General features: G+C 53.0%; 35 protein-coding genes and 2 tRNA genes (1 of these 37 running past the window's edge). 20 read left to right on the forward strand and 17 right to left on the reverse strand.

Translation table 11 applies throughout. The features are described from left to right. Positions 1–45: 45 nt before the first annotated feature. Complete coding sequence (locus A6X21_RS15895) at positions 46–654, forward strand: trans-sulfuration enzyme family protein (RefSeq protein WP_438822579.1); 609 nt, start codon at positions 46–48, stop codon at positions 652–654. Between the two features lie 104 nt (positions 655–758). Next, positions 759–1,916: a (E)-4-hydroxy-3-methylbut-2-enyl-diphosphate synthase gene (gene ispG / locus A6X21_RS15900; protein ID WP_068849603.1), complete on the forward strand. Its 1,158-nt coding sequence runs from the start codon at positions 759–761 to the stop codon at positions 1,914–1,916. Positions 1,917–2,106: 190 nt separating this feature from the next. Here the strand turns inward: ispG and A6X21_RS15905 are convergent, their stop codons facing one another. Further along, on the reverse strand, positions 2,107–3,012 hold the full coding sequence (locus A6X21_RS15905) for a DMT family transporter (protein WP_068849605.1): 906 nt from the start codon (positions 3,010–3,012) through the stop codon (positions 2,107–2,109). Between the two features lie 416 nt (positions 3,013–3,428). Here A6X21_RS15905 and A6X21_RS15910 point away from each other — a divergent pair, with 416 nt between their 5' ends. The 3 genes from A6X21_RS15910 to A6X21_RS15920 all read left to right on the forward strand — a co-directional run bounded on the left by A6X21_RS15910 (position 3,429) and on the right by A6X21_RS15920 (position 7,264). Further along, positions 3,429–4,394 (forward strand): YybH family protein, encoded by a 966-nt coding sequence (locus tag A6X21_RS15910; protein ID WP_165603823.1) that lies wholly within the window; start codon positions 3,429–3,431, stop codon positions 4,392–4,394. A gap of 81 nt (positions 4,395–4,475) precedes the next feature. Then, positions 4,476–6,194, forward strand: coding sequence for a hypothetical protein (locus tag A6X21_RS15915; protein ID WP_068849610.1), 1,719 nt, complete (start codon positions 4,476–4,478; stop codon positions 6,192–6,194). Positions 6,195–7,193: 999 nt separating this feature from the next. After that, positions 7,194–7,264 (forward strand) — tRNA-Gln (locus tag A6X21_RS15920). Here A6X21_RS15920 and A6X21_RS23775 read toward each other — a convergent pair. The 4 genes from A6X21_RS23775 to A6X21_RS15940 form a co-directional block, all read right to left on the reverse strand. Beyond that, positions 7,235–8,176 carry an SGNH/GDSL hydrolase family protein gene (locus A6X21_RS23775; protein WP_083233659.1) on the reverse strand — a complete coding sequence of 314 codons (942 nt, stop codon included), beginning with the start codon at positions 8,174–8,176 and terminating at the stop codon, positions 7,235–7,237. The genes A6X21_RS15920 and A6X21_RS23775 overlap by 30 nt on opposite strands. A gap of 1,141 nt (positions 8,177–9,317) precedes the next feature. Continuing rightward, positions 9,318–10,061 carry a hypothetical protein gene (locus tag A6X21_RS15930; RefSeq protein ID WP_131818378.1) on the reverse strand — a complete coding sequence of 248 codons (744 nt, stop codon included), beginning with the start codon at positions 10,059–10,061 and terminating at the stop codon, positions 9,318–9,320. Between the two features lie 426 nt (positions 10,062–10,487). Then, complete coding sequence (locus tag A6X21_RS15935) at positions 10,488–10,919, reverse strand: DUF1801 domain-containing protein (protein ID WP_068849616.1); 432 nt, start codon at positions 10,917–10,919, stop codon at positions 10,488–10,490. Between the two features lie 143 nt (positions 10,920–11,062). After that, a complete protein-coding gene (locus tag A6X21_RS15940) occupies positions 11,063–12,655 on the reverse strand; it encodes a thiamine phosphate synthase (protein WP_110766476.1) in 1,593 nt (530 codons plus the stop codon). A 414-nt stretch (positions 12,656–13,069) separates the two neighbouring features. Here A6X21_RS15940 and A6X21_RS15950 point away from each other — a divergent pair, with 414 nt between their 5' ends. The 6 genes from A6X21_RS15950 (at position 13,070) to epmA (ending at position 23,257) form a co-directional block, all read left to right on the forward strand. Further along, positions 13,070–15,628, forward strand: coding sequence for an ATP-dependent Clp protease ATP-binding subunit (locus A6X21_RS15950; RefSeq protein WP_068849620.1), 2,559 nt, complete (start codon positions 13,070–13,072; stop codon positions 15,626–15,628). A gap of 782 nt (positions 15,629–16,410) precedes the next feature. Next, positions 16,411–17,766 carry a DNA-directed RNA polymerase subunit alpha C-terminal domain-containing protein gene (locus tag A6X21_RS15960; RefSeq protein WP_068849624.1) on the forward strand — a complete coding sequence of 452 codons (1,356 nt, stop codon included), beginning with the start codon at positions 16,411–16,413 and terminating at the stop codon, positions 17,764–17,766. Positions 17,767–18,024: 258 nt separating this feature from the next. Then, entirely contained in the window at positions 18,025–19,443 is a 1,419-nt protein-coding gene (locus A6X21_RS15970; RefSeq protein ID WP_068849628.1) for a SpoIID/LytB domain-containing protein, read from the forward strand. A 56-nt stretch (positions 19,444–19,499) separates the two neighbouring features. After that, positions 19,500–20,681: an iron-containing alcohol dehydrogenase gene (locus tag A6X21_RS15975; protein ID WP_068849630.1), complete on the forward strand. Its 1,182-nt coding sequence runs from the start codon at positions 19,500–19,502 to the stop codon at positions 20,679–20,681. Positions 20,682–20,846: 165 nt separating this feature from the next. Then, positions 20,847–22,172, forward strand: a complete 1,326-nt coding sequence (locus tag A6X21_RS15980) for a PQQ-binding-like beta-propeller repeat protein (RefSeq protein ID WP_068849632.1) — start codon at positions 20,847–20,849, stop codon at positions 22,170–22,172. A 32-nt stretch (positions 22,173–22,204) separates the two neighbouring features. Then, on the forward strand, positions 22,205–23,257 hold the full coding sequence (gene epmA / locus A6X21_RS15985; protein ID WP_165603824.1) for an EF-P lysine aminoacylase EpmA: 1,053 nt from the start codon (positions 22,205–22,207) through the stop codon (positions 23,255–23,257). A gap of 2 nt (positions 23,258–23,259) precedes the next feature. Here the strand turns inward: epmA and A6X21_RS15990 are convergent, their stop codons facing one another. Together A6X21_RS15990 and A6X21_RS15995 are read right to left on the reverse strand one after the other, a co-directional pair. Further along, positions 23,260–23,781: a TlpA family protein disulfide reductase gene (locus A6X21_RS15990; protein WP_068849636.1), complete on the reverse strand. Its 522-nt coding sequence runs from the start codon at positions 23,779–23,781 to the stop codon at positions 23,260–23,262. 95 nt (positions 23,782–23,876) lie between these two features. Then, positions 23,877–25,400: a carboxypeptidase M32 gene (locus A6X21_RS15995; RefSeq protein WP_068849638.1), complete on the reverse strand. Its 1,524-nt coding sequence runs from the start codon at positions 25,398–25,400 to the stop codon at positions 23,877–23,879. A 317-nt stretch (positions 25,401–25,717) separates the two neighbouring features. On the opposite strand from A6X21_RS15995, the gene A6X21_RS16000 reads away from it, so the two are divergent. The 3 genes from A6X21_RS16000 (at position 25,718) to A6X21_RS16010 (ending at position 28,476) form a co-directional block, all read left to right on the forward strand. Next, positions 25,718–26,749 (forward strand): alpha/beta hydrolase, encoded by a 1,032-nt coding sequence (locus tag A6X21_RS16000; protein ID WP_068849640.1) that lies wholly within the window; start codon positions 25,718–25,720, stop codon positions 26,747–26,749. A gap of 86 nt (positions 26,750–26,835) precedes the next feature. Then, positions 26,836–27,786, forward strand: coding sequence for a GGDEF domain-containing protein (locus tag A6X21_RS16005; RefSeq protein WP_068849642.1), 951 nt, complete (start codon positions 26,836–26,838; stop codon positions 27,784–27,786). A 114-nt stretch (positions 27,787–27,900) separates the two neighbouring features. Continuing rightward, entirely contained in the window at positions 27,901–28,476 is a 576-nt protein-coding gene (locus tag A6X21_RS16010) for a hypothetical protein (protein ID WP_068849644.1), read from the forward strand. A 120-nt stretch (positions 28,477–28,596) separates the two neighbouring features. Here the strand turns inward: A6X21_RS16010 and A6X21_RS16015 are convergent, their stop codons facing one another. Then, positions 28,597–30,021, reverse strand: a complete 1,425-nt coding sequence (locus tag A6X21_RS16015; RefSeq protein WP_068849646.1) for a bifunctional folylpolyglutamate synthase/dihydrofolate synthase — start codon at positions 30,019–30,021, stop codon at positions 28,597–28,599. 154 nt (positions 30,022–30,175) lie between these two features. Here A6X21_RS16015 and A6X21_RS16020 point away from each other — a divergent pair, with 154 nt between their 5' ends. Continuing rightward, the gene (locus A6X21_RS16020; RefSeq protein WP_068849649.1) at positions 30,176–30,676 is read left to right on the forward strand and encodes a DinB family protein; all 501 of its coding nucleotides are present in this window, start codon (positions 30,176–30,178) and stop codon (positions 30,674–30,676) included. 110 nt (positions 30,677–30,786) lie between these two features. Here A6X21_RS16020 and A6X21_RS16025 read toward each other — a convergent pair whose 3' ends face one another. Further along, a complete protein-coding gene (locus A6X21_RS16025) occupies positions 30,787–31,209 on the reverse strand; it encodes a GxxExxY protein (RefSeq protein ID WP_068849651.1) in 423 nt (140 codons plus the stop codon). Positions 31,210–31,808: 599 nt separating this feature from the next. Between A6X21_RS16025 and A6X21_RS23780 the strand changes: the two genes are divergently transcribed. Further along, positions 31,809–35,660 carry a DUF885 family protein gene (locus A6X21_RS23780; RefSeq protein WP_083233661.1) on the forward strand — a complete coding sequence of 1,284 codons (3,852 nt, stop codon included), beginning with the start codon at positions 31,809–31,811 and terminating at the stop codon, positions 35,658–35,660. Positions 35,661–38,338: 2,678 nt separating this feature from the next. On the opposite strand, the gene A6X21_RS16060 is transcribed toward A6X21_RS23780, so the two are convergent. The 3 genes from A6X21_RS16060 to A6X21_RS16070 form a co-directional block, all read right to left on the reverse strand. Further along, entirely contained in the window at positions 38,339–38,983 is a 645-nt protein-coding gene (locus A6X21_RS16060) for a hypothetical protein (protein WP_068849663.1), read from the reverse strand. Positions 38,984–39,320: 337 nt separating this feature from the next. After that, complete coding sequence (locus tag A6X21_RS16065; protein ID WP_165603825.1) at positions 39,321–41,381, reverse strand: RHS repeat domain-containing protein; 2,061 nt, start codon at positions 41,379–41,381, stop codon at positions 39,321–39,323. Between the two features lie 336 nt (positions 41,382–41,717). Beyond that, positions 41,718–42,734: a polysaccharide deacetylase family protein gene (locus tag A6X21_RS16070; RefSeq protein WP_068849666.1), complete on the reverse strand. Its 1,017-nt coding sequence runs from the start codon at positions 42,732–42,734 to the stop codon at positions 41,718–41,720. 754 nt (positions 42,735–43,488) lie between these two features. Here A6X21_RS16070 and amt point away from each other — a divergent pair. Beyond that, the gene (amt, locus tag A6X21_RS16075; protein ID WP_068849668.1) at positions 43,489–47,457 is read left to right on the forward strand and encodes an ammonium transporter; all 3,969 of its coding nucleotides are present in this window, start codon (positions 43,489–43,491) and stop codon (positions 47,455–47,457) included. 50 nt (positions 47,458–47,507) lie between these two features. Continuing rightward, complete coding sequence (locus A6X21_RS16080) at positions 47,508–48,521, forward strand: HD domain-containing phosphohydrolase (protein WP_068849670.1); 1,014 nt, start codon at positions 47,508–47,510, stop codon at positions 48,519–48,521. On the opposite strand, the gene A6X21_RS24395 is transcribed toward A6X21_RS16080, so the two are convergent. The 3 genes from A6X21_RS24395 to A6X21_RS16095 all read right to left on the reverse strand — a co-directional run bounded on the left by A6X21_RS24395 (position 48,507) and on the right by A6X21_RS16095 (position 52,438). Then, the gene (locus A6X21_RS24395; RefSeq protein WP_131818380.1) at positions 48,507–48,731 is read right to left on the reverse strand and encodes a hypothetical protein; all 225 of its coding nucleotides are present in this window, start codon (positions 48,729–48,731) and stop codon (positions 48,507–48,509) included. The genes A6X21_RS16080 and A6X21_RS24395 overlap by 15 nt on opposite strands. A 454-nt stretch (positions 48,732–49,185) precedes the next feature. Next, the gene (locus A6X21_RS16090) at positions 49,186–50,628 is read right to left on the reverse strand and encodes a UDP-N-acetylmuramoyl-tripeptide--D-alanyl-D-alanine ligase (protein ID WP_068849674.1); all 1,443 of its coding nucleotides are present in this window, start codon (positions 50,626–50,628) and stop codon (positions 49,186–49,188) included. Positions 50,629–50,782: 154 nt separating this feature from the next. Continuing rightward, positions 50,783–52,438, reverse strand: coding sequence for a UDP-N-acetylmuramoyl-L-alanyl-D-glutamate--2,6-diaminopimelate ligase (locus A6X21_RS16095; RefSeq protein ID WP_068849676.1), 1,656 nt, complete (start codon positions 52,436–52,438; stop codon positions 50,783–50,785). A 400-nt stretch (positions 52,439–52,838) separates the two neighbouring features. Here A6X21_RS16095 and A6X21_RS16100 point away from each other — a divergent pair, with 400 nt between their 5' ends. Together A6X21_RS16100 and glnA are read left to right on the forward strand one after the other, a co-directional pair. Further along, complete coding sequence (locus tag A6X21_RS16100) at positions 52,839–55,358, forward strand: ATP-binding cassette domain-containing protein (RefSeq protein WP_068849678.1); 2,520 nt, start codon at positions 52,839–52,841, stop codon at positions 55,356–55,358. 223 nt (positions 55,359–55,581) lie between these two features. Next, positions 55,582–56,994, forward strand: coding sequence for a type I glutamate--ammonia ligase (gene glnA / locus A6X21_RS16105; RefSeq protein ID WP_068849680.1), 1,413 nt, complete (start codon positions 55,582–55,584; stop codon positions 56,992–56,994). A gap of 344 nt (positions 56,995–57,338) precedes the next feature. Here glnA and A6X21_RS16110 read toward each other — a convergent pair. Then, positions 57,339–57,412, reverse strand: a tRNA-Arg gene (locus A6X21_RS16110). 92 nt (positions 57,413–57,504) lie between these two features. Further along, a protein-coding gene (locus tag A6X21_RS16115; protein ID WP_068849682.1) for a transcription antitermination factor NusB crosses the window boundary here: on the reverse strand, positions 57,505–57,671 show its 3' portion. Its footprint extends 2,086 nt past the window's final position; only the last 167 of its 2,253 coding nucleotides appear in the window; its start codon lies off the right edge, out of view; the stop codon is at positions 57,505–57,507.

Here is a 57,671-nt window from a genome sequence, read left to right on the forward strand (position 1 = left end):
AGGCCAAGTTCTCCCCCATCGTTAAACCGCGTACTGGCATTGACCATGACAGCCGCAGAATCGACTTCCTGCACAAATGCACGAACCAAGTACCTCAATGGCCATAGTGATGTGGTCGGTGGTGCCGTCATCTGCAAGCATCAGCAGCATGCCGAACGAATCAGTTATATCGTGAATGCCATGGGCCTGGCTTGTTCACCATTCGACGCCTGGCTGGTCTTACGCGGGGTGAAAACCCTGGGCCCTCGCATGGAAGCTCATCAGCGTGGAGCGGATGCAGTGGCTCGCTTTCTGAATGAGCATCCCGGTGTCGAGAAGGTTTACTATCCCGGTTTACCAACGCATCCCGGTCATGACCTGGCCAAAAAGCAGCAATTTGGTTTTGGGGCGATGGTCAGCTTTGAACTCAAAGGCGGGAGGCCGGCCGTCGAGAAATTTCTTTCCAGGCTGAAGATCTTCCAACTGGCAGAATCGTTAGGTGGTGTCGAATCACTGATTGATTACCCGGATACAATGACTCACTCATCAATGTCCCAAGAAGATCGACGGACTGCGGGCATCACTGAGAACACATTGCGGCTTTCCGTGGGTATCGAGCATCCCGATGATCTCATCAACGATCTGGCTGCTGGTCTGTCAGCAGCCAGTGAGTAATCAACCGTTAAAAGGATGACTGGTGCTGCGGTCCACTGGCTGCGTCATCAATATGAGTGCATTTGCTGTGGTTTATGTGAGTTGTCGATCAGCAGGAACAGGCCATGGAATTGCGTCGTAATCCGACACGTGCCGTCCGAGTGGGCAGTTGTACGATTGGTGGTGGCCATCCGATTGCCGTACAGAGCATGACAGCAACGCACACCCAGGATATCGACGCCACTGTAGCGCAGGTGCTGGATCTGGAAAAAGCCGGGGCGGATGTCATTCGTATTGCTGTCGATAGCCCGAAAGATGCGGCTGCTCTGAAGGAGATTCGCAGGCAGGTCAAAGCGAATCTTTCAGTCGATCTGCAGGAGAATTATCGATTGGCCGAACAGGTGGCTCCTTATGTCGATAAGATCCGCTACAACCCGGGGCATTTGTATCATCATGAGCGTTCCAAACCCTGGCAGGAAAAGGTCGCTTACATTGCCCAGGTGGCGAAAGATCACGATTGCGCCCTGCGAGTGGGTGTGAATTGTGGCTCAGTCGATCCTGCCAAAAAAGTCGATGATTACGGTGGCGACGAAAACGGGCCACTGCTGGCCAGCGCATTCGAACACTGCGAGTATCTCGATTCGATTGGCTTTACACGGTACGTGGTTTCGATCAAAGATTCCGACCCGAAAAATGTCATCGAAGTCAACAAACGATTTGCGTTACAGCGGCCCGACATTCCTCTCCATCTCGGTGTGACGGAAGCAGGTCTGCCGCCGGATGGCATTATCAAGACGCGTATTGCCTTCGAGCAGTTAATCAGCCAGGGGATCGGCGACACGATTCGCGTTTCGCTGACTGTGCCGAACAATCGCAAGCACGAAGAGATCGAAGCGGGACGCAAAATTCTGGCCGATATTGCGGCTGGGCGCGTGAGATCGTTCGTCGATTTTGGTCTCGATACGTTGAACATTATCAGTTGCCCCAGTTGTTCCCGTGTCGAGAATGAAGCATTCATTGATCTGGCTCAACAGGTCAAGGAGATGACGGCCTACGCGAAAGATCACAAAATCACGATTGCTGTGATGGGGTGCCGGGTCAACGGACCGGGTGAGACTGATGATGCAGATCTGGGTCTGTGGTGCGGCCCCAATCATGTGAACCTCAAGAAGGGCCCTGTTGAGTTGGGTCACTTCAAATACGATGAGATTCTTCCCAGGCTGAGACAGGAACTTGATCTGGTCATCGCCGAAAAAGGCGGGCAAGCCTTAGCGTCGTCCTGATACGTTTTCCATGAAATAAGAGCACTCGATGTGCCATGCTTGCAGCTCTGGGCAAGCATGTCTTCGCGACCAATATCGCATTTCCTGCCTGGAAAACGCATGAGATTGGATTCATTTCCAGCGTATGTGCGACCGTGTGATCACGACCAAAAGCTCTTTGCGTTGAATCGACGACCACAAGCGAAGAAACTTAACTTGATTTCTGATCCAGTTGAACAAACACGATCCCTATCGCAATACAAACACCGGCAATTCCCATCGCTGGAGTCAGTTGATCACCTCTCAGTATGGAGGCGAGTGCAATCCCCATGAGCGGGGTGAGAAAGCTGAAGATCGCAATCTGCGATGCCGAGTGCCATTTCAGCAGCCATGTCTGTAATCCAAAACAGAGCCCTCCCACAAGAAAACCCTGGTAGGCCAGAGCCAGCCAGCCTGATGTTGAGATTTTGTGCCATTCGACATGCTCTGTGCTGAAGCTGAGCAGGGCAAACAGAACAACGGCGACCACATCGTGCCAGAAGATCAGTTGCGTCGAACCAATCACTTTGAGTGCCTGCTTCGAGTAGAGCAGTTTTGCCGCAAACAGGAAGGCACTGAAGAGCGTCACCAGATCGCCAGCCAGTGTCGGCAGATCCTTTTGTTTTGGTTCGCTGGTTTCGATGGAAAGGATTAACCCCGTGACTCCTGCCATCGCGAGCCAGAAGCCACCCCAGGCATAGTAGCCCAGGCGATACTGGCGAGTGACAAAGTGATCGCAGACCACTACGAAGAAAACGTAGCTGTTGATGAGCAGCGATGAGTGACTCGAACTCGACCAGGCAACGCCAAGAGTAAACGTCCAGATCTGCAGGGCCAGCAATGTTCCCGCGATGAGAACCGGTCGAAACTGTCCGCTCTTGAGCGCCAATGGGGCTCTTTCGAGTACGCACCACCCCAGCATAAAAATTGTGGCCAAAAGAAATCGAATGCCCGAAACTGCGACAGGAGGGAGCACATCTGTCGAAAAACTGGTCGCCACGGGGTTTCCCGCCCACAGAAAAACTGTCAGCATTGTCAGCGAAAAAGTCGTTGCAGTCAGTGGCTGAGAGCGAGACAACGCGGAAAGCTCCTTGAAGAGTGATGTACGACTGGAAAGTTCAATTCAATCCGAATCGCTACCAATTCTGCCGATCATGCAGGAAATTCGCTGTGAATGCTCACATTCCGGGCTGGCCGCTTCACTGGCATCGCAAAATACGAGCTAGGTTTTAGCCTGAACTCAACCAACCGTCGACGTGCAGGTGTGCAGGAACAAACTGTTCATAGAAATTCATTCCTTTTTTGAAATCTGGACAAGTAGACTAAGGGAGACTTTGCCTTATTGCACGATCGACCACTCAATGATACGGCTGAATAACGCTATACTCGAAATGTTCAACAGGCTCGGTTCCCTGCACAGGCCTGAAAAACAGAACTCCATGCCACGTTCTAAGAATCACCCGGGATCTCATGTCGTTTAACACAAGGGTCGCTATGCCTCGTCAATTCTTCTTCGGTCTCAGTCTTCTCTGCGGGATGGGGGCCATCGTGGCCGATGCCCAGTCTCCCACGCCAGTTCGTGTCCCCGCAGCCACGCCAGCCAAGCCAGCCGCTGCCGCTCAGGCGGTATCCGAGAATCCTGAACTTGCTGCCATTCGCCAGACATCAGCAGCCTTTGTCGAGGCTTTCAACAAGGCTGATGCTAAAGCGATTGCACAACTCTGGGCCAAAGAAGGCGAATATGTCGATGAGAGCGGCCAGGTGACGGTGGGGCGATTAAAGATCGAAGAGCTGTATCAGACTTTCCTCGCTGCACATCCGAAGATGCAAATCAAGGTGCAGATCGATTCATTGCGACTGCTCAGCGACCAGACGGCCATTGAAGATGGCCGCAGTATGCTTTCCCCATCAATTCCAGGGGCTCCCGCCTTTTCCCGCTATACCGCGATCCACGTTAAAGAAGGGGGATCCTGGAAAATGGCCAGTGTGCGGGATCTTCCAACCGCCAATCCCGCAGCCAGGCGTCAACTGGCCGATCTGGATTGGCTGGTCGGCAAGTGGGTGGCTGAAGAACATGGTTCGGTCAGTGAATCCGTCTTCGAGTGGGCCGCCGGTCGCAGCTTCCTGAAGCGAACCTACACCGTGACCCATCCCGATCGTTCGGTCACTTCGGGTATTCAGATCATTGGTTACAGCCCACTCACCGAGCAGATTCAAAGCTGGAATTTCGGTTCCGATGGATCCGTCGCAATCGGCATCTGGACATCACAGCCCAATGGCTGGGCAGCAGCCATTCGAGGACTGACCGTGGAAGGAACACCCACATTCGCCGTCAATGTGCTCACCCGCATCGATGATCAGGCCCAGAGCTGGAAATCGATTGAACGCCGCGTTGGAGACGTTCCCCTGCCCGATACGCCGGAAATCATCCTCAAGCGTCAACCCGCTTCCGGCAAGTAAACATTCGAGTGGCATCTGCATCACGTTTGAACAAACAACAGCCTATTTCCGGGCAAAATGGCCTGACTCAAGGAACATCATATGATTCGATACAGTTGGATTTGTCTCGTCGCTGCCTTAGTTGGCGCGACGGTCGCTGATGAATGCCACGCTCGTGGATTTGGCGGCGGTGGTTTTGGTGGAGGTGGCGGTGGCTTCCGCGGCGGCGGAGGTTTTGGCGGTGGCGGCGGCTTTGACCGTGGAGGCTTCGGTGGTGGCGGTGGCAGCTTCGGCGGAGGCGGTTTTGATCGAGGCGGCGGCGGAAGTTTTGGTGGTGGCGGTGGCTTTGACCGTGGCAGCTTCGGCGGCGGCGGTGGAAGTTTCGGTGGTGCCGGTGGCTTTGACCGTGGAGGCATGGGCGGCCAAGGGCTTGGCGGTGGTAGCTTCGATCGTGGAAACATCGGCGGCCAAGGTCTGGGTGGCGGTAGTTTCGATCGCGGAAATCTCGGTAGTCAAGGACTTGGCGGTGGAAGCTTCGACCGTGGAAACTTTGGAGGTGATTCTTTCAATCGTGGCGATCTGGGAGGCTACGGCAGCGCTCCCTCCCGGAGTTCTTTGAACAGCTTTCTCGGGCTCCCTTCTGATGAAGGGATGCATGGACTCAGTTCCTCTGGTGGTTTCGGCAGCAATGTCGACGTCAATCATGCGTCGTATGAAGGGCCACGTGGTACTACTGCCAGTGGCACCACTGTCACTGGGCCCGGAGGAAACACTTACGGCCGTGGAGCTGTTGAAGGCCCCAATGGTGGAGTTGCCGCTGGTCGTGGTGTTGAAGGTGCGAATGGTGGTGCCGCAGCCCAGGGAATTGCGGTGGGCCCCAATGGTGGCGTGGCTGCCGGTGGCGCGGTCCGAGGGCCGGGTGGTACTGAGGCAGCTCGCGGAGTTGCCGTGGGGCCAAACGGCACCGTAGCGGCTGGTGATGCCGTTCGCGGGCCCAATGGAACTGTGGCTGGTCGCGGGGTTGTTGCAGGGCCCGATGGTGGTGTTGCCGCTGGCCGATTTGTTTCGGGCTACACACCCATGTCGCCCACTGGACGATACACGACCGCCTATGGATGCCGTAACAGTTTCAACAACTACAACTATTACGGAGCTGGCTGGTACGGGGCTCACCCAGGAGCGTGGGCGGCCGCAGGTTGGGCTGCTGGTGCCGCCTGGAGTACTGCGACCTGGGGCCTGGCAGCTCCATATTGCGGGTTCTACGATGTTCCACCCGTTTACTACGATTACGGCAACAACGTTGTCTATCAGGGTGGACAGGTCTATGTGAACAACCAGGATATGGGAACCTCGGCGGATTACTACAATCAGGCCTCGAACCTCGCCAATACAGGAAGTCAGCTTCCCGTGACGAATCAGGGCGATTGGCTTCCTCTGGGTGTCTTTTTACTCTCGATGAGTGGGCAGACCAATTCGACAACTTCAGTTCAATTGGCTGTGAACAAAGCCGGGATTATCCGGGGCAACTGGGTTGATTCCAGCACGAATAAAACGCTCCCCATTTCTGGTGCTGTCGATCTGCAAACTCAGAAAGTGGCCTTCACTGTGGGTTCGGATACCAGCACGGTCTACGAGACGGGACTCTACAACCTGACCAAAGACGAAGCACCGGCTCTGGTTCATCTTGGCAAAGACAAGACCGAACAGTGCCTTCTGGTTCGGTTAAAGAAACCCCAGGGGGATGCCGCTGGAAATCCCAATGCGACCGGTGACGCCAGCTCCAATGGTGTGCAGATCTCTCCCGGGAATTCGAATCCATAACCGTAAGAGTTCTATCCGCTGACAGGTTTTCTTCAGAAGTGTGTCGCGTGCCATGTTTGCAGCTCTGGGCAAGCATGCTTTGGCAACTAACGAAGAAATGTCGTTTCCCACGAAATTTGTCAGCTCTTCCTGACAAAAACCTGTCATAGAAAACATCAAGGCCGTCGTGAGCCCCCCTGGCTGACGACGGCCTTGCGATTTCCGATCATTGGCCCTGAGCCGCTGATCGTCCCTCTTTCCCATGGCACTCGAATTCGTCTCAAGACGTTGCTGAGCCGTTGGTCTCAGCGATTCGTGGCCTGTCTCTACCGTTCGTGTTGCAAGCCGTCCCCACAGCCCGCAGCGAGGGAATTACTTAAGCAGAACCCGTGCCAAAACTTGATTCGTTGCAAAGCTGACAACAAAAACCTCCCAGGTTACCCTCTTTGACATTTCTTGTTGAAAAACTTGCAACGATTGCCGGATTGTCGTGTATTTTTTTCAAATCACCAGCCGGCTTTAAGATCCGCAGTGAGAGATCAGAATCAGAAATCCCGACTGGCTGATGTTTTCAACCCTGAAAATCTGGGGAGAAATCCACCCGAACTTCCGTTTTGTTCCAGTCGTTCTCGTCGAACATCAATCTTCCAGCAACTGAGACAGCTTTTACTTATGAAAGATCGATGCCGTCCCGTGGAACTCACGCGGAATCTTGTCGTTTTGACAAACTCTCGCCCGGATTTTTTAGGAAAACTTTCGTTTCGGACCCTCGCCGCCGATTCCCAGCTCTCCCCAGGCCTCATCAAGAGCGTCGTAGACAGACGAGTACGCGACATTCGATGCCCGAGATTCGGACCAGCCCGAGCAAGAAAATCGCCCAGTTTGACTTTAGCTGTTGGTCATCGTTGGCTATACTCGTGCGAGTCGAGGCGGCAATTTGCACGTCAAAAAGATGTTTTTTGAAATCTCAGAAGACACCTCCGTCTGCAAACGTACTCCTCACCTGGCGAACTCCGCCACTGCCTGATGGTGTAATGGTAGCACGAGTGACTCTGGATCACTTAGTTGAGGTTCGAATCCTCATCGGGCAATTTTTCTGTGTGATCGATTGCTGGTTTCTCGGCCGGCGATTCGCTGATGGCGGTCAGGTATGCAGGCTGCACCAGTCGCCACACACTTTCTGCCATCTGTTGATGCCCTGCCTGTGAAAGGTGGATGCTATCCAGTGTGGCCCCCTGATCCGCGAGCAGCGACAGGAATATTCTCCGCGGAATCAACTGGACACCGTACTTGTGCGCCAGACTTCGCTGAATGCGTCCAAATTCATGATAGAACGGCGGCAAAGGCAATTCGTACATCACGATCTGCCGTCCAGGTGTGCTCAACCGGTTGAGGAGCGCATCCAGATCTGCAGCGAATTGCTGCGAACTGGTAGAACCCAGGATATCGTTGCCTCCGATCTCGACCATCACAACCGGAGCCTGAATCTCGATGTTCTGGATACGCTTCAGTGCGGACCCCGCTGTTTCACCAACATGCGAGAGATCCTGGACCTGCAGTTGATGTTGTCTGGCGATGATCGCCGGCCACGTCTCGGATCGATCTTCACCACCCATCCCCGCAGTGACGGAATCTCCAATCACTGCCAGGCCGCGATTTGCCACAGGCTGAAGTGTCGGAATCAACAGATACGGCAACTCTCCGATCGCAACAGCCAACCATAAGACGGCGGCTACCAGGGCGGCGAATCTCTGCCGGGATGTGTCAGCCCGCATGAGTAAATACAACCAGACCAGCGTAGCCATCCCCGCCATTGCCAGCAGCCAGAGGGGAATCGCAATCGACGATGCAGCGATCAGAATCAGCCCCAAAGCAAACGCCAGCCCCCACCATCGCTTCCAAGTTTTGCGAGCTGCCTGCGCGAGTCCGAAGCTGGCAAGCAGTAACACCAACCCGGTAAAGAAGGCCTGCCCGCTCACCACATGGTACACAAGCCCGTTCATGATGCACGCTCCCGCAGCCTCTATTCTGCCCGCCAATCGCACTTCCACTCATCGCTGAATATCGACGATCCGTTCATTTTGGCGTTGATCTGATCCTGATTCCATGGGCAGCACACTTCCGGCTGAAACTGCGAATTCCACCAGGGCGACCTCCGCTTTGCCGGACTCGCCATGTTTTACACAATGGCTTCTTAAGACATTCGCCACCCAGACATTCAAATCCACGCCAGGCCCACTCTACCAATCAAGTCAAACGCATGCACAACTCACGAGATTCCTCTGGCGACATCATCTGGGACGAAAAGATCATGACCCGACTGGCTGGGTCGAATATGATTGTGACTCATCAGTTTATTGGGAAGCTGGAAACAGTCATGGATGAGGCAGAATCAAATCAAATGAAACCTGCGAAGTCTAACGCGAAGGCTCCTTCAATATCCCTGTTGGATAACTGCAGAGATCTATCGCTATCGCTCTTTTGTGGAATGTGTGGTCTTCTTTCATTAAGCCCCCTGTTCGCAGCGCTAGACCAACAGGGTTCGTCGTGGATCATTCCCCCATTACTTGTTGCAAGCTTCTTCATGAGTGCATTGTCCGGATACTTTGCTTGTCGAAGATGTTTTGGGCCTCGGCATTATACCGGCATGTGCCATCTCATGCTTTTCATTTGTGTCGTGTTTTTGATAACAATGTGTTTCACCGCCGTATCTCAATCGTTTTCTGGTTTAATGCGAGTAACGCAATCTACCGAGTGATCCATCTTATGGCACGAAGTGACCTAAACCATCGACTGCTTCGCACACACGTACGATTTTAACATCTGGGTAGCGGTTGTCATACGAAATACTCAGTAATAGCCTTTGTATCCAGCGTTACAATTCTGTTTTTTTCAAGTTGGCGATACACATCGATGGTGTATATCGCCTCAAATAAATCGATATAGCTTTGACTCCCAAGGGATTGACAAGAGAACTTTCTGGCAAAAGGCTAAATTCAACCATCGCGTCCAAGCCGCTTACACACCCAAAGCGGTGCCAGTTCGATCACAACTTACACAAGCCACAGAGCCAGAAAGGCAGGCGGGAGCCTGTCCTACTTACTACTTACTAAAGAATCTTGCTTCGAGGCATCAGTGATAACCTTATTTCCTCAACGCTTTCAGGGCTTCCTCTATACCGATTTGCGATGAGGCCATCTCGACTGCTTGATCTAAATTTCTCCACTCGTCACTGTCTCTGGGTTGCCGATCTCGTGCCTTCTCCAGTTCCAACCGAGCTTCTGCATTGCCAGGACAAATGGTCAGAAGCTCGGTCATCAGCAGTCGGTTCTCAGGATTGTCTTCGACACGAAGTCGATCAATCGTCGCTCCACAGGCCGGCTCACCAATCTTCACTAAAGCATCAAATGCAGGCCTATGTAATCGATAAGGTGGAGAAATTGGTCTGGGTGGAGGTAAATGAAGTTTCGAAATCCGATTTAAGAGCAATTCAACGCAACCTTTCGCCCTGACCTCCCCAGCAACATATATCCAATCATCCTCTTCTGCGGTCAGTCGTTCCGACAATCGAAAGTCACGTCCCTCCGGAAATTCCCAGTCCCCTTTCGTGACGACAGACTTCCCAGTTACCCGGTATGGTTGATGGTGGCCCGATGGGCCAACATCCTGGATTCGGCAGAGATTGACCTCAACCTGTTTTACGAGTCGCCCATAATCATTGACTATCTTTCGAGAAATATCGCTTCTGTGCAAAGGGGCGATGTCAGTGGCCACTGAAGGTGCTGCTATGCCATCTTGCAAACAAGAACTAGACAGATCTTGGCAAACAAGAACAACAGTTGCGAGAGCCGCAAGGCAAGAAAATGCTATTACACTAGAGTTCTTCATTATTTTCACCTGGGAGTGAAGTGACTTACCATATCCTCAGGAGGAATATGTGACAAACTTAACTCATTACGAATCACCGTGCCCGCGTCACCATCGATCTGGGCAGTATAGCTCAAAGTCTTTCTGGAAGAACATCTCACCGGGCCATAGCCAAAATCAACAGAGGCCCATTAATAAAAATAACATACGTTTTGGCCGTTCTTTGTATGCTAAAGGCAAATTGTGATGGGCATGCTGGGATATCAAGGTCAAACAACTTACCAGTCTTTCCAACACGAGGATCCAATCCAAGCTGTGCTGCATCACTCGTGTCATCCGGCGTGCAAGCCGCTTACACACCCAAAGCGGTGCCAGTTCGATCACAACTTACTTAAGCCACAGTGCCAGAAAGGCAGGCGGGAGCCTGCCCTACTTTCTGCTTTCTATTCACATGCGTTCGCCCGGCAGTCGGCTGGCTTGCTGTACCCAGTCGGAGAATTGAGCTTCGTCGATTGTGTCGTTCTCGTAAATATCCAGGTAGCGAACGGTCTTCTGCTTCGACTCACCCGGCGGCGGAGGGTTCAGGAAAGCACCTTGGAAGAATGCCACCTTCACATACTTCGTCAAACAATGTACGCCGAGAAAGTAAGCGTGCTCCTCGACCCCATAGAGAGGCGAGTTCCACTTCACCGCCTTACGCACATCAGGTACGGCTTGCGAGATAATGGCGTCAATGCGGCGGCCGACCTCACTCTTCCAGCCCGGCATGGCTGCGATGTAGACCTGCACCGGTTCATCGCCATAGCCCTTTGCAATCTGCGGATTGCCACCTGAAAGTCGCTTTGGCTCTGCAACCTTTTCGATAGGCTTTCTAGCCATCTGAATCTCCGCCTTCCGAACTCGTTTTGCTCTTAACAAGCTATGTTGAGAATACTTAGCAGTTTCAGCATGTCAAACTCGATGTCACCCGTCGACTGCACCCCACTCGACTTTCTTCCCTATCAAAAACGGTCATTGATGACCTAACCGCCATTCAGAATTTCCAGCAGTTGATTCGCTGCGTCGTAGGGTTCTTTGGCTGAGCAGATGGCGCTGGAGACGGCCAGGCGGGTGGCTCCGGCGGCGACTACTTCGGCAGCATTTTCAGTGGTAATACCGCCAATGGCATACGCCGGGAGATCGATCTCCCTGGCCACTTCACGCACGTATTCCAGTCCCGCATACTCGACAAATTCTTTGGTCGTCGTTGGAAAGGTCGGGCCCACGCCGATGTAGCTGGCCCCTTCGATCACTGCCGCTTCTGCCTGCTGGAGAGAATGTGTCGAAACACCGACCAAGGGCCGGGGCCCCGCGATCTGACGCACCTGGGCGATGGTCAGTTCGTCTTGCCCGACGTGGATACCATCGGCTTGAGTCAGAGTTGCCAGATCAGGACGATCATTCATGATCACAAGGGCGTCGTATTCATGGGCCAGATCCAGTACGAGCCGAGTGTGATCGAGGAGGCGGCGATCCGACATCGACTTCTCGCGGATTTGCACAATTCCCACACCAGCCCGCAGCGCTTCCCGCAAAGTCTGTCCCACCGGGCGATGGCACAGCTTTTCGGTCAGCAATAGATAAAGCACCCGTCCCTCGAGTGTTGTTTGTGAGAACTGGCCGATTCGCACAGCCTTTTCGAGTGTGTAAGACTGATAACGAATCGCTTCGATCCGCGAAGCAAAATAGCCATTGATGATTTTGCCGTATTCTTCGAGCGACCGCAGCGATTCCTGCAGACGTTTGAAAGCAGCCGCAATCACATCGTTGGCAGAACCCCGCATGGTTTCGGACATGATCGTGATGTGCGTGCCGACATCGTTGGGGGTATCTCGACTGGCGAGCAGAGCCTCTTCAGGGAGCATGCGTAAAGCTGTGGTCAGCCGATGCCGGAGTTCTTTGAGTTCACGAGAGAACCAGCCATCGTTGCGCACCATGCGGACGGCATCTTCAATGACACGCAATCCCTCACGAGCTCGATTGCCGGAAGCATCGAGCAGTCGGTAAACCGCTGTCAGATTTTCAGGCGGTGCGGTTTCAGGCAATAAAATTTGCTCGTGCTCAAGAGGTGCCCCGCTAGCAGAAGTGGCGGGCCCCGAGATTTCCTCGACAGGTTTCGCCAGTGCGATCCGTTCTTGAGCCAGCCACGCCGTCAGCCAGCCGTTCGTTTCAAAAAGCGCTCTCAGCAGATGCTCAGTCCCCACCTCTGATCGTGAAACTTTGTGGGCTTCGTGGCGGGCCTGGCGGATCATGCGGTCAAAAGCGGTCGAGAGCGACGACGATCGATCTGTCTCATCGCTGACGGAAAATGGCAGGCTGGGGAGAAAACGCTTCATCCGTTGACGCAGGTCATCAATTTCGAGCCCCTGCTCGATCAATCTCTGATGGGCGACCGATTCTTCCTCCAGCAGCGCCCAGAACATAGCCGCTTCCACCACCTGGTCACTGTTTAACCGGGCAGCTGAGTCGTGTTGCGAAAAGACCTCAGGCGTCACAGGAGCCATAACCGTTGCATCAGTCAGACCGCGTGCCGCTTCGATAACACGCAGGGCAGCGGCTGTCAGAAAGTGTTCCATGGCAGGCAGAAGCCCTTCGGTTTGGACATTTGGAATTCTGGAATTGTCGAAACAATTTTTCAGAGGAGGAGAACCGTTTCTGCAATTCCGGGAAAAGACTCTCCCGGCGGCATCACTGCAAACCCGGCCGAAAACAGTCTTATATCAAAATCGGCATTACACTTCCGTCGTTCAACAACCGGCAAGGTCTAGCTTGTCTGACTCACTGGCCACCACTAGAATCAAAAACACGTCAGAACGACTCCCGATCATGAATGATGGCATGCAAACTGCTGAATTATGGGCGGAATCGTTATGAGTGGTCGCAGAAAAAGGTATAACTTGTCTGCCAGCCTGCATTCGCAGGCGACTTGCAGGTTGCCAGTTCTGGCCACGTGACACTGGAGACCTACCCTCCACTATCGGAGAATCGCTGTGTACGAACGTTTTACGGATCGCGCTCGAAAAGTCATGCAGCTTGCCAATCAGGAAGCTCAGCGGTTCAATCACGAATACATCGGGACTGAACACATCCTTCTCGGCTTGGTCAAGGAAGGGTCGGGTGTTGCGGCAAACGTTCTGAAAAATCTCGATGTCGATCTTCGCAAGATTCGGCTCGAAGTTGAAAAGATCGTCCAAAGCGGCCCCGAGCTCGTCACCATGGGGAAACTTCCTCAGACCCCTCGTGCTAAAAAGGTCATTGAGTACGCCATGGAAGAGGCTCGTAACCTCAACCATAACTATGTGGGAACCGAACACCTGCTGCTGGGTCTCATCCGCGAGCAGGAAGGTGTTGCCGCTCAGGTGCTCATGAATCTCGGGCTCAAGCTTGAAGATGTCCGCGAAGAAGTGCTGAATCTTCTGGGCCATGGCATTGAAGGGAGCGAAGGGACCAGCGAACGCGGCAACCCTGCGACCGCCGGTGCCGGCTCGTCAACGGGTGGCTCGACCTCTGGCAAAGGCTCGAAAAGCAAAACGCCAGCACTCGACAGCTTTGGCCGCGATCTGACCGAACTCGCCCGGCAATCAAAACTCGATCCGGTGATTGGCCGAGAGAACGAAATCGAACGCGTCATTCAGATTCTTTGCCGTCGGCAGAAAAATAACCCCGTACTGCTGGGTGAAGCCGGTGTTGGCAAGACCGCGATTGTCGAAGGCTTTGCCCAGATGGTGGTTGATGGTGCTGTCCCCGAACTTCTTCGCGATAAGAGAATTGTGGTTCTCGACCTCGCCATGATGGTCGCAGGGACAAAGTATCGCGGTCAGTTCGAAGAACGCATCAAAGCCGTGATGAACGAAGTTAAGCGTGCAAAGAACACGATTCTCTTCATCGACGAATTGCACACTCTGGTGGGTGCTGGCGGTGCTGAAGGAGCCATCGATGCTTCCAACGTGCTCAAGCCCGCTCTGAGCCGTGGCGAACTTCAGTGTATTGGCGCCACCACTCTCGACGAGTATCGCAAATACATTGAGAAGGATGGGGCTCTGGAACGACGCTTCCAGCGTGTGGATGTCGAGCCGCCCAGTGCCACACAGACCGTCGAAATCCTCAAGGGACTGAGAGACCGTTACGAACAGCACCATCGCGTGCAGATTACCGACGATGCGCTGGCCTCGGCCGTCGAACTATCCAACCGATACATCACATCGCGCTGCCTGCCCGATAAGGCCATCGACGTGATTGATGAAGCCGGTGCTCGCGTTCGGCTGAAATCCATGGTGCGTCCACCCGATCTGAAGGAACTCGAAGACGAAGTCGAACGGCTCAATCAAGCGAAAGAAGAAGCCGTTGCGAATCAGGATTTTGAGAAGGCAGCTGCTCTGCGTGATCAGGCCGACAAGCTCAAAAAGAAAAAAGAAAATCTGAATCGCGAATGGCGCGAGAAGTCCAAAGAGACAGATGGCGTCGTTGATGCGGAAGTCGTCGCCGAAGTTGTCTCAAAGATGACTGGGATTCCACTGACACGACTCTCGAGTGAAGACGCCGTTCGTCTGTTGCAGATGGAAGCGGAACTTCATAAGCGGGTTGTCAGCCAGGAAGAAGCCATTAAGCAGGTGGCCAAGGCAGTGCGCCGCAGTCGTTCGGGTCTCAAGGACCCCAAGCGGCCCATTGGTGTCTTCCTGTTTGCAGGGCCCACGGGTGTTGGTAAGACTTTGACCGCCAAGACGCTGGCCGAATTCATGTTCGGCGAGCAGGATGCCCTCGTGCAGATCGACATGTCTGAGTACATGGAGAAGCACAACGTGAGCCGCTTGATCGGGGCACCTCCCGGTTATGTCGGTTACGAAGAAGGTGGCCAGCTCACCGAGAAGATTCGCCGCCGGCCCTACGCCGTCGTCTTGCTCGATGAAATCGAAAAGGCACACCCCGATGTCTTCAACATGCTACTCCAGATTATGGAAGAAGGACATTTGACCGACAGCTTTGGTCGCAAGGTCGATTTCAAGAATACGATCTTCATCATGACGACCAATGCCGGTGCCAAGGTCATTAGCCAGGGGAACACCTTTGGCTTCGGCAAGCAGGATGAAGATTCGAGTTACGAGCGGATGAAGCAGCGGCTCATGCACGAGATTGAGCATGAATTCAAGCCCGAATTCCTGGGCCGTCTCGATGAACTCGTTGTCTTCCGGCCACTCACTCGAGACCATCTCAAGTCGATTGTCGATATCGAACTTTCGAAGGTTCGCGAACGTCTTGCCGAGAAGAACATTCAACTCGTCATGACGGATGCTGCCCGCGAGTTTATCGTCGAGAAGGGGAATGCCACCGAGTACGGTGCCCGCCCACTTCGCCGTGCTGTGGAGAACTACATCGAAGATCCACTCGCCGAAGAGTTACTCAAAGGTTCCTTCGAAGGGAGCAATCGAGTGGAAGTCATCGTCAAAGAAGTGGGAGAACTCAAGCATCTTGAGTTCGAACCATCCCGCGTCGAGACGGAAGAAGCTGCTGTGGCAGTCGCCGAAGTGGCCAGTGGTGAAGCCACCGTCTGATTTCAGCAAGACGGCAAGCCAACATTTTAAAAGCTGTCAAGTCCCTAGACTTGGCAGCTTTTTTGTTTCCACAACGTTTTTGATCGATGAGAGAAGAAACTTTCTACCACTGATTGAGGAACTGCAGTTAGCGAAATCGACAATAAAGGTCAACAACTTCGAGAACTTCAGGCAGCTCTTCGATTCCGAAATGTCTGGTTTTCCTGGGCAGGGGGAGCGTCTGGAACGTTATTCCACGCGGCCACTCGAAAGAGATGACAGCATCTGTGGCAGCGAGCCATGGTCGTCACGAGCGACAACACGCCCGCTTGTGCCGAGCGGCTGCGATAAACATCTGTGGTTTTACATCGAGGACATTTCATAAAACTTTCCGCACCATTTTTGTTGACGAACAAACTTCCACCGAGCATCAGCACGAACAATTTCAAAAACTCAAGTTCCATGCCATGAATCGGGCATTTTGAAGAGTGCGAGATACCAGAGAATCGAAACGTTAGGAAAGACAATCTTCTTTCGACCGGATTTTTGAACTTCTCGCCCTCGCTAAACACATATACATAAGAACACACCCTCTCCTGTCAGTTCAGCGTATCTCCTGAAAGAAGCTTGATTCCAGGCAATCCTGGCGAAGGAAAGTCTCAATCCATCAGTCGAATGTTATTGATCGGCAAGAGAGCTTTCTTTGGTCAGAGTTGCAGTCAGCTGTTCAGATTGTTTATCCTTTCGGGTCCGTGGTAATTTTGCCATTAGCCGTAATACATGCGAAAAAGTGCGAGGCGACCTTGAAGTCTTTGGAAGCGGTTGACGTTCGTGCAATTCTGAGTGGTAAGAACTCCTTAAGTGCTGACGATCTGGTTCAGCTTCGCCGGGCGATTGCCGGTGACCAGGTGGCTTCCACCCGAGTTGAGTTGGAAGCTCTGATCCGAGAAGTGGAAGCAGGCAAAGAAGACATCGGTCCCGCCTCTCGTGCCGGGATCGGTGCCTGGCTGCTGGGGCAGCATGCGATTGCTGACAAAATTCTTTCCCGTTTAACGACCGACCCTGTGGCCCTTTATGCCCATGGGCATGTTCTGCAGGCACTTGATCAATTCGAGGCTGCTGCTGAAAAGTTCGCTGCCGCAGCAAAAGCTGGTTTCGACCCCGTCGAATGTACACTGAAGCGTGCTGGTGCCATCCGGTTGGCAGGTCAGCTCGATGAAGCGGAAAAAGCTGTCCGTCAATCCGGAACAGAAGGTGCCCGCCGCGCTGAATACTCGTATCAGATGGGCTGCATTCTCTCAGATCGAGGCGACACCTACGGTGCGATTGAGTATTTCGAGCGTGCCGTCGATATGGATCCTCATCACAGCCAGGCGCTCTTCCGCCTTGCTGAACAGAATGCTCTCTACGGCAACGATACAGAAGCGATTCGTTTGTACGAGCAGGCTCTTTCCCGTCCGCCCTATCATCTTTCAGCGATGCTGAACCTGGGCCTCCTGTACGAAGACCGTGGCAACTACGCTGCGGCTGCTTTCTGTTTCCGCCGGATTCTGGCATTCGACCCCAATCATGTGCGTGCCCGCATGTACATGAAAGATATCGAAGCCACCCAGGAAATGTATTACGACGACGACATGGCTCGCAACGAAGCCCGTATGGCTCAGTTGCTCAGCCGTCCTGTCACCGATTTTGAGCTTTCCGTACGCAGCCGCAATTGCCTGGCAAGTATGGATATTCATACGCTGGGCGACCTGACTCGCGTCAGCGAAAGTGACCTTCTCCAGGGCAAAAACTTTGGTGAAACATCGCTGGTGGAAATCCGCGATCTTATGCAGCAGCATGGTCTCAAGGTGGGCCAGAATCTGCAGCCAAGCAAGGCTCGCGATGCCACATGGGCCGGGATGCCAGCTTCGGCATTTGCGCCAATTGGTAACGATCTTTCGCCACAGGAGCAGGCTCTCCACAGTCGTCCCGTCTCGGATCTGAATCTTTCGGTGCGTGCCCGCAAGTGTATGGCTCGGCTCCAGATTGGTACTCTTGGCGAACTCGTCCAGAAGAGTGCCGACGAACTTCTGGCCACCAAGAACTTCGGGGTGACTTCACTGAACGAAATTCGGGCTCAGTTGACAGAACACAACCTCAAGCTTCGAAACGACTAACTTGTTAGCCCTGCTCTTCATCGAAAGAACAGTGCCAGACCACTTTCCAGATCAGCCCGTGAAGACAATTCTTCGCGGGCTGATTTCGTATCCAGACAGCGATCATCCATCGTGGCCATCGACCAAACTTGTCTGGTTCAAAGTTGCAAAAACCCCTAATCTTGCCAATTGTCAGGCTTTGTTTGGCTCTCAGCAATCTTTGAGCTGAGCCAGTCTTGTCTGATGTTTTGCCCTGCCGGTCACTCGCAAGGATGCGTCATGCCAGCTCAGATCCGCCATCGTAAGGATTCGACAGCCGCTGTTCTGATGATCATTCCCGGCATCTTACTTCTCGTCATGCTGGCTGGCCTCCATCAATTGCGCAGTCGTTCGCCTGAACTGCGGCCTCTGGTCGATGTCGATGTTCGCCGCAGTAGCTTCACCTCTGGAGGGATCCCTGGTTCTGCGACAATATCCCGCTTTGAACCGCAGCAGATTCGTGTTGTTTTACACGAAGGACTGCTCTCCTCGGCCACCGTGGAATGTACGGCACCTTACATCATCCACGATTTCATCTCCGGTCGACCATTAGCACATGGTCAACTCTTGAGAGCAGCCACGATTGAGGCCATGCCAACGGGTTTACGAGTTGGGCCGCATCTGCTCGATACATCCGCGATCCGCATTCTTCCTCAGGGAAATGCCTTACTGGGCTTCGACAATCATTTCTATCGCGGCTCGATGACAGTTCACCGCACTGGCTCTGAACAAGGCTTGAAACTTAAACCCACGTTCTCTCTCGTGAATCATGTTCCCCTGGAAACTTATGTGGCGACCGTCGTCGATAGTGAAATGCCCGCCACTTTTCCTCAGGAGGCCCGCTGCGCACAAGCGATTGTTGCACGCACCTATGCCATTGCCCGGCACAAAACCGCTCTCCCCTCTGCTTTATTCGATGTCTACGCTTCCACCCGCAGCCAGAAGTATCTCGGGGCGGAATACATCAATCGCGAAGGTCGTCGCCTCAAAGGAGAAACTGCTGCCGGAGTCGCTGCCGCTCAAAGCACTGCCGGCATGGTCGTAACCTACGAAGGTCAGATCATCACCAGCTATTATTCAGCCGTTTGTGGTGGCAGAACTCTCGATGGACAGACAATGTCTCAACGCACTGCGCCGTGCCTGAAGAGTGTTGTTTGCGAAGGGTGCCGCAACGCACCTCTTTACCGCTGGCAAGCCAGTATCTCCGGGCAGGAACTGCTGCAGAAACTCTCAGATTCTCGAAAGTCTGCCGACATCTCCACGATGCCTCCGGCGAACCTCGCAACTCTCATGACCATTCGCATGCGCCAGGATAGCAAAGGGAGTTTACCGACCTTTACCCTGACTGATGGTCGTAACTTCCAGCAGTTATCTTCGATGGAACTGCGTCGTATGCTCGGAACTCGCGAGCTTCCCAGTCCTCAGTTTTCGCTGAAGCTCACCAATGATCAAATTGAAATCGAAGGCCAGGGGAGCGGCCATTGCGTGGGTTTCTGCCAATGGGGGGCTCGCGGATTGGCCCAAACAGGTCTCACCGCTCAAGGCATTGTGCAGCATTACTATCCCGGCGCCGATGTGGTGAAGTACCAGGCACAGCCATTGCACTTTGCGGAAGCTCCCCATGTGACCTCGGGCACACCGGGTAAGGCCACTCGCTAAAACCTCCCCGAGCCGTACAATCCCTGATCTGGATTGTCGTTTCGGGAGCAGTCAACATGCAGTCATGGCAGGTCAACGGCCCAAAACTCGTCAAGTTCGGGCCCAAAGTTCGAAATGAGGTCATCCCGCTCGCCAGAGCCATCGCCCGCCGAGCGATTGTTCTTGTGGGAAGTCGGACTCTCAGGCAATCTTCTCTCTGCCAGCCATGGCTCGAAGATCTCCAAAAGCAGTTGCCCGTCGAGTGCAGTCTGCAATTGCCGGCACGCGAGCCTCAGGTTGATGATGTCGACAACCTGGCCCATTCACTTCGAGAGTTGTCTGCGGGGCCGGACGATGTCGTGGTTGTCGTGGGTGGTGGCTCGTCCATCGATATGGTGAAAGCCGCCTGTGGTCTGGCCACACAAAAGGAGGTGAAATCCTGCCAGGATTATCTGGAGGGTGTCGGCACAGGCGCCAAACTGATTCAGGCGCCACTCCGCTGGATCGCCTTACCAACCACTGCTGGAACAGGTGCTGAGGCCACGCGCAATGCCGTCATTTCTTCAAATGACTCTTCCACCAGCAGGCCGTTCAAAAAGAGCTTTCGTTCCGACGAACTTTACGCACAAGCGGTCTTTCTCGATCCCGAATGGACACTTTCACTCCCCCGGCAAGTGACCATCTCATCAGGGCTCGATGCCTTGACTCAACTCCTCGAAAGTGCCATCAGCAGTCGGTCAACGCCCTATACCTTTATGCTTTCCCAGCAAGGGTTCGCCTGGGGGCTCCCCGCTTTCGAGCAATTGTTGCAAGAGCCCGATAATCTTGATGCTCGCGGCAAAATGCTCTCCGCAGCTTATCTTTCTGGTGTGGCACTGGCCAATTCCGGCCTGGGTGCTGCTCATGGTGTAGCGGCTGGCCTGGGAGCGATGCTCCCGGTTCCTCATGGTCTCGCCTGTGCAGTCATGTTGCCTCATACATTGGCTTACAATTTTTCGACCAGCCATCCAGCACTCGAAATCATGGCCAGATCCGCAGGTCACTCAGCAACGACGAACTCCTCGGCAGCATCGCAGTTGCTGGAGCGGATCACTCAACTGGTGCACCAGTGCCAGATTCCCCGGCGATTGCGGGATCTTGGTGTCACTCAGGAGATGATCCCACAACTTGTCGAGCTCTCTCAAGGAAACAGCCTGCAAGGCAATCCGCGTCCGATCTCGCCAACCGAACTCGAACAGTGGCTGGGTTCCATCTGGTAAGCTCGTCTTGTTGGGGAATGTCTCGCACGGTTAAGGAAATGTGCAGTATTTCAGTTTCATCAAAAAACCATCCTGAGGCCTCTTGATCTGACCGGTTCAACAGTAGACAACATCAACACCGGTTGATTTCAAGACCAAACGAGCCTCTCCTGAAAAAGGAAGCACATGATTCGTCGACAATTGCGGAACATCAAATGGGCAGCTCTCTGGGGTTCAGCTCTGAGCTTCTCAATGTTCATCATGGCGAACCCACTCGCTCTGGCTGCTGAACGAACCACCGACTGGCCCGGTTGGCGTGGTCCCAATCGTGATGCCATCAGTACCGATAAAGATCTCATTCCCAATTGGGAAACCAAACAACCCGAACTGCTCTACGAAGTCGAAGGCCTGGGGGCAGGCTATGCGAGTGTCTCGATTGTCGATGATGTGCTGTATACCTCTGGTAATAAAGGCTCCACACAGTCGGTCTTTGCTGTCGATCTCAAAACAAAAGAGATCAAATGGGCGACACCCATTACCAATGAAGTCCCCAAGCATGGGTACGAAGGCTCACGAACGACTCCCGCAGTCTCCGATGGCAAAGTCTATGCCGTCGCTTCCAGCGGGGCTCTGGTCTGCCTGAATGCTGCGGATGGCAAACCACTCTGGCGCAAAGATTTCGTCAAAGAGTTTGGCGGCAAAATGATGTCCAGTTGGGGTTTCTCCGAATCCCCACTCGTTGACGAAGAGCGCGTCCTTTGCACACCGGGCAGCAATAGTGCGATGATCATTGCCCTGCAGAAAAGCACTGGCAAACTGATGTGGAAATCAGCAGTTCCTGATTTCGGCCAATCGGGCGGTTCCGGCGCTGGCTACTCGTCGATCATTGTCAGCGAAGCGGGCGGCGTGAAGCAGTACGTCCAACTCGTGGGCCGTGGTGTCATCGGTGTGCGGGCCACCAATGGCCAGCCACTATGGGGCTACAATCGTGTTGCCAACCCGACGGCTAACATCCCGACACCCATTGCCAGTGGCGACTACATCTTCGCCTCCTCAGGTTACAGCGAAGGTGGCACTGCTCTGCTGAAAATCAACAAAAAAGGAACCAAGTTCTCTGCCGACGAAGTCTATTACAAACCTGCCAATGAACTGCAGAACCATCATGGCGGCATGGTCATGCTGGGTGATTACGTCTACATGGGCCATGGCCATAACAATGGTTTTCCGGTCTGTGTCGAATGGAAAACTGGCAAGATCGTCTGGGGTGGCCGTCAGCGTGGTGCCGGTTCGGGTTCGGCAGCAGTTGTTGCTGCGGATGGAAATATCATCTTCCGCTATCAATCCGGAGAAGTCGCTCTCGTGGCAGCCACTCCCGAAAGCTACAACCTCAAAGGTTCCTTCCGCCCCAAAGTGACCAACGATCCCTGCTGGTCGCATCCCGTGGTTGTTGGGGGCAAGCTCTACCTGCGTGATCAGGATGTTTTGATGGTCTACAATCTGGCCAACAACTGAACTTCCGCTTTGTGATGGAAAGAACAACCGACGTGCAGGCTGACGACTATCTCCCTTCGGCTTCGATGAGTCTTCTGAAGCTACGCTCCAGCTTGATGGCAGCAGCACGTCAGTTTTTTCTGCAGGCGGGGTATTGGGAAGTGACCACGCCCATTCTGTCATCAGAAATGGTGCTCGATAGCTGGAGTGATCCCTTTATCACGACAGATGCCGTGACGGAAAGACATCTGTTTCTGCAGACGTCTCCCGAAGCACACATGAAGCGATTGCTCGCCGCCGGCTCAGGGCCCATCTTTCAGTTCAGCAGAGGGTTCCGCAAAGGAGATTTCGGACCCAGGCATAATCCCGAATTCACCCTGCTGGAATGGTACTTTCCTGAAGGTGAACTCACTGATCAGATCCAGTTTGTCGAGAACTTCATCCGCCTCTTCTTCTCCGAGGCGACCCGACTGAGAATTCAAACAGCCCCTCGAAACCATGATTTTTCACGACCAGTCAGCAGTGGCCGATTGCTCCCTTCAACGGCATTTGAGCGATTAACCTATAGTGCCGCGTTCGAGAGATTTCTGGGTCTGGCTGCTCTGGATGTTCCCGTGGTGGAACTGATTGCGAAAGCCCGACAACTGCAGTTGAATCTCCCCAGCCTCGATGAAGATGACCGCGATGGCTGGCTGAATTATCTGCTTGTCAATGCCATTGAACCTCGTCTCGGATTTGAGCGACCAGTCTTTTTGATGGATTATCCCGCTTCACAGGCAGGGTTGGCCACGACCAGACCGCTCTATCCTGCCGGGCCGGAAGTAGCCAATCGATTCGAGCTCTACATCGATGGGGTTGAGCTTTGCAATGGCTATCACGAACTGACCGATCCGGTCGAATTGGCTCACCGAGCGCAAACACACGCCCGCCTGCGCGAGAAAGCCGGTCTTCCACCAATTAAGCCACCACAACGGCTCATGTCGGCCATGGCTGCCAATTTCCCCTCAGCCACGGGCGTCTCGTTAGGTTTTGATCGACTCGTGATGCTGGCACTGGGCACGAGTACGATTGCCGACATCATGAGCTTTGCCTGGGATCGCGCCTGAAGTCACTTCACCTCAGCAAGTGCTGTCTCAATGGCTTTCTCAATACCCTCAGGGTGATGTTCGCGCCAGACAATCTGTCCATCACGCCCCACCACGAGAATTGTCGGGATTCCTTCGACCGACAACTCATCAAAAAACGACTCAGCACCATAAGCGTTCGGCCAGGGGATGGCTGTTTCTTTGACAAACGCTTCACTTTCTTTCAGCCGCTCTTGTCCCTCATTGGTCACTCCCAGAAAGACCACACCCTGAGGTGCGAAGGTCTTTTGCAACGCAATGATTTCGGGCACGGCCCGCTTACAGGGCCCGCACCAGAATGCCCATAGATCAATAACGAGAACTTTTCCTTTCAACTCTTCGGCCGTCGGGCCGGGCCCATTGATCCAGCCTTGCTCCGCAAATGCAGGCAAAGCTCCATGCCTCTGGAACTCTCCACCGCTTTTCGTGGGGAAGTAAATGCGAGTGAAGATCACCACTACAATCATCACACCGGCCAGCGCATAGAAAAAAGCTCGCTGAGACATGATCCAACTCCTTAGTCAGCGGCTGATTGCCGCCAGGTTGATCCGGGCGTTCCCCTGCAAAAGGCTGGCCATGATCTGATTGTTTAAGCACATCCTTACAATGAATAAATCGCAGCGTATTTCGCTTCCAGATGCCGTAAGAGCGGCTCATGCGTCAGTTTTTGCCCAGTGGCTTTTTCGATGAGAGCCGGGGCTGTGTATCGGCGTCCCCACTGATGAACTTTTTCCTTGAGCCATTCCTTCAAAGGTAGAAACTCACCACGAGAGAACTGCGCCTGCAATTCGCCCAGATCTCGACTGGCCGCTTCAAACAGCATTCCTGCATAAAGATTGCCCATAGCATAAGTGGGAAAGTAACCAAACAGCCCGGCACTCCAGTGAATGTCCTGCATGCATCCCATCGCATCGTTTGGAGGCACAATCGAAAAGTCCCGCTGGAAAGCACTGTTCCAGGCCGATGGCAGATCGGCAGGCTTCAGCTCACCAGAAATCAGCTTCAGTTCAATTTCAAACCTCAGCATGATGTGCAGGTTATACGTCGCTTCGTCGGCCTCGACTCGAATGAACGATGGCTCCACAACGTTAATCGCCTGATAAAACTCGTCCTGACTGACTTCTTTCAGCGCTGTGGGAAAGGCCTGCATTGCCCCGGGATAAAAGTAATTCCAGAAGGCCATACTTCGGCCCACAAAGTTTTCCCACAGCCGCGACTGAGATTCATGAACTCCGAGCGAGCAGGCCGTGCCGCAACCCAGTCCAAACTGGTCATCGGGCAAGCCCTGTTCGTAAATGCCATGCCCTGCTTCGTGCAGGACACCAAAAAATGCTGAGTTGAAATGATGATCCAGATATCTGGTGGTCAATCGCACATCGCCAGGCCCCACCCCTGAGCAGAATGGATGGGCCGATTCATCGAGCCTGCCTCGCTCAAAGCTGAAGCCAATACAACGAGCCGCTGCCTCAGCAAACACCTTTTGGGCCGCTTTGGGATAATGACGCTCCACGATTTCTTTGCCAGGTTTGGTCGATGAAGCTTGAATACGCCCGATCAGATCAACAAGCCTGGGTCGCAAGGCTCCAAAGACTTCTTGAATCGAAGCGGCGGTGGCACCCGGTTCGTATTCATCGAGCAGAGCGTCATAAGGGTGCCCGTTTCCATAGCCCACCACTTGAGCTTCTTCCCGCTTCAAGTGGACCATTTTCTCGAGCCAGGGCAGAAATGCCGGAAAATCCTGATCTTTGCGGGCCTTGATCCAGGCTTGCTGAGCCAGGCTGGTGGTCTTTGATAACTCTTCGACAAGCCGCCGGGGGAGTTTCTTTGATCTCTCGTAATTGCGACGAGCTTCGCGAATATTGGCAGCAATCACCGAGTCTTCATCAGTCGTGGCCTGCGACAACTCCTGCAGCATTTCCCCAATTCGAGGATGGGTCGCTTTTTCATGGACGAGGCCAGCAATCATCCCCACCTGCTCGGCACGAAAGGCAGATCCTTCGGCAGGCATACCCGTCTGTTCATCCCACGACAGGACAGCATTGCATGAACTCAGTACCGCCACTTCGCGGAGTTGCTGGCAAAGTTCTTCATACGGGCCGGTAGATGCTGCAGAAGCGCTGGACATCAATCATCCTTGGAAAATTGCGGTTTCAATAAAACGGTCATTCAACCATATCGTTTGTTGGCACGGCCTGATCGTCAAGCGCACCGTCCCAGTTCTCCTTGCCGAACCGCCGGAGTGAATTCTGCTTCTGACTCAAATTCCTCGTTTGCCCTCTGGAAAGTCAATCCAAACTTCTCCATGCTTCCATAACGGAATGACCCGTTGGAGAGGTCGATCGATGAGATGTTCAATCTCTTGAATGAGCTTTCCAGCATGAACAGTCTTCTGACACCTTCGACGCCACATCCTGACTTCGAGTTCCATCGCGGAGAATCCCCATGAACCTGACGACCACCACGACTTCTCCACATTCACCGCTTCGTTCCCGTCTGCGGGGAATCGCTTCGACACTTTCCTACGGAGCCATTTTGTGCCTCCTGTTGAGCCACGTATCCGTATTGAAAGCGGAAGAGCCTCAAAAGTACGAACACGGACCTGATTCCGAGCGTAAAGAAGGCGTTCCTCGCGGCAAGATCGAAAAGTTCGAACTGAATGACAGCAAGGTCTATCCCGGCACATTTCGCGAGTGCGCGATCTACGTTCCCGCACAATACAAGGGCGAACCGACAGCCCTCATGGTTTTTCAGGATGGACATACTTACCTGGGTGAGAAAGGTGACTTTCGAGCTCCAGTCGTCCTCGACAATCTGATTCATGCCAAAGAATTGCCACCCATCATCGCCGTCTTCATCAATCCGGGCAATAAGGGCAAACTTCCGGAAACTCCGTGGAAGACAGATCACCGCAGTGTGGAGTACGATTCACTGGGTGATACCTATGCCCGCTTCCTGCACGAAGATGTCCTTCCCCGCGTCAAAGCCAAGTACAACATTACGGACGATCCCAACCAACGCGCGATCTGTGGAATTTCGTCGGGTGGGATTTGTGCCTTCACCGTCGCGTGGGAACGACCCGACAGCTTCCGCAAAGTCATGACACAGGTTGGAAGCTTTACCGATATCCGTGGCGGCTATGTCTACCCGACACTCATCCGCAAAACTGAGAAAAAGCCGATCAAAGTCTTTCTGCAAGCCAACGAGTTCGATGTCGATAATCAGTTCGGAAACTGGTACCTCGCCAATAAGCAGATGGCCAGTTCCTTTAAATACAAAGGCTACGATTACAAGATCGTCGAAGGCAAAGGTGCCCACAACGGCAATCACGGCGGCGTCATCTTCCCTGACGCCATGCGCTGGCTCTGGTCAGAAAGCACGAGCCCTGATGTCGATAAGAAGACCGACTCTTCTCCCAAAACCGGCAATCAGAACAGCAGAAAAAACACTACCAGTACCAACACTTCCAAAAAGTAGCCATTACGTGCCCGGTGCTTGTCAGGATCTGCCAAACCGACTTCCGGGCCAGCGGATCACTCTACGTTTTGGCTGCTTGAGACTTTATGCTTCCCAGTTCATTCACCAAACCGAAATTTGCTCACAATGCTCAGGATCAACCTGGGCATCGTGAGCCTTTCTCGTGGTGGAACCGGTCGGGTAAGTCGAAAGAAAAAAGTGTTTCACGCTTGAAGACCAGCCATCCCTGGATTCACCAACTGGTTGTCTGGGTGATTGTCGTCGCTATTTTTTTACGTTGCCTCTTTGCTGCCCCCGGGGAATTCCGCTGGATCTTTCCTGTCGCATTTGCGGCCATCGCTTATTACGCCACAGCCATCTGGCCATGGTTGTTTGCAGGCCTCGGGACTGCCTACATGACGTTTCAATCGATCTGGCGGCCGGGCGTCTCCACCAGCAGTACGATCTCGCTCCTTGCAGTCTGCCTGTTAAGCGCTGTGTGGGGACAACATCTTCGCAATCAACTGATTGCCGAACAGGTTCGCTCACGCCGGGATCCTGTCACAGGTTTGCTGAATGCCCGTGGATTTGAAGAGGTCCTTCAAGAGTGGATCCTGATCTCGCGGAAAGAGCAACATCCCTTTGCTGTGGTCTATATCGACTGCGATCGATTCAAGACAGTGAACGACGAACAAGGTCATCAGGTGGGCGACGCCCTCCTCAAAATTGTCGGCGAAGTCTTGAGCCAGAACGTCCGCCAGGAAGATGCCGCTGCCCGATTAGGTGGTGATGAGTTTGCCATTCTCATGGCTGATATGGATGAGATTCAGGTCTTGAGTCTCGTCGAGAAACTTCTGGCGAACCTGCGGGCTCAGATTACCAACGCGCGAACAGCTACGACTTTCAGCGTGGGAGTGGTCTTATTCTCGGAGATGGCCCCAGATCCGCTGACATGCCTGTCGCTGGCTGATCAAGCCATGTATCATGTGAAAAGGCATGGTCGCGACGGGATCCACGTCGAGCGATATCCCCAAAAAATTGACACTTTCAAATCCTGATTAATTTTCGCAATTCAATTGCAATATTGTTTCCAGCAGTTAGATTGACTCGTTCCCAACAGGCTTGAACAACACGTCTTACACCTCTTTCTCTTTTGCAGACTGGAAGCTTCGATGCAAACTTTCAATGGATTCAAACTGGCGGCTGCACTTTGCGTGCTGACAACTTTCACTCTCGGTTGTGGCGGCAGTGGCGATTACAAAACAGCAACTCAGTTAAAGCAGGAAACTGGTCACGACGATCACGGCCACGAACATGGCCCTGCCGGCCCGAATGGTGGCAGCCTGTTCTCGCTCGCCAAGGATTTCAAAGATGTTCAGGGTGAAATTGTGGTCGATGGCAAACGCCATGCGCTGATTATTTTCCTTCTGGGGAGCGACGGCAAGACTCCTTACACCACCACAGCCACCGAAGTGGAACTGGCTGGCGAAGGGGGCGATAAGCTCGTGCTCAAGGCCGCTCCACTCGAAGGCGAGGCTGATGGTAAAACGTCTCGATATGAGCTCGTTGACGAAGCAAAAATTCATGAACTGATCGAAGCTGGCTTCATTCACGGGACAGCCAAGATCACCATCGATGAAAAGGTCTACACTCCATTCCTCGATGTCCACATGGATCACGATCACGACCATGATCATGACAGCAAAGAAAAAGCCCCAGCCGAAAAAGCCCCAGAAGAGAAGAAGTAGTCTCGCTTCAAAACAGCCTTCTGCCAATGGATCTCGACAATCGACAATGATCTTCAGCGGTGCATGGCCTCTTTGGTCATGCACCGCTTTTTCGTTGATCATCTGTGTATGATCGATAAATTATTGACCAGCAAGAATCGATCCGCGAACCTCGGCAATCAGATAAAATGAACCAGTAATCACAATCAGCTCTTTGAATTGATGATCACTGGGCTGGCCACAAACGTTTCGAGCCATCGCCAGGGCTTCCATCGGTGTCGCAGCCGTCAGAAACGGCTGGTCGCTAATCGTGCGGGCAACGATCGACAGTTCCTGCACGCTGACTCCTCGCGGGTTCTCCTGATATTTCGTGAGGATCAGTCGATCCGCGTGATGCCGTACCAATCGCATCAGCCCCGAGACATCTTTATCGCGTGTGGTTCCAAAAATCACTGTGAGTCGGCAGTCTTTGAACTCGTCTTGCAGCGTATTAAAAAGTGCATTCATCGATGCCCAGTTATGTGCTGCATCGAGAATAATGGGCGGCTTCCCGGGAATCAGTTCAATCCGCCCTGGCCAGACTGAATTTTCCAGGCCGACCACCATTCGATCCCGTTTCCCTTCACTGGGATTCTCTCGCACAGCCAGCCATTTCTGCCCGCCATGAGTGCCTCGCCATCTTTCCCAGGCCAGTAGACCGGCAAATAAGGCGAGAGTCGTGTTCGATTCCTGATGTTTCCCCAGCAGCGGAACCCGGCACAAGACTTCACCGTTACCCCACGGAGCATTCGTCGCAGAGACGCCGATCTGTCGTTTGCCAGGATCATCGGGTGACCTTTCATCGAGGCTGCGGCAGAAAAGCTGCTCTCCCAATTGCCATAGAGGAGCATCACGTTCTTTCGCAATCGCCGCGATGACAGGCCGAGCCAACTCATCGAGGACACCACTCACCACAGGAACATTCGCCTTAATGATCCCCGCTTTTTCTCTGGCAATCAGATCCGTCGTTGCACCAAGAATCTGTGTGTGATCCCGGCTGATATTCGTAATCACGCAGACCAGCGGCTGGCAGATGTTTGTTGAATCGAGCCGCCCGCCAAGTCCCACTTCCAGCACTGCGATCTGGACCTGCTTACGCATGTAGTGCATCCAGGCCATGGCCGTCACAGCCTCAAAAAATGTGACATGCCATTCCGGTCCCTCGCGATCCATCTCCTCAATCACGGGAACAAGATCTTCGACCAGTTGTCGAACTTCTTCTTCGCTGGGCAGTTCGCCATTAACAGTAAAACGCTCTTCGAGCCGGTGAATATGAGGCGATGTAAACAGACCCACAGAGAGCCCTGCTCCCCTGAGCAGGTTGGCCACCATCGTCGAAGTTGAGCCCTTTCCTTTCGTGCCGGCAATATGCACGACGGGAATCTTCTTCTCGGGATGACCAATCCTTTCCAGCAGCCGCTGCATCCGGCCAAGTTTCAATGTTTCACCCCGCAAGGAGTCGGCATGAGCCCGCTCATAATTCACGCGATGGAGCAGAAACTGGATCGCTGCGTCGTAATCGTGCACGGTCTACCTGTCGCTGGAAACTTCCATCATTCCTGTCGATGCAACGAATCCCATCGTCGCAATCACATCGATCAAAGACTCATTCCTTCGGACGGCTTGAGTTTATCCCATGATCATCACAAGATAAGAGCAACACAGCAAAGGACATCTCACCATGCGAACGCCGACCAGTGCCATCCAGGTTTATCAGTCACAACTTGTCTTTGCCCGCACAAAAACGCTTGCCACGCTGGATGAGCTACTCAAGACCGATCCTACAGGCCGAATTCTCGGCTGGCGGCCTGGCCCAGGACGTGCTCACTTCGCCTGGCAAATTCTTCATGTGGGGATTACGGAAGAACTCTTCGCCACAGAGCGTCTCATGGCCCGCCCGGCTGCCTTTGCCGATCTCGTACCACGCTTCAAAGGAGGGAGCACTCCGGATGAGGAGATTCCGGAAGCCGAACTGATTCGCAATGTCCTCAGCGAAACTCGTCAGCACCTTTTCAGTGCGCTCTCGACGTTCAATGATGATGATCTGGGTGTGATTCCGGAACCCCTTCGCGATCGCGGCTGGAATCTCGAACGAGTCCTCCAGGTTCTCGCCTGGCACGAAGCCCACCACCAGGGACAGGCGCACGCCGCCCTTAATCTCTATAAAGCGACTCACGGCTAGGTGTTTGGTGACTTCTGAGGCTTTGATTAAAAGATTTTCTCACGCGAAGCCGCGAAGATCTCCAAGAGATTCTGCTGTCAATAACTAAGTTTCTCCTGAGCTTCCCTCAGTCAGGACTTATGAATCCGTAAGGCTGAATCGTGGGTTGCGACGTGATTGTTGACAACTCTCTTGACTCCGTCTTTGAACATGACAGAGCCGAAATTGATCAAAAGACCCAGTGGTTGTTTCATAAGCCGTAGATAGGTCAACACTTGCTTATGATGAATCGGTGCCAGGCACTCCACGGATTTAAGCTCCACGACGAGGCAATCGTTGATTAACAAGTCGACTCGAAACCCCTCTTCAAACTGGATGCCTTCAAATTCAAATTTGATGCCAACCTGCCTCTCAACCTTGTGTCCCAGTTTCAACAGTTTTCTTGCCAAAACAACTTCATAGACGGATTCTAGCAGTCCGGGCCCCAACTCTTTGTGGATGTGAAATGCCGCATCAACAGTAACTTTCGATAATTCTTCAATACTTGGCGACATCTGACTGATCCCAAATTATCAAGCGGAACAAATAAAATCTTAAATCAAACGTTCACGCTGAATGCCACGCAAAGTCAATAGTCCACCTGTCAACTCGAATCATTTCAAATCAAAATACAAACCGCAGTTCAATGAACAGTCATTTCCAATCAAATCTTGCAAAACCGGATGCTTATCAAAAAATCAAGATTTAATTGACCCGTTGTTCGGCACTTGCCGCATTCAGCATTATTGCCTTTCCCTTCGAGATCTTCGCAGTTTCGCGAGAGCCCCTTCCGCATCGCTTTCTCAATCACGACCTCTTCAGCATCAACCATGGCAAAATGATCTCTCATCCGCCCATTTCACTTTGCAGAGCAACGCCACTTTGTCATGATCTTCTGCTGTGGAAAACGTCATATCCCTGTACCAAATACTCGTCATGCATGATGGCTTTCGTTAGAAGACCACTTCTGAGGAAGCTGTGATAACCGATGATTTTCAGGCAGAATTTGACTCAAGCTGTTACTCTTTTTGTTCCTCACAACGATCCTGATGCTTAGAGTTCAGCGTTCATCAGACGCTCTGCATCGGTCTCCCGCAAACTCAGGAATCACGTTATGCCGTCAGCCTCTCGACGAGAAACAAAATGCCATACCCTAGCATTGCTTTCTCTGGCCATTCTCTGTCTTTCGGAAATGCAATTCATGTCGATTGCTGCTGCTGAAGAGATCATGTTGAAACCGCCCGTGGCAAAAACCGATAACATTCCCGAAGTCTTCCATGGCGAAACGATCGTCGATCCTTATCGCTGGCTCGAAGACCAGAAAGCTCCCGCCACTCGGGAATGGCTCAGCGAGCAAGCCAAGTACCTCACAAGTTCTGCCAGTAGCTGGCCGCAAATTCCCGAACTCAAGGCCCGGTTAGCAGAACTCCTCAAAGTGGACAGTGTCGGTATGCCGGTCGTTCGCGGCGGCCGCGCCTTTTTCTCGAAACGTACTGCCTCTGCCGATGTCCCCAGCATCTGGTACAGGCCATCGGTGAATGCTCCCGATGAACTCCTGATCGATCCGCAGAAGCTCTCGTCGGATGGAAAAACGACTGTTAATCTGATGGATGTCAGCCACGATGGCAACCTGCTCATCTGTGGTGTTCGCACTGGTGGCGAGGACGAAGTCACCCCTCGCCTGTTCAATGTCACCACCAAATCGTTCGCCGCGACTGAGTTCCCGAAAGGTCGCTATTCCAGCCTCTCGTTCTCACGCGATGGCCAGAAGGTCTATCTTTCGCGTCATGACCAGCAGATCGGCCCCCGCGCGTATGTTCGCGACCTCGCCACTGGCAAGGAAACACTCCTGTTTGGCGAAAAGTTCGGCCCGGAGAAGATTCTCGGTGTGCGTCTCTCAGAAGATGACCAATGGCTCATTTACCATGTTTATCTCGGGGCCTCCTCGCAGAACGATGTCTACATTCAGTCGCTCGCCAAGCCCAACGAACCAATCCTTCCCTTCGCAGTCGGTCTTGAGGCCGAGTTTGAAGTCGATGCGATTGATCATCGTGCGATTGTCCGGACCACCTGGAAAGCACCCCGAGGCCAGTTGCTTCTCGCAGATCTTCGTCAGCCGGTCCTTGATCAATGCCCCGTCATAGTGCCTCAGTCTGAGGCATCACTCGAAGGGATCTCACTCGTTGGGGGGAAGCTCTTTATCCGCTGGTTGCGAAACGTAGTCTCAGAACTCAAAGCCTACGATCTCACCGGGAAAGAACTCTTTTCGATTGATCCTCCCACAATAGGCACTATTTCCGCTGCCTCAGGGGCGTGGGATCAATCCGAACTCTACTATAGTTTCAGCAGCTATATCGTTCCGGGCACAATCTTTAAGTTTGATATTCCCACACAGAAAACAACGGTCTGGCATCAATCCGAGATCCCCTTCGACAGCGAAAAGTTCACCGTCCGGCAGGTGTGGTTCCCTTCCAGAGACGGTACCCGCATCCCTATGTTCATTGCTCATCGCAAAGGCCTCGAACTCAATGGGACGAACCCCACTTTGCTCTATGGCTATGGAGGTTTTGCTGTCAATCTCACACCTGGCTTCTCAACCAAAGCCGCTCTCTGGATGGAACTGGGTGGTATCTATGCCGTCGCGAATCTGAGGGGTGGCGGCGAGTTTGGTGAAGACTGGCACACGGCCGGCTATCTCAAAAAGAAACAGAACGTATTCGATGATTTCTATGCCGCTGCCGAATACCTGATTGCCAACAAGTACACATCGCCCGCCCATCTGGCCATCAATGGTGGCAGTAACGGTGGTCTCCTCGTGGGCACAGCCATGACCCAGCGACCCGAACTCTTCGCAGCGGTCGTCTGCTCCTATCCGCTGCTTGATATGCTCCGCTATCACCAGTTCCTCGTCGCTCGTTTCTGGGTCCCGGAGTACGGCAGCAGTGAAGATCCCGAAATGTATCCCATTCTTAAGTCGTATTCGCCCTATCACCACATCGACCCGAACGTAAACTACCCGGCGGCCATGTTCATTACCGGAGATGCGGATACGCGAGTTGATCCTAACCATGCCCGCAAAATGGTTGCCCGGCTGCAAGCCGTCCCTGCGCTCAAACGACCCATCTTTCTGATGTACGATGATGCGCTGGGACACACCGGTGCCCGGCCTGTCAGTAAGACCATCGACGACCTCGCGATCGAACTCGCATTTCTACTGAAATATACAAATGGCAGCGGGACATCTGGTGCATCAACGACTGATAACTCGCCGGTCTGCTCGAAATCCGTCGCCGACGCTGAGCTGGAAGCCTTTTTCGATCAGGAGTGGGAACAGACACTCAAGAACTCACCCACGTTTGCCTCATATCTGGGCGATACCCGCTACGATGCGCTCTGGCCAGATATCTCGCTTCCTGCCATCAAGCAGCGTCACGAGCAGATGAAGATCTCTGCCGAAAAGCTGGAACAGATTCGCGGCAAGCCACTCTCCGCCAAAGCTCAGTTCAATGCAAGGCTCTATGCCCGCCAACTTGCGATGAACATCGAAGAAACGAAAACCAAATGGTACCTCGTCCCTCTCACTCAGCGGGAAGGGATCCAGGATGAAAACTCACTCGCGGACTCCATTCAGTTTGACGATCTCGCCAGCTATCAGAACTGGATTGCCCGGCTCAACAGCTTTCCTGTCTATATGGATCAGACCATTGCCCTGATGGAAGAAGGGATTCGCGAAGGCCGCCTGCAGCCGAAGATCACCATGCAGCGGGTCGTCAAGCAGATCGAGCGACAGATTGTCAAAGATCCGAAAGAAAGCCTCTTCTACAAGCCGTTAACCAGTATCCCTCAAGATCTTGCTCCTCACCGCGAAGAACTTCAGCGGGCCACTCAGGAAGCGATTGGCACGAAGGTTGTCCCTGCCTATCAGAAGTTCCTCGATTTCTTTACCAACAAGTATCTACCAGCCTGCTATGCAGGAGCGGGTGTTTCCAATCTTCCTGGCGGCGACGAAATCTACAAGTTTCGAGTCCGTGAATTCACGACTCTCGATATGACCCCTGATGAAGTCCATCAGATTGGCTTGAATGAAGTCGCGCGTATTCGTGCCGAAATGGAAAAGATCCGCGAGCAGGTTCAATTTCAGGGCGATCTGAAGGCCTTCTTCGAATCCTTACGCACTGATCCCAGGTTCTACTTCCAGAATGAAAAAGAACTTCTCACTGAATATGAAGCCTTTTGTAAACGGGTAGACCCGCAACTGACGAAACTCTTTAAGACGTTGCCGCGAATTCCTTATGGCGTGAAGGCCATCCCCGCCAATATGGCGCCAGATACCACAGCGGCCTATTACTACCCACCCTCGGCTGATGGCTCACGTGCCGGCATGTTCTTCGTGAATCTCTATCAGCCACAAATGCGACCTAAGTACGAGATTCCTGCACTATCACTCCACGAGTCTGTTCCTGGGCATCACCTGCAGATTGCACTGTCGACTGAACTTGAAGGCGTCCCCAATTTCCGCCGCTTTGCTGGTTTTACGGCTTTCGTCGAAGGCTGGGCACTCTACAGTGAAAGCCTCGGCGAAGAACTAGGTGTCTACGAAGACCCTTATGCCAAATTCGGGCAACTCACGTATGAGATGTGGCGTGCCATCCGTCTCGTAGTCGATACGGGCATTCACTCGAAAGGCTGGACTCGGGAACAGGCGATCCAGTTTTTCCGAGATAACTCGGCCAAGACGGAACTCGATATTGTGAACGAGGTGGATCGTTACATTTCGTGGCCCGGTCAGGCTCTGGCTTACAAGATTGGCGAATTGAAGATCAAGGAACTTCGCAAGAAGGCCAAGGCTCAACTGGGTGAAAAGCTCGATCTGCGCGAATTCCACGATGTCATTTTAAAGAACGGAGCGATTCCACTGGCAGAACTGGAAGTCGTCGTTGACGACTGGCTCGCCAGCAAAAAGTAATGAGATCTCTCTGAAAAGTGTTCGAGGCAGCCCTTGCATTTCTCAAAGCGGCAAAGATCGTTCGCCTGCGAATGACTTACTTGCCGCAGGGAGAGCAGGCTTTCGTACCCAACACCGAGTCATTCCCTTTGACGGCTTAAAAGCAGCTCGTTCCACCATTGCAGCAGGCCATCAATCGTTCGCATTGTGGCTTCACCACCCCGGTAGAAATAGAATTCATACCGGGGACACCAGGCGGGACGGCGTGAGATGCGTCGACTTCAAAACCGACCGGACCGTCGGTTCCGTTACTTGCGATTGTTACCGCCCTCTGGATTCAGTCGTTCACGCAGAGCCTTCGATCCGTACTCGCCTCTCGTGCAGAACTTGCATGGACAGAACGGTGGCTTGCCCTTTGCATCGGGAAAATAACGCCATCCAACGACCTGTGGCAAAGCACGTACGTCATGAATCTCTTTGGCTTCGATCCGACGTGGAACAACCACCTCCCATCCCTGAGCATCTTCTGCAGCATCAAACTCCGCAACAGATTCGGCCGCAGTCATTTCGCGATGGTTTTGGTTGTAGTGTCCAACCCAAACTGTATCAGTGTCAGGTATGCGAAAGTAGATGCCAACAATCGGTCCAGCGTTCCGACGCTTCAGTTCGCGTAACCATTGATGCGATACGTAAAAGTCTCGTACCACGGGCACCGCGAAGACACCACCAGGACATCCGCCAAACTGCTCGCGAAGTCGCGAGATGCCAACTCGCTGAATTTGCTTGGACTGTGATTCCAGAGCGAGGTGAACGAACATCGCCATCAGTTTAGGTTCTATACATACGAAAAAATTTGTCGAAAATGATTTGTCACACCGCGAAACAAGTCGCGACGTAGCGCCGATCGGATTCCCTTGCTACACCACTCTTGACATCTATACTATACCGCAAATTTGACAATCGCAATTTGAAACTCAGAGAGCGGATTGTTCCTCGTATAAAGTCAGCCTGAATCACAATTGCCACCAAGAGGAAACCAAACCTCATTCTGCTTCACCACCCCGGTAGAAATCCGAATTTCAACCGGGACCACCCAATGATTTGTCACCGTCGTACTGCCCCTTTTATGTCTCATTCGTGCATCGGTTTAACGGTGGCTCGGGATTGAATCGAGACTGTCATTCTTGCTTCTTTAACGCCAACCGCGGGCAAAGCAGTTCATGACCGGATGTCAACGTTACCGCAAACATCCTGCCGAACTTCGGGCTTTCCCAGACTCTGCTGATGTATCCAACCTGGCCTGATTCGTATGGGTTATTTTCATTACACACTCGCCGTGTTATAACAAGATCCCCGATTTCCAGGTCCACGTAACATAGTGCACACGGTCCAGGGACTGCAGTACCCATCTCGAACTCGGGATATCTTTCTGCATACCACGACGCGACGTCACCGACGCTGAGATGCATCGTGTTTCCACAAGTTGGGCAAACTGTATATGGCACAACATCTCTCCTGAACGCTCATAATCACCCGGCGGTCGCAAATGATCGTCTAACATAATGTACCCGATCGACCGTTTGGGTGCATTATGTTGTTATGACTCCATTCTTGGTCACCGACCAGTTGTATCGCGACACGTTTGGCTGGTAACGCCAACTTGGCCATAGACAACGCGTGATTTGCCGACCAGGTAATCATACCGCGAATTAGCATTCTACACGGTCATCATCACGTTCTAGAAATAACAATCGTACTCATTGAAGTCATTGCTCCCACTATCGACCTCAGCCAAAACACACAACAATTCGTTTGACCCATAGTTGCCGATGTGGCGATGGCCAAACATGTAATCGCAACCTCAACCATTGTAAAAGCCAGTGCGCATGAAATAGGCATGGCCAGCAACGTCATATTTGACCTGTAAACTGTTTCCGAACGCGTCATCAAGCGTCGGGTGCTGTACGGCCGGGATCCCCTTCTTCACCGGGCGAAAGAGTTTCAATCCGCTTCCAAAGCTCATCCGAAAGTGCGTGTCGCTTGATCATAAGCTCTCTTTCTTGAGTGGAGTGATCTTCACATAATCAGCTCATCACCTGCAAGATCGAATGTCCATACGGCCTGGAATCTTGGTAGGGAAGCTAACGCTGCCTGGACCAGCGGGTGTGGTCAGGTTGGTTGAACCCAGCACGGTGGCGCCGTTAAGCAGCTGAGCGGTGACAGGTGAGTCGTCGCCTGGGTCGCGGTTGACGTTGGCGGTGAGGGTGAGGTTGCCGGAGGCGGGTTTCAGGAGGGGGACCAGAGGGAAGCTGGCGGAGGTTGTGGCGGGGTTGGGGGTTTCGACAATTCGTGTGGTCATGGGAGGGACTTTCGGGAATGGGGTGCTGAAAAAAATGGGAGAGAAGGGGTTGGGGATGGGTTTGGTTCGAGGTGGATAGGGGAAGGAATTGTGAAGAGCGGAAGGGAAATGGGAGAGGAAAAGAAACCGGCCGCCAACGATGACGGCCGGGTTTGAGGGAATGGGGACGGAGATGGGTCAGGACGGAGTTTGGGGTTACATCAGACTGGGTTCAGGTGGAGTCAATGGGTTTCAGCAGCGGATGAGAGAGGTACTTTCGATCAAGCGGAAAACTCTCGTGCCGCTGGCACACAGGTCGCTCGAAGACGAGCAACCTGTGCCACCCTGGATTATATGACAATTAATTCTTATTTGGCGCCTGCAAAACCGATTGTGGATGGTCGAGGACAATCGGCACAACGATCAGTGCAGGTATTTTACCAGGAGCCATTTCTAGAAATACTTGGACATTTTTGTCATTCGAAATATCAATATCCGTTCGACGACCGCCTGAGAATGCTGAAACCGATATACCATCCGTCTTAATTTTTACACGGTCGCCGATGACTCTGTATTGCCGCACATACGGGACATCAATGACAACAGCCCATGCTCCATGAGGGTCTGTCAAGCCTTCGATCGGTGTGTGGCTATCAGTGGCTATGGTGATGCTGACTCCTTCGGCTGGCCGGTGTGCACCCCCCTTCTTGGCCATGACATCGCAATAGATGATCGCGGGGCACGTGCCGAGGGCTTGCCAATCTGATGAAAACAGAAATATTGCTCCGCCAGCCAGTGTAATGCATGCCTCAGCTACAAATAGCGGGCGCCAATCGATTGGCATATGCCGCTTCCATGTCATAAGCGCAGCAATTGCCCCCCAGATCACGAGGAGTGCCCCAGTAGCACCTCTTGGTAACATCAGGAATATGCCAGTCGCAATCACTAAAATACTTAGCGCAATGCCGGCCAACAATATTGTTGGCCGGGAATACTCCATTTTCATGATGAATTTTACCTAGTGGGAACTGCAGGGTTAGAGTAATCGGGATCAGGCGCGCTGTGTGGAGGACAGTTCGGTACAAAATTACTTGGAAAAATTGGTTTCTTTACGGGGCGGCATTTATGAAATTCTGTAAGTCCCCTTACAGGCAGTGACGAAATGAGTCCTATTCCTGGCCCCACTCCAGACTTACGCGGATCATAGCCGTAGACTTGTTGCCAATTACTTCTATTCACTCTTGCGAACACTTCATATGACGGGAATAGATTGTGAGTTCCCATTACATTGATGTTCCATTGGTTACGTTCGGCATTTAGCGGGGTAAAGTATTACGTACATGTCATAGGTTGATTTGAGGTCCGGCCTTTATCTTGGTTCCTGGGATAAAACTTACCGGGTTTAAACCTCTTCCTATGACATGGCATCGGTATTGCCCGAGCCCGTCGATGGTTGGCCTTCCTTCGTAAACCGCCTGATGCTCCATACCCTCCCCCTCCTTTGCTTCATCAATCACATCCGGCACAAATGTGCCGTCGGGATTAATCTTATAGAGAATTGACGTACCTGCATCAGAACGGTAGGAAAACCTACCAGTGCCAGTGTCGAAAATGCCACGAATTCTGATTCGATAATCATTATCCTCAATTCCAGGGGTAAGATCCCAGTTGGGGTCCTTGTCACCTCGTTCTTGACCATCGCCAGCGAACGTGCCATGCGGGGCAGAAACAAGCTTGTCTGGTATGTAGGCTTGAATCACAACTTCGAGGGTTTCCCCTTGAGATGACTGCTGACACTGAAGCCCATATGGATCAGTAAGTATTGTTGGACGCGATCTTACATACTCGGATAGACTTGATCCGTCTGCGTAGCCTGGTGGGTCACGAGTAGCCCAGCGGCCAATCATAGTGTGGTAGTAACGATTTCGCACTATACAGAGACCAGAGATACGATCTCTTTGGTAGCCACTATGAAATGTCCGCCAACCCAAATTACTTTCTGGGCGTAATGAGTAATTCGGAGTCAGTGTGTAATACTCTGCGTAGGCGTTATACTCAATTTGTTCTTGTACATCACCAGTTTGATCCACAATTGTAGTGACATTCCAGTTGGCGTCCTGGAGGGCGTAGAGGCGTTCATCGAGAGTTGAGTCGGTGGTACGGTCTCTTAAGAGGCAGTCGTCGATGTACCGTAGGCCCCAGATGTGGTGTTGGCTGGGGGTGTAGTTGGAATCTGTGCGTTCTTCGATGTTCTGCCAACCGTCCGTGAAGTAGGCGTGGATCGTTTCATCGAGGGCGCCGGAGAGGTAGTTTTTCACCACGATGCGGAAATTTCTTGCGTCGTATTGGTATTCGGCGACGGTTTCTAAGGTGCTGGAGACTTCTTCCTCGAGTTTGACCAACCGGTTCCAGGCGTCGTAGGTGGCCGTGTAGGCTTCGTCCATCTGCTTGGGTTTGGGGATGGTGGTCATGTTGCCGACGGCGTTGTAGGCCGGGTCTGCCCAGGGATTGCCCACCGTGTTGGTGATGTCGGTGATTTCATTCACCGGGTTAGCAGTTCGTTCCTGTTCGATACTCCAGGTGGAACCGTTGTCGCTTTGCTTGAACCCTTCCCAGTTGCCAGTGGGGTCGAGGTTCCAATCCTGCTTGTACGCTGTGGATGTGAGAGCGGTTTGGGTGCCGTTCAAGGTGCCACGGTGGGCGGTCTTGAGGCGTTGGAGGCCGTCGTAGGTGTAGAGCCAGTCGTATTGGGCACTGTGGGCGGTGGCGATAGGGTTCTTCCGCCAGATGCGGTTTGAGGCGCGGTCGTAGCCGTACTGGATGCGGGAAAGGTCGTTGTTGGTGGAGGTGTTGTACCAGCGGGAGTCCTTCACGCGGCCAAAGCGATCCAGGCCGGTGTAGATGTCGCCGGTGTCGGGGTCGTTGGAAACGCCTGCCAGGGTGTAGCGTAGATTGGGTTGGGGGCTGGTCTGCTGGATGACGCCTGCCAGGCCGAGGAATTCGTAATCGACCAGGTGGGTGGTGTCATCATCCACAATCGAGCCAATGCGGCTGAGGGCATCGTTGATTTCGTGGGTGGTGCCGTAGTCGTAGGTGAGTTCCCGGCCGTTGGGGTAGGTGAGGATCAGTGGGCGCACTGTGTTGGTGCTGCCGTTGGCATAACCTCGCTGCACGCTGGGTGAAGTGCCGGTATTCACTGTTCCATCATCCAAGAGGCCGCCATGCGCCTGGTATGTTTGGATCGACCGCCCAAAATCATTGTACGTGAACTGCACCCGATTGACAGGATTTCCCGAGGTGGCCGCATCGAAAGCCCCTACCGGACAGTGATCCCCGGCAGGGGTATGGAAGAAACGCTTTGCAGGGTGGTTAATTGGCAGAGAAGTCATGGTCGAGGGAGGCAAATATGTCTTGTGCCACTGGCACACAGGTCGCTCTAAGACGAGCAATCTGTGCCACCTCGCCAGAAGTGCAGCTAGGGGGATACAGAAGTTGTCACATTTTGCACAAAGTTTTCTTGTGACTGTCGTCACCCAGGCGTGCAAAACTACGTCTGGGCCACCCTTGGAAATGGCCACTATTTCTGTAAGGCCAGTTGATCGACAAATCGGTTGATTCTGTCGTGATGCCGGGGGGCATTCCAGGGATTTACGACGAGTAATCATTCGTGCCATGCCTGCGGCGGGTCTGGGCAGGCGTGAATCACTCAGTCAATGCGCAAGGGAATCTCGCGAGCTTGACTACTTGCGGTGAAAGCATTGAGGCAGCGTCAGGATAGCGTCGAACAGGTCGCGTGTTACGTTGGTTTCAACAGCCATGCGCGGCACAGCTAAAGAATCGACCCGAGTGGCTGTGCCGTAACCTCCAAAGTAGGTAAATGACCAGTCGAAGCCGTGATAGGCTAACAGCTCGCGGGTATCATTGTTAAAACTCCCTCGACCGCCCACTGGGAAGCTGAACCATCGGCACGCTTTACCGAGTTCTTCGGTCAATCGCTGTTGGCAGTTGCCGATCTCGAAATTCTGTTCATCGCGAGATAGGTTTGCGAGGATCGGGTGTGTGGTGGTATGTCCGCCAAAAGACATCCCGCCACGTTGCATTTCTCGAATCTGGTCCCAGTTCATCCACAACTTTTCACCGATCAGGGCAGGAGCCCGGCCTGTGCCTAAAGCTTCACCCAAGTAATTCATGAAGAGCTTTGTGCGGCCCCCATTGAGCGTTTTGTAACGCTTCAGCAGGGTTTTCACAGCTTTCTGGCGATCCGGCTCATCAAAAGTGATGGTTTCCATAGACCATTCGCTGGCCGGTAAATGACTACGCGGTGATGTTCGAACCATCCAGGCAATCTCATCCCACCAGGGGACGAGATGGTGATCAATAAAGCCGGTTGTCACAAAAAATACGCACGGCGTGTTGTAGGCTTTCAGAATCGGATAGGCAAATTCGTAGTTATCAATGTACCCATCATCGAATGTCAACATGACATGCCGACCTCGACGACGGCTGAAGGCCTCTGTCAGTTCTTCGGGACGAATCACATCAAAGTCGAGACTCACTCTCCTCACCTGATATTCGAAATCTTCAATCGAAGCACTCCACAGCTCTCGATCCAGCAAAGAATTCGAACCGTCTCCGACCCGATGGTAATTCAGAATCAAGACACCATTCCACAGGGGACAATGGCGCAGAATCGGCCCGCACCCTGAATGACTCAGAGCTTTCGCGAACAGTTCTTGCTTGGATAATCCCCAGGGCATGCCTATGAATTCCTTCAATTCATCAGTCGAGGTAAATCACTTTTTTACCAGATGACATTTCAGCAGGGATCAAGAACCGGCTGAAATGTTGATCGGAGATCTATCCCAGATATCAAAAGTTCGTCGCGAGTCGATGAGGCATGCTTGCTCAGGGCCGCAAGCATGGCACACGCTGGTATCAGGAACCGGCTGAGAGTTTGACCTGAGACTCCGACCGTACGATTCCAATCTGGCATTCTCGTAAGCTTCCGTTGTTTTCTTTTGTCTCTTGATGCAAATGTACTGCATTCAGTCTAGTGCGATTTTCTCGACGAGAGCCTTAAGGAGTGCTCAAGTTTTCAATGATCTCAGGTGTTTTATCTACTTAGAATCGTTGATACTGACAGGCGAGGATTAATCGTTACAAATGGCCGATTTCGAACCCATTGATGATTAGCTCTTGAGCGTCACAAATCCGGGTTCCCTGGGACTACATGGCTTACAATCGATCTTGTGTCGGAATGAACTCACCCAAAGCGAGGGAAAACCCTTATTCTTTGCCGTCAAAGATGGAAGAATCGATACTCTCGTCGATTCGACTTCGTTCAAATTTCTTGAAGGTGGCATTCGTCATCGGGATGTTTCCAAAACGCAACCTAGGTTCACAATTGTCCCGATCGATCATCCGAAGTGAGCCCCGGGACGTGTGATCACTGTCGCACTCCAGCGGTCAACACCACCAATTCTTCGGACTGGCACCGTGCAGGTAAGTGTCATGCTCGATGCGTTTCAATCGGTTTCGCTGTTGTGGGTGATGTGCGCCGCCATTCTTGTGTTCATGATGCAGGGTGGTTTCTGCCTGCTGGAAGCGGGTGTGACCCGTACTAAGAACAGCATTAACGTCGCGCTGAAAAACCTCACTGACTTCTGCATTTCCGCGATGATTTTCTGGCTGTTTGGCTACGGCCTCATGTTCGGCCAATCGGCTTACGGGTGGATTGGCACTTCTCACTTCATGCCCGATGAACAATTTTTCTCCGTTGGTAGCACCTCCGCAGCGGCCTCAGCCATCGCGCTCGGGTTTTTCCTCTTCCAGATGATGTTTTGCGGAACCTCAACCACGATTGTTTCGGGCGCTGTCGCAGAGCGTATTCGCTTCGCCGGTTATCTTGTCCTCTCCGTCGTACTTTCCGGTTTGATCTATCCATTGTTTGGTCACTGGGCGTGGGGTGGGGCGGAAACAGGATCACCCACCGGCTGGCTGGCAAAACTGGGTTTCGTCGACTTCGCAGGCTCGACTGTCGTCCACGCCATCGGCGGCTGGTTTTCTTTAGCAGCTGTCATGATCATTGGACCCAGACTGGGACGCTTTGACACCAAAGCTCCTCGCATTCGTGGGCACAACCTCGTTCTGGCAACTTGCGGCGTCATGCTCCTGTGGGTCGGCTGGTTTGGCTTTAATGGCGGAAGTACGTTAGCGCTCAACTCGCAGGTTCCTCGAATACTGGTTGCTACTAATCTGGCTGCAATTGCGAGTTGTTTAACAGCTCTCTTTATGGCCTGGTGGATCGAGAAACGTGCCGTTGTCGAAATGACGCTCAATGGGGCACTGGGTGGGCTCGTGGCCGTGACGGCGTCATGCCATATTATCCCCTTCTGGGGTGCAGTCCTGCTGGGTATTGGTGCCGGTGTCATCTCTGTCGCAGTCACTTATTTACTCGATGATTTCAAGATTGACGACGTTGTCTCCGCAGTACCTGTCCATGCCGCTTGTGGACTCTTTGGAACCGTCTTCTGGCCACTCTTTACGCCCGAGCAGAATTTCCAGCATGGCATGAGCTGCCTGCAGCAGTTTGGTGTGCAGTTGCTGGGCTCTGGGGTCGCGTTTGTCTGGGCATTTGGTGTTGGTGGATTCTGTATCTATCTGATTAATAAAGTCATGCCTCTGCGAGTCAGAGCCCGCGACGAAATTGTGGGTTTAAACTTTGTCGAACATGGGGCTTCCAACGACCTGGCAGAACTGATGAGTACAATGAACGATCATCGCACCCGCGGTGATTTCAGCCAGCATGTGTTTGTTGAGCCCCATAGTGAAGTCGGTCAGATCGCTGCAGAATACAATCGCGTTCTCGATCGCGTGACGGATGAGATTCGTGCCCGCGAGGAAACCACCCACGCCTTGAAATCGGCCGAAGAAAAATATCGCAGTATTTTTGAAAACGCCGTCGAAGGGATCTTTCAAACCTCGCCGAGTGGGATCTACATGAATGTCAATCCGGCTCTGGCGAAGATCTATGGCTACGATTCCCCCAACGATCTGATTGGCTCCATTGGCGATATCTCGAAAGATCTCTATGTCGATCCCCAGAGACGGGCCGAGTTCTGCCGTCTGATTGAAACCGAAGGGGCTGTCAAAGGCTTTGTCTCGGAAGTTTACAGGCGTGATGGCAGTACCATCTGGATCTCCGAAAACGCTCATCCGGTGAAGAATGCCGCTGGGCGCATTTTATACTATGAAGGCTCAGTCGAGGACGTCACCGAGGTTCGCCGAGCTGAACAATGGCGAGCTGAAAAGGCCGAAGCTGAAGCCGCTAACGAAGCCAAAAGCCAGTTTCTTGCCAAGATGAGTCACGAGATCCGGACGCCGCTCAACGGTGTCATTGGTATGCTCGACTTGCTCAAAGCCACCTCGCTCGATGATCGCCAGAAACGGTACGTGACCATCTGTCGCTCATCCGCCGATACGTTGCTGGGTTTAATTAACGATATTCTCGATCTCTCCAAGATCGAGGCCGGCCGTATGGAACTGGCTCTTGTTGATTTTGATCTGCACCAACTGGTCGAAGATATCTCCGAGATGTTTGTCCATCGTGCGGAAGGTAAAGGAGTCGAGCTGGCCTGCCATATTGCTCCCGATGTCCCTCAACGAATTGAAGGGGATCCAGAACGGTTGCGGCAGATCCTCGTCAATCTTGTCGGTAACGCCCTCAAGTTTACTTCTGTCGGTTATGTCCTGATCAAGGTTTCGATGGCTCAATCCCCGACTGGCGAGCATCGCTTGCAGATCCATGTCAAAGATACAGGGATTGGAATTTCGCCAGCTCAGCAACAGAAGCTTTTCCAGCCCTTTACCCAGGCAGATGTTACTACGTCTCGTCGATTTGGCGGTACCGGGTTGGGACTTTCGATCTGTCGTCAGTTGGCCGACTTGATGCAGGGATCCATACAGATCGAGAGTGCCGTCGGTGTCGGTACGACATTTACTGTCGACCTGCCGTTAATCTCTGCTGAGGTTTCAACAGATGCTCCAGAGCATGAACCATTAGCCGGACTGCGTGTTCTGCTGGTGGATGACAACGAAATCAATCTGGAGATTCTCAGCGAACATCTGGTCGCCTGGGGTTGCCGGGTCAGTAAATGCCTCTCGGCAGAGACCGCGTTATCACTATTAAGTAAACCAGCCACCACAGGTCCAGCTTTCTCGATCGCAATTATCGACAAGCAAATGCCAGGCTTTGATGGTGAAATGCTCGCTGGTAGCATTCGCAAGCACCCGCACCTGGATTCCCTGCGCATTCTCATGCTGACCAGTGTCGACTTCAGCGATGCTGCGGTGGATGGCGTTCCCCCGTGGGATGCGTGGATCAATAAACCCGTCCGGGCTGGACGCCTGCTCGAGATGTTGCAGAAACTGCGCGACTATGTCCCATTAGAAATTGTTCGCGAATCGTCGGTACAACAACCAATTTCTGAAGCCAAAACACCTTCTGCGAGAATTCTGATTGCTGACGATAATGAGGTTAACCTCATCGTCACGACCGAACTGGTCAGGTCGTTAGGTTTCGATACAGAAACAGCCGCTGATGGGTCAATTGTCCTGGAGAAACTTAAATCTCAAACTTATGACCTGATACTTATGGATTGCCAGATGCCGACACTCGACGGCTTTGAAACGACACGGAAGATTCGAGAGATCGAAAAACAAGCTCAAAAAGGTGAGCATATTCCAATTGTCGCTTTAACGGCGAATGCCATTCAGGGAGATAACGATCGCTGCCGACAGGCGGGCATGGATGGCTATCTCACGAAACCGATTGACCATGCTCAATTGAGCAACACGTTGTTGCAAATACTGACAACTCAACAACCAGTTCCAGAGCAAGAGCACAAAGTTGATATTGAGTTATCCAGCAAAAGTAATCGACTCACTCTTTCTTCCCCGATTTCCGTAGAAAAGATTCCGCAAGTCGTGACGGCTATCGAAACTGTTCCTGCTGCGAAAGTCATTTCCAAGTCGATTCTTTCTTCAGTCTCCAGTGATTCCATTGCGATACCAGAAGCCATCATCGATGCCCATCATGAGACAATTGAAGCGGTTCAGTTTCAGGAGTTGGTCAATCGCTGCCGGAGAGATCACGAGTTCGCTCTGAGAGTTCTTCAAAAATTCGCTACGAGGGTAATTGCCGATAAGGCACAATTCGCACTCGCTCTAGCTGCCGAAGATTTGAAAACGCTCAAATCGTTATCGCATTCTTTGAAAGGTGCAGCAGCTAACGTTGGTGCGACTCGATTGGCCCAATTGGCCGGAAATCTGGAACAGCAGATCAGCGACGATTCTTTAACGGTTCATGAACAGAATTTGCATGATTTATTCAATGAAATTGATACAGTCAGAGAATGGATCGATCGAAAACTTCTGGCCGAGAATGCTCCAGCCAGTGCTGCTGGATTGGTAAATCCTTAGTGTCTTCTATTGGTGATCGTGTAGTTTTTTGATCATAAGGAGCGTGAGAGATGAAAATCCTGATCGTCGATGATGACGACATGATCCTCGAAATGCTCGAACATACGTTAGTACCTGCAGGGTACGAGGTCCTTCGTGCCCATAATGGAACGACGGCTCTGGAAATTCTTTCGCAAGAACCCTGTCGACTCGTGATTTCTGACTGGGATATGCCCGGCATGAGTGGCATCGATCTCTGCAGAGCTGTCCGCTCTCAGGATTTCGTCAGCTATGTCTATGTCCTGCTGCTCACCAGCCATAATAGCCGGGAGTCGCTGGTGGAAGGGATGATTGCCGGCGCCGATGATTTCGTGAATAAACCCTTCGATCCCGAAGAACTCCTGGTGAGATTAAGGGCTGGAGTCAGAGTTCTTTCGCTGGAAACTCGTGAAGTTCTCATTCACTCGCTGGCCAAGCTGACTGAATCCAGAGACCCGGATACGGGTCACCACCTCGAACGTGTCCAGCACTACTCGCGCGTTCTGGCCGATGAATTGAGCCGCTCAGAGCGCTATCGCGACATGATCGATGCCGAGTTCATCCGTCTGGTTTTCCTCACCAGCCCGCTGCACGATATTGGCAAAGTCGGTGTACCCGATAGCGTGCTTCTTAAACCCGGGAAGCTGACGAGTGAAGAGTTTGAAGTCATGAAAAGACACACGACCTTAGGCTCGGAAACGCTGTCCTCTGCACTTGAACGCATGCCTGAAGCCAGATTTCTCCAGGTCGCTCGAGATATTGCTGCCAGCCATCATGAAAAATTCGATGGCTCGGGCTATCCCGCTGGTCTTAAAGGTACCGAAATCCCATTGGCTGCCCGGATCGTGGCTCTGGCCGATGTTTACGATGCGCTAACCACCAAACGTGTTTACAAGGAAGCCTGTTCGCCCGAAGTCACTCGTGAGATTATCGTCAATTCTTCCGGGACTCATTTCGACCCCGATGTTGTGGACGCTTTTATCTCCTGCGAGCACATGTTCGAAGTGATTCGCGAACAATTTATGGATATCTCAAAACTCTCCTGAGAGAAAAGCCTCTCGCTGCCAGCGGTATTCTATACCCCATGAGCGGCTGTTACTGTTTCCAGGATCGAGGAAGGCTTCGCACCCCATACGTGCCGCTTCGATCTGCTTCTTAGGTACAACCTTGCGTGCGGATTGAGGTGGAGTGTGGCCCGAGGCAAAAAGACTGGAAGTGTGGCTTGGGTCAAACGTCTTCGTTTGCCCCGAGGTCATTTGACTCTCTTCGAGGGTTCCAGAGGAGCATGCGGGCGAGGGTTTGAGCAGGGCATGTTATTGGTTCACCACGAAGGGCACGAAGAACACGAAGGTTCGAGGAGCGTCAGGAAGGCCGGCGGAAGTCTGCCCTTGCTCTGGAAGAAGTGCATGATGCTGATCTTCTTGGAGAACTTCGCGACTTCGCGTGAGGATGATTTGAATTCAGAGGTTTCTCGCGAAGGTAGCGAAGGGAATTCAACACTGTCGCTCTTCCAGAAAGACGCGCGGGCGAGGGTTCAAGAGGGGCGAGCGCATGGCGCGGCTTCTTGTCGTCGTACAAAGTACTACGACCCGGCCACGAGTTGGCCGGGCCACCCGTCGTCACTTTTTTTTGGGGCGTTATGTGACTGACTCTTGACTTGCCATGGATTTCCAGGATGCGGAACAGCCAACCGTTTCGAATCGAATGGGCTCATGCCGAAAGCCTGTGGAATCGGTCTCGGACTGCGGGTTGAAATGATCGCAGGTTTTCGACAATTCGTTCCAGCCCCATCGAACGTGACCCTTTCACAAGAATCACATCGCCCTCTTCGATCCAGCATTCCAGCAGCATCCACGCCATTTCAACATCTCGAGCGACAGCCAACCGATGTGATGAAAGATTCGTCGCCTTGGCCGCTTTAGCAATCAGGTCTGCATGCTGGCCCACCGCAAGGATAAAATCGATCGAAAGCCCGCCGGCGAGTTGTCCCACACGACGGTGTTCCCGCTCGCTGATTTCACCTAACTCGGCCATATCGCCCAGCACGGCAATGGTACGGGTTTCTTCTCGCTCTCCCAGTTCTTCTAATGTGCGCAGGGCCGCTGCCATGGCCGAAGGGCTCGCATTATAGCAATCATCCAGAATCGTCAGGGATGAATGGGGAATCAGCGAACAGCGGCCACTCACTGGCTGCCACTTGGCCAATTGATCGGCGATCTCGGCATTCGAGATTCCCACTTCCCGCCCTACGGCAATCGCCAGGCCTGCATTCTGAACAAAATGGCGGGCGACCGTACGAATGAAGTAGTCCTGGCCATCCATCACAAATCGATAGCCATCCCTGACAGCGCGAACCTGCTGAATCGTCCAGTCGTTAACGGCATCTTCACCGACAGTCACTGTGCGGCAATGGGCCTTATCTTTCAGAACCAGAGCAAATGGATCATGCCCCGGAAAGAATGCCACTCCATTTTCTGGCAATGATTCAAACAATTCTGCTTTTGATTCGGCCACACTGAGTGGTGTCCCGAACGTTGCCAGGTGAGCCAGACCAATTGACGTAATGACACCCATTTCGGGTTGGGCAATTTCACACAGTCGTGCGATATCCCCTCGCTGGCCGGCACCCATTTCGAGAACTGCAAACTCATCCTGAGTACATTCGAGTTCAAGAATTGATAACGGTAACCCCAGTGTATTATTAAAATTGGCAGGGCTTTGCCGACCAGAGTATCTGGCCTGCAACACTTCGTAGAGCATCGAACGTGTACTCGTTTTTCCCACGCTTCCGGTAATGCCCACGACCAGGCCATCAAACTGATCGCGATGACTCGCAGCAAGAAGCTGCAAAGCCAGAACCGAATCTGCCACCACGACAGCAGGTATTGGGAGTTTGAGCGAGACGAACTCCGCCTCGAAATGACGTTCAATAATGGCAAAAGCGGCACCAGCTTTAGCGGCATCACTCAGGAATAAATGCCCATCCCGCTGACCTGTCGACAGAGCGAGAAACAGATCTCCTGCGGCGAGTTTTCTCGAATCAATCGATACCCGGCCCGAGAATTTTTTTTCAGCGGCAGCGACAGTTCGCTGATCACCCAGAATTGTCCCGCAAAGCATCGTTGCCAGAACTTCAAGCGGATGTCGTTTCATCGCGCCTCCACGATGAATACAACACCATTCAAACCAGGTATTGAGCAGCAGATCATGAGAACGTCAGGCTTTCGATGAAGATGCGGGTAACGACACAGCAATTCGCCATCCTGATCCCGCTTCGATCCAGAAAAGTCGTTGGGTATCGTCGGCATCAGGCACTCACACGCTGCAAGGAATCTGTTTCGACAACGGCAAGATCGGGCAGAATGGCATCTGTCTGTAAAGCCATTCCCAAGGGCGAGGTGGCGGGATTTGCGTCGCTATAACCAGATGCTGTGTAAGAGTTTGCACTGAAAGTCTCTGCAGGCGAAAGTCGATTCAACACATCTTTGGCTCGACTTTCCAGCAGCTCGCGCACCACTCGTCGATCATCGAAAGGGAGATGACTGGCTCCGATAATCTGCTCGTTCTCATGTCCCTTCCCGGCAATCAGGATCATGTCACCGGGCAACGCCTGCTCAATAGCGTATTGAATTGCCAGCTTTCGGTCGACTTCAATCACGACTTCGACCTGTTGAGCAGGCACCCCATCGCAAATCTGTTGAATGATCTTGTCGGGGTCTTCTGACCGCGGATTATCACTGGTCACAATGGCGACATCGGCCTGACTGGCAGCACGACCGAGCAGTGGTCGTTTGGTGGCATCGCGATCTCCCCCAGCCCCAAAGACACAGATCAACCGGCCTCTTGTCAGCCCGCGTAGCGAACATAACGCTCTGCTCAATGCATCAGGGGTGTGAGCGTAATCCACAAAAATATCAAACGGTTCACCCCATGTGCAGCGTTCCATTCTTCCAGGCACTGGGCGAAACTCTTCCAAGGCTTCTGCCATCGATAAAAAGGGAACTTTCCAGGCCAGCCCTGCCGCTAAAGCTGCCAGTGCGTTCTCGATATTATGCCGCCCGAGAATGCGGAGCTTCATCTGCATCACCTGGCCCTGGTACTGCACTCGGAATGTTGTCCCGCTCAAAGATTCACTCAGAATCTGAGCCGAAAGCTCGGCGTCGACATTCACTCCATAGCGAATCAGACGGCATTCTGCAGGGACCAGACTCACCAGCGAGGCGGCTCCCGGGTCGTTGATATGCAGCGCAATGGTTCCGCCGGGCTTGACGAGATCCAGAATCCGGGCTTTGGCTTCACGGTAACGGGCAAAATCACCATGATAATCGAGATGATCGTGTGTGATATTTGTGACAATTGCACAGTCCAGTGGTAACGCTGCGGCTCGCGATTGATCCAGAGCGTGACTCGAAAGTTCCATGGCCAGGTGAGTTGTCCCCCGGCTGACCATGCGATGCTGCCAGAAAGCCATCAATTTCGCATCAGGAGTCGTCAGGACCGAAGGCTCAGCACGATAACCATCAAAGTACTCTACGGTCCCCAATAAGCCCGTCCGATGCCCGGACTTGGCCATCAGCGCTCTCGTCATCCAACTGACTGTCGTTTTTCCATTGGTCCCGGTGACTCCCATCATTCTGAGGCGGCTGGCGGGATGACCGTACAGCGATTGCGAGAGATAAGCATAAGCGGCCCGAGGATTCGCCACGAGACATTGGGGAAGCGGGCAATTCGGTAAGATTTGAGAAGTCACCACTCCCACGGCACCGCGGGAAATGGCTTCTCCGAGAAACTGGCTGCCATGACCATGTCGACCCGGTGCTGCCACAAACAATGTCTTTGGGCGACACTCACGACTGTCGAGCGTGACATCGTTGAAGTAGATGTCACCAGCCCCCATTAACTCTGCGGTCGGTAGATGATCTTTCAGACTCAGTGATGCGGGGAGAGCATGCTGTGGTGGCATAATTCGGCGCCTCCTTGCGCTGCCGCTACCAGCTTCCTGCCAGTCTGCGGTTCATCTCAACTCGTTGTTCAGCCATCGTTGAATATCGCATTGCGGAGTGCTGACCAGCACTTCAAGATCACTCGATGCCACCTCTTAATAGTTTACCCGTTTCGTCAATCGGTGTGCCTGACTCTGTTGAATTGAAGCCGAGTGGTTCCAATCGCACTCGACACCATTCCATCGGCCAGTGTTGATCTGTTCTTCCGATACAGTCTCATCGTGACGGGTTGGACCCGATCAATCATCGAATTCTGGCGATTTGACAGTTTCGGTCAAGATGAAGCGGCAATTCCTGCCGCACTCGGACACGACTGGATAAAGTTGCCAGAAACCGACTCCTGCGACGAGAATGACAGGCATGAATCCCGCACCTATCCTGATCCGCAATCTTTACGTGCACAATCTGCAGGGAGTCGATCTCGAGATTCCCCTGCAGCAGCTCGTCGTTGTCAGCGGGGTCAGTGGTTCAGGGAAGTCGAGTCTGGCCTTCGATACACTTTTTGCAGAAGGCCAGCGGAGTTACATCGAGACTTTTTCACTGGCAACCAGGCAGTTTCTCGAAAAGTTCGAGCGCCCTGCCGTTGATCGACTGGAAAACATCCCGCCGACAATCGCCCTGCGACAACTCGCGCAGACAGGTGACAAATCTCGACGCCAGTATGCCGATGCTCAATACTTCGGTTCTGCAACCAGCCTTGCCGACCATTTGAAGCTGCTGTTTCTGCGCTGCGGCCGCCTGATCTGCCCCACCTGCCAGCGCAAAATCACCTCATCCTCTCCTGCAGAGGTGGTCCAGCAGCTTGCAAAACTCCCACAGGGAACACGAATTCTGGTGACCATGCAAGTACCGGAAAAACCTGCTCTTCAATCATCTCTGGGTTCACAGACTGCAGGTTCCAGCCGGAATTCTACGAAGCGTACTGCGCCAGCTCGCTTACCAACAAAAAAAGCTCATCAGGCTCTCATCGACGAACTCCGTCAGCAAGGTTTTCGCCGAGGTCTCTTTCGAACAGAAGCTCTCTCTGAAAACTGTGTGACTCACGAATTTTCTCAAGATCTACCGTCGCATTTCGAGCTTGTCGCTGTCATTGTTGATCGTTTAATCGCTGGTACACAAACGATCGAACGCATGCTCGAAAGCTGCGAAACAGCGATGCGTTATGGGGCCGGCACGATCGGTCTCTGGACGCAAGTTCCTTTACCGGAAAGCCCAGATCTTGCCTGCATGATGGATGGGCAGGCCTGGTACCGGCACGAGTTCAACACACGCTACCGATGCGAACCTTGCCAGCGAGATTTCCCGAAACCACAACTGACACTTCTCGATGATGAGTTGCCCCCACAAACTACAGAAAACACCGTTTCAGCCTCGATGATCCTCCAGCAATCGTTGAGCCTGGGAAATGTCAGTTGGCAAAGTGCAGGCGAACAATCGCTGGATCAACTCGAACACTTGCTTCAGCACGCCCGGAAAGAATACTTCGCTTCTGGGAGATTCGAAGAGACATCGAACCTGCGAGATCAATCCTTGTGGGAGCATGTTCTCCAGAGAATCGAATGGTGCCGCAGGCTGGGGTTGGATCACCTGCCGCTTTCCAGAAGCGTGAGTGATCTTTCGGGAACTGAATATCGCCGGGCCAGGCTCATCCCGCTCCTCTCAGCGGGTCTGGTCAACACGCTTTATATTCTGGATGAGCCACTTGCGGGGCTGGATGACAAGTCGGCGTGCGTTGTACTCGACGCCATTCAGAGCCTCTTAAAGAGTGGCAACAGCCTGCTCATGGTCGAGCACCATCCCCTTGCCAAAAAACGAGCCAACTTTGTGATTGAAATGGGCCCGGGAGCCGGCAGTGAAGGAGGCCGTATCATCTACGCTGGCCCTTCTCCTGCACCAACTCAGTCATTGCCGGAACATGATCAGGCCAAATTTTTTGCCCTACCCAGGAGTTTGCGGGAACCCACTGGCTGGATCGATCCCGGCCCGGTCAACCTCAAAAATCTCCGGCAATTTCAGTGGAAATTGCCACTGGGTCTCATGTGTGTCGTGACGGGGCCGCATGGATCCGGGAAATCAACGGCACTCATCGATGCTCTCCAGCCGACTTCCCAAGGAGACACACCTCCTGCACTGGCTGGCCATCCCCTCTGGGTGGTCGATTCGTCACCATTGAAAGGACAGCCCAGCCAGATGCTGATCAGCTTGCTCGATCTTTTCGGGGAAGTTCGAGCCCTCTTTGGCCAGACACCCGAAGCCAGAAACCGGCAATTGACAGCCAGGTTCTTCAGCCTGCATGTTGCCCAGAGTGGACGCTGCTCTCAATGCAAAGGGACTGGTCAGATCTCTGCCGATCTCACCTTTTTCAATGAAGCCTCGATGACTTGCCCGAACTGTCACGGGAAGCGTTACCGCCGCGATGCGCTGGAAATTCGCTACCGGGGGTTGAACATTGCCGAAGCTCTCGATCTGACGGTCGCGGAAGCCCTCGCGTATTTCAAAGGGCACCACAAACTTCAGAGTCTGCTCACGACGCTCTCTCGCACAGGGTTGAGATACCTGCGCCTGGGGCAAACTTTAAAGTCACTCTCTGGCGGAGAGCGACAACGCATCAAACTGGCTCTGGCACTTGGTCAGCCCGTCGAAAACGGCATTTTTATCTGCGATGAGCCCACCATGGGTCTGCACGATCAGGATACTCACCAGTTAATGCATGCCTTTCAGGAACTGGTCAGCATTGGCCACACTGTCTGGCTGGCCGACATCCATCCAGTGGCATTCTCCTGGGCAGACTGGGTGATTCAGCTCGGCTCGCAAACTCCGCTGAAGTCGCCAGAAGTCCTGTTTTCGGGCCCTGCCTCCACTTTCCGTCAGAACAAATAGTGCAATTTCATCCTCAGGATCTGCCAGAAAACCTGCATGACCACCGCGCAGAAATTGCGGCAAATGCACAAAAATAAGGCAATCAGGATTACGTTTTTCTAGCGAAATCACCCGCGATTGTGTGACAACAATGCAGCATTGCCTATTGGTATAGCGTTTGCTTAACTATGGGGAACTGATTTCTGTTACCTCCTTGCGCCAGGAGTTGCCTTTCGTGACTGATATGACACCCCGTGAAGTTCTCGCGCTCTGCCGGGAACGTGAGATCTACGCCGTCGATCTGCGATTCATGGATTTTCCGGGGCTGCAAAAGCACTTTACCATCCCTGTTTCCGAACTGACCGAGCAGAGCTTTGACGAAGGCTTTGGCTTTGATGGCTCCTCAATTCGCGGGTGGCAGGCCATTAACGAGAGCGACATGCTGGTCGTTCCGGAAGCGTCCACCGCGATTGTCGATCCGTTTATGACACGCACGCTTGCCATGACGTGCAACATTCAGGATCCCATCACGCGGGAAGACTACGCCAAAGACCCACGCAACGTGGCCCGCAAAGCCGAACGGTACATGCGTTCGACCGGCATTGCCGATACGGCCAATTTCGGCCCGGAGTGCGAATTCTTTGTGTTCGACGATGTCCGCTTCGACAGCAGCCAGCAACACGCTTTCTATTACATCGACAGTCAGGAAGGCCAGTGGAATCGCGGACGCGTGGAGGCTGGGGGTAATCGCGGACACAAAATTCGCTATGGCGAAGGTTACTTCCCTGTACCTCCCACCGACACACTGCAGGATCTCCGCACGGAGATCATGCTCCGGCTCCAGGAATGTAGCGTCGGTGTTGAAGCACAACATCACGAGGTGGCATCAGGCGGTCAATGCGAGGTCGATCTGAAGTTTGCACCTCTGGTTCAAAGTGCAGACCAGTTACTCCTTTATAAGTACATCGTCAAGAACGTTGCCGCCCGGCATGGCAAAACTGCGACCTTCATGCCCAAGCCTATCTGGAATGATGCCGGTTCCGGGATGCATCTTCACTTCTCACTCTGGAAAGATGCCGAGAATCTTTTCTCTGGTTCGGGCTACGCCGGTCTCAGCGATACGGCTCTCTATGCGATTGGCGGAATTCTCAAGCACGCCTATTCCGTCATGGCTTTTGCCTGCCCCACCACCAACAGCTATAAGCGTCTGGTGCCGGGATATGAAGCACCGGTCAACCTGACGTACAGCAGCCGCAATCGCTCAGCCGCCATTCGAATTCCTGTCCATTCCCCACGACCTGAAAATAAGCGATTCGAGTTCCGCTGCCCGGATCCTTCCAGCAACTCCTACCTCGCGATGTCGGCCATGCTGATGGCGGCACTGGATGGCATTGAAAACCGGATCGATCCGGGCCCCCCTCTCGATAAAGATATCTACGATCTCGCACCGGAAGAACTCGTGGATGTCGCCCGCACGCCACTTTCACTCGATGAGTCGCTCCTGGCATTACGTAAAGATCATGAGTTTCTACTGAGGGGAGATGTCTTCACTGAAGACGTGATTGATACCTGGATCTGGTACAAGTCTGAAAAAGAGATCGAAGCTCTCAGGCAACGCCCGCACCCCTTCGAATTTGCCATGTACTACGATATTTAGTCAGCGAACGTTCTCTCCGTCGAAGACAGCATCCAGCCATATCTCGCTAGGTCGCTGGGAAGCCCAGCAGGCGGGTTCTTATGTAGGGTGCATGAAGTTCTTACGCCATGCACCATCTTGCCGCTCTTTTATAAAGAAGGGCGGCCGTGTAGGGCAGGCTTCCACCTGCCGTTTTCCGCACTTCCACCAGTTCGAGGTAACCACAAGGATCAAAACAGCCCGTTGGCTTGAGTCAAGAATGTTTGGCACGCCCCAATCGGCAGGCGGGAGCTTGCCCTACGAGACTGGCCAGCCAGCAGTGGTACCCGGTGCTAATTACAGCATTCGGCAGGACTTGAGAAAAATGTCCCCGAGTGGGTTCGAACCACTAACCTTCGGCTTCGGAGGCCGACGCTCTATCCAGTTGAGCTACGGAGACAATCGACCTGACCAGATGTTGGTCAGGCTCTTGAAGTATCCCAAGAAATGGGAAAGAGTCAAACCAAAGCCCTCTTGAAGAACGCTTCAAACTCACGAAACCCGCTCGATCAGAGCCTGATAAGCACCATCGGCCGGGCTGCCGGGCATGAATTTCTGCTCTTCAACCAGTCGGAATCGTGGCCCACCCGCTTCGGTTGTCGCAGCCAGGAACTGCTGCACGATCTCTTCATTTTCGAGGGGTTCAATACTGCAGGTCG

Origin of the sequence: Planctopirus hydrillae (genome assembly GCF_001707835.1) — a bacterium.
GTDB classification, from domain to species: domain Bacteria; phylum Planctomycetota; class Planctomycetia; order Planctomycetales; family Planctomycetaceae; genus Planctopirus; species Planctopirus hydrillae.

Excerpts from the sequence above, each read along its gene's own strand:
- A6X21_RS15895 (WP_438822579.1), top strand. The coding sequence starts at position 46 with ATGACAGCCGCAGAATCGACTTCCTGCACAAATGCACGAACCAAGTAC.
- ispG (WP_068849603.1), top strand. The coding sequence starts at position 759 with ATGGAATTGCGTCGTAATCCGACACGTGCCGTCCGAGTGGGCAGTTGT.
- A6X21_RS15910 (WP_165603823.1), top strand. The coding sequence starts at position 3,429 with ATGCCTCGTCAATTCTTCTTCGGTCTCAGTCTTCTCTGCGGGATGGGG.
- A6X21_RS15915 (WP_068849610.1), top strand. The coding sequence starts at position 4,476 with ATGATTCGATACAGTTGGATTTGTCTCGTCGCTGCCTTAGTTGGCGCG.
- A6X21_RS23775 (WP_083233659.1), bottom strand. The coding sequence starts at position 8,176 with ATGAACGGGCTTGTGTACCATGTGGTGAGCGGGCAGGCCTTCTTTACC.
- A6X21_RS15930 (WP_131818378.1), bottom strand. The coding sequence starts at position 10,061 with ATGAAGAACTCTAGTGTAATAGCATTTTCTTGCCTTGCGGCTCTCGCA.
- A6X21_RS15935 (WP_068849616.1), bottom strand. The coding sequence starts at position 10,919 with ATGGCTAGAAAGCCTATCGAAAAGGTTGCAGAGCCAAAGCGACTTTCA.
- A6X21_RS15940 (WP_110766476.1), bottom strand. The coding sequence starts at position 12,655 with ATGGAACACTTTCTGACAGCCGCTGCCCTGCGTGTTATCGAAGCGGCA.
- A6X21_RS15970 (WP_068849628.1), top strand. The coding sequence starts at position 18,025 with ATGCCAGCTCAGATCCGCCATCGTAAGGATTCGACAGCCGCTGTTCTG.
- A6X21_RS15975 (WP_068849630.1), top strand. The coding sequence starts at position 19,500 with ATGCAGTCATGGCAGGTCAACGGCCCAAAACTCGTCAAGTTCGGGCCC.
- A6X21_RS15980 (WP_068849632.1), top strand. The coding sequence starts at position 20,847 with ATGATTCGTCGACAATTGCGGAACATCAAATGGGCAGCTCTCTGGGGT.
- A6X21_RS15990 (WP_068849636.1), bottom strand. The coding sequence starts at position 23,781 with ATGTCTCAGCGAGCTTTTTTCTATGCGCTGGCCGGTGTGATGATTGTA.
- A6X21_RS15995 (WP_068849638.1), bottom strand. The coding sequence starts at position 25,400 with ATGTCCAGCGCTTCTGCAGCATCTACCGGCCCGTATGAAGAACTTTGC.
- A6X21_RS16000 (WP_068849640.1), top strand. The coding sequence starts at position 25,718 with ATGAACCTGACGACCACCACGACTTCTCCACATTCACCGCTTCGTTCC.
- A6X21_RS16005 (WP_068849642.1), top strand. The coding sequence starts at position 26,836 with ATGCTTCCCAGTTCATTCACCAAACCGAAATTTGCTCACAATGCTCAG.
- A6X21_RS16010 (WP_068849644.1), top strand. The coding sequence starts at position 27,901 with ATGCAAACTTTCAATGGATTCAAACTGGCGGCTGCACTTTGCGTGCTG.
- A6X21_RS16020 (WP_068849649.1), top strand. The coding sequence starts at position 30,176 with ATGCGAACGCCGACCAGTGCCATCCAGGTTTATCAGTCACAACTTGTC.
- A6X21_RS16025 (WP_068849651.1), bottom strand. The coding sequence starts at position 31,209 with ATGTCGCCAAGTATTGAAGAATTATCGAAAGTTACTGTTGATGCGGCA.
- A6X21_RS23780 (WP_083233661.1), top strand. The coding sequence starts at position 31,809 with ATGCCGTCAGCCTCTCGACGAGAAACAAAATGCCATACCCTAGCATTG.
- A6X21_RS16060 (WP_068849663.1), bottom strand. The coding sequence starts at position 38,983 with ATGAAAATGGAGTATTCCCGGCCAACAATATTGTTGGCCGGCATTGCG.
- A6X21_RS16070 (WP_068849666.1), bottom strand. The coding sequence starts at position 42,734 with ATGCCCTGGGGATTATCCAAGCAAGAACTGTTCGCGAAAGCTCTGAGT.
- amt (WP_068849668.1), top strand. The coding sequence starts at position 43,489 with ATGCTCGATGCGTTTCAATCGGTTTCGCTGTTGTGGGTGATGTGCGCC.
- A6X21_RS16080 (WP_068849670.1), top strand. The coding sequence starts at position 47,508 with ATGAAAATCCTGATCGTCGATGATGACGACATGATCCTCGAAATGCTC.
- A6X21_RS24395 (WP_131818380.1), bottom strand. The coding sequence starts at position 48,731 with ATGACCTCGGGGCAAACGAAGACGTTTGACCCAAGCCACACTTCCAGT.
- A6X21_RS16090 (WP_068849674.1), bottom strand. The coding sequence starts at position 50,628 with ATGAAACGACATCCGCTTGAAGTTCTGGCAACGATGCTTTGCGGGACA.
- A6X21_RS16095 (WP_068849676.1), bottom strand. The coding sequence starts at position 52,438 with ATGCCACCACAGCATGCTCTCCCCGCATCACTGAGTCTGAAAGATCAT.
- A6X21_RS16100 (WP_068849678.1), top strand. The coding sequence starts at position 52,839 with ATGAATCCCGCACCTATCCTGATCCGCAATCTTTACGTGCACAATCTG.
- glnA (WP_068849680.1), top strand. The coding sequence starts at position 55,582 with ATGACACCCCGTGAAGTTCTCGCGCTCTGCCGGGAACGTGAGATCTAC.